This is a genomic window from Kitasatospora nipponensis (genome assembly GCF_039528135.1).
Lineage (GTDB): Bacteria > Actinomycetota > Actinomycetes > Streptomycetales > Streptomycetaceae > Kitasatospora > Kitasatospora nipponensis.
Genome location: NZ_BAAALF010000023.1, coordinates 1 through 57,671, shown reverse-complemented (window position 1 = coordinate 57,671; position 57,671 = coordinate 1). Strand labels below are relative to the sequence as shown.

42 protein-coding genes (1 of these 42 running past the window's edge) are annotated in these 57,671 nt (G+C 73.0%); 18 read left to right on the top strand and 24 right to left on the bottom strand.

All coding sequences use genetic code 11. From position 1 onward, the window contains the following. A protein-coding gene (locus ABD323_RS09795) for a DUF2306 domain-containing protein (protein ID WP_344440876.1) crosses the window boundary here: on the bottom strand, window positions 1–84 show its start. Its footprint begins 573 nt before the window's first position; the window shows 84 of its 657 coding nt (coding positions 1–84); it begins with the start codon at window positions 82–84; the stop codon falls past the left edge of the window. Window positions 85–363: 279 nt separating this feature from the next. On the opposite strand from ABD323_RS09795, the gene ABD323_RS09790 reads away from it, so the two are divergent. From ABD323_RS09790 to ABD323_RS09780, 3 genes are all read left to right on the top strand, one after another. Then, window positions 364–1,734, top strand: a complete 1,371-nt coding sequence (locus tag ABD323_RS09790) for a sensor histidine kinase (RefSeq protein WP_344440875.1) — start codon at window positions 364–366, stop codon at window positions 1,732–1,734. After that, window positions 1,731–2,453, top strand: a complete 723-nt coding sequence (locus ABD323_RS09785) for a response regulator (RefSeq protein ID WP_344440874.1) — start codon at window positions 1,731–1,733, stop codon at window positions 2,451–2,453. The genes ABD323_RS09790 and ABD323_RS09785 overlap by 4 nt, the downstream gene beginning before the upstream one ends. 216 nt (window positions 2,454–2,669) lie before the next feature. Continuing rightward, on the top strand, window positions 2,670–3,986 hold the full coding sequence (locus tag ABD323_RS09780; protein WP_344440883.1) for a cytochrome P450: 1,317 nt from the start codon (window positions 2,670–2,672) through the stop codon (window positions 3,984–3,986). Here the strand turns inward: ABD323_RS09780 and ABD323_RS09775 are convergent. Further along, on the bottom strand, window positions 3,881–4,612 hold the full coding sequence (locus ABD323_RS09775) for a GNAT family N-acetyltransferase (RefSeq protein ID WP_344440873.1): 732 nt from the start codon (window positions 4,610–4,612) through the stop codon (window positions 3,881–3,883). The genes ABD323_RS09780 and ABD323_RS09775 overlap by 106 nt on opposite strands. 76 nt (window positions 4,613–4,688) lie before the next feature. After that, entirely contained in the window at window positions 4,689–5,441 is a 753-nt protein-coding gene (locus ABD323_RS09770; RefSeq protein ID WP_344440871.1) for a DUF4118 domain-containing protein, read from the bottom strand. Window positions 5,442–5,736: 295 nt separating this feature from the next. Here ABD323_RS09770 and ABD323_RS09765 point away from each other — a divergent pair, with 295 nt between their 5' ends. Together ABD323_RS09765 and ABD323_RS09760 are read left to right on the top strand one after the other, a co-directional pair. Then, window positions 5,737–7,710 (top strand): APC family permease, encoded by a 1,974-nt coding sequence (locus ABD323_RS09765; RefSeq protein ID WP_344440870.1) that lies wholly within the window; start codon window positions 5,737–5,739, stop codon window positions 7,708–7,710. A 156-nt stretch (window positions 7,711–7,866) separates the two neighbouring features. Beyond that, window positions 7,867–8,502: a hypothetical protein gene (locus ABD323_RS09760; protein ID WP_344440869.1), complete on the top strand. Its 636-nt coding sequence runs from the start codon at window positions 7,867–7,869 to the stop codon at window positions 8,500–8,502. A gap of 20 nt (window positions 8,503–8,522) precedes the next feature. On the opposite strand, the gene ABD323_RS09755 is transcribed toward ABD323_RS09760, so the two are convergent. The 5 genes from ABD323_RS09755 to kdpF all read right to left on the bottom strand — a co-directional run bounded on the left by ABD323_RS09755 (window position 8,523) and on the right by kdpF (window position 15,689). Beyond that, the gene (locus tag ABD323_RS09755) at window positions 8,523–11,057 is read right to left on the bottom strand and encodes an ATP-binding protein (RefSeq protein ID WP_344440867.1); all 2,535 of its coding nucleotides are present in this window, start codon (window positions 11,055–11,057) and stop codon (window positions 8,523–8,525) included. Between the two features lie 113 nt (window positions 11,058–11,170). Continuing rightward, window positions 11,171–11,803 carry a potassium-transporting ATPase subunit KdpC gene (gene kdpC, locus ABD323_RS09750; RefSeq protein WP_344440866.1) on the bottom strand — a complete coding sequence of 211 codons (633 nt, stop codon included), beginning with the start codon at window positions 11,801–11,803 and terminating at the stop codon, window positions 11,171–11,173. A gap of 28 nt (window positions 11,804–11,831) precedes the next feature. After that, window positions 11,832–13,937 carry a potassium-transporting ATPase subunit KdpB gene (gene kdpB, locus ABD323_RS09745; protein WP_344440865.1) on the bottom strand — a complete coding sequence of 702 codons (2,106 nt, stop codon included), beginning with the start codon at window positions 13,935–13,937 and terminating at the stop codon, window positions 11,832–11,834. After that, window positions 13,937–15,598, bottom strand: coding sequence for a potassium-transporting ATPase subunit KdpA (gene kdpA / locus ABD323_RS09740; protein WP_344440864.1), 1,662 nt, complete (start codon window positions 15,596–15,598; stop codon window positions 13,937–13,939). The genes kdpB and kdpA overlap by 1 nt, the downstream gene beginning before the upstream one ends. A gap of 1 nt (window position 15,599) precedes the next feature. Beyond that, entirely contained in the window at window positions 15,600–15,689 is a 90-nt protein-coding gene (gene kdpF / locus ABD323_RS09735; protein ID WP_344440862.1) for a K(+)-transporting ATPase subunit F, read from the bottom strand. A gap of 530 nt (window positions 15,690–16,219) precedes the next feature. Between kdpF and ABD323_RS09730 the strand changes: the two genes are divergently transcribed. After that, window positions 16,220–16,423: a cold-shock protein gene (locus ABD323_RS09730; RefSeq protein ID WP_344440861.1), complete on the top strand. Its 204-nt coding sequence runs from the start codon at window positions 16,220–16,222 to the stop codon at window positions 16,421–16,423. A 172-nt stretch (window positions 16,424–16,595) separates the two neighbouring features. Here the strand turns inward: ABD323_RS09730 and ABD323_RS09725 are convergent, their stop codons facing one another. Then, entirely contained in the window at window positions 16,596–17,783 is a 1,188-nt protein-coding gene (locus ABD323_RS09725) for an SGNH/GDSL hydrolase family protein (protein WP_344440860.1), read from the bottom strand. An 83-nt stretch (window positions 17,784–17,866) separates the two neighbouring features. Continuing rightward, window positions 17,867–18,436: a TetR/AcrR family transcriptional regulator gene (locus ABD323_RS09720; RefSeq protein WP_344440859.1), complete on the bottom strand. Its 570-nt coding sequence runs from the start codon at window positions 18,434–18,436 to the stop codon at window positions 17,867–17,869. A 144-nt stretch (window positions 18,437–18,580) separates the two neighbouring features. Between ABD323_RS09720 and ABD323_RS09715 the strand changes: the two genes are divergently transcribed. After that, window positions 18,581–19,414, top strand: a complete 834-nt coding sequence (locus ABD323_RS09715) for a PIG-L family deacetylase (RefSeq protein WP_344440858.1) — start codon at window positions 18,581–18,583, stop codon at window positions 19,412–19,414. Between the two features lie 135 nt (window positions 19,415–19,549). On the opposite strand, the gene ABD323_RS09710 is transcribed toward ABD323_RS09715, so the two are convergent. Then, a complete protein-coding gene (locus ABD323_RS09710; RefSeq protein ID WP_344440857.1) occupies window positions 19,550–19,945 on the bottom strand; it encodes a hypothetical protein in 396 nt (131 codons plus the stop codon). Window positions 19,946–20,168: 223 nt separating this feature from the next. Between ABD323_RS09710 and ABD323_RS09705 the strand changes: the two genes are divergently transcribed. Then, the gene (locus ABD323_RS09705; RefSeq protein WP_344440856.1) at window positions 20,169–21,107 is read left to right on the top strand and encodes an AfsR/SARP family transcriptional regulator; all 939 of its coding nucleotides are present in this window, start codon (window positions 20,169–20,171) and stop codon (window positions 21,105–21,107) included. Here the strand turns inward: ABD323_RS09705 and ABD323_RS09700 are convergent. Together ABD323_RS09700 and ABD323_RS09695 are read right to left on the bottom strand one after the other, a co-directional pair. Continuing rightward, a complete protein-coding gene (locus tag ABD323_RS09700; RefSeq protein ID WP_344440855.1) occupies window positions 21,064–22,107 on the bottom strand; it encodes a hypothetical protein in 1,044 nt (347 codons plus the stop codon). The two genes, ABD323_RS09705 and ABD323_RS09700, sit on opposite strands and share 44 nt — an antisense overlap. A gap of 176 nt (window positions 22,108–22,283) precedes the next feature. Next, window positions 22,284–23,519, bottom strand: a complete 1,236-nt coding sequence (locus ABD323_RS09695) for a serine hydrolase domain-containing protein (protein WP_344440854.1) — start codon at window positions 23,517–23,519, stop codon at window positions 22,284–22,286. Between the two features lie 215 nt (window positions 23,520–23,734). Here ABD323_RS09695 and ABD323_RS09690 point away from each other — a divergent pair, with 215 nt between their 5' ends. Further along, the gene (locus ABD323_RS09690; RefSeq protein ID WP_344440853.1) at window positions 23,735–25,075 is read left to right on the top strand and encodes a M48 family metallopeptidase; all 1,341 of its coding nucleotides are present in this window, start codon (window positions 23,735–23,737) and stop codon (window positions 25,073–25,075) included. A gap of 21 nt (window positions 25,076–25,096) precedes the next feature. Here ABD323_RS09690 and ABD323_RS09685 read toward each other — a convergent pair whose 3' ends face one another. After that, window positions 25,097–26,200, bottom strand: a complete 1,104-nt coding sequence (locus ABD323_RS09685) for an Lrp/AsnC family transcriptional regulator (protein ID WP_344440852.1) — start codon at window positions 26,198–26,200, stop codon at window positions 25,097–25,099. A gap of 120 nt (window positions 26,201–26,320) precedes the next feature. On the opposite strand from ABD323_RS09685, the gene ABD323_RS09680 reads away from it, so the two are divergent. Further along, window positions 26,321–27,514, top strand: coding sequence for an alpha-hydroxy-acid oxidizing protein (locus ABD323_RS09680; protein ID WP_344440851.1), 1,194 nt, complete (start codon window positions 26,321–26,323; stop codon window positions 27,512–27,514). Between the two features lie 54 nt (window positions 27,515–27,568). Here the strand turns inward: ABD323_RS09680 and ABD323_RS09675 are convergent, their stop codons facing one another. From ABD323_RS09675 to ABD323_RS09665, 3 genes are all read right to left on the bottom strand, one after another. Continuing rightward, the gene (locus ABD323_RS09675; RefSeq protein WP_344440850.1) at window positions 27,569–28,423 is read right to left on the bottom strand and encodes a phosphatase PAP2 family protein; all 855 of its coding nucleotides are present in this window, start codon (window positions 28,421–28,423) and stop codon (window positions 27,569–27,571) included. A gap of 277 nt (window positions 28,424–28,700) precedes the next feature. Next, window positions 28,701–29,720 carry an aminotransferase class I/II-fold pyridoxal phosphate-dependent enzyme gene (locus ABD323_RS09670; RefSeq protein ID WP_344440849.1) on the bottom strand — a complete coding sequence of 340 codons (1,020 nt, stop codon included), beginning with the start codon at window positions 29,718–29,720 and terminating at the stop codon, window positions 28,701–28,703. Continuing rightward, complete coding sequence (locus tag ABD323_RS09665; RefSeq protein WP_344440848.1) at window positions 29,717–31,057, bottom strand: radical SAM protein; 1,341 nt, start codon at window positions 31,055–31,057, stop codon at window positions 29,717–29,719. Before ABD323_RS09665 ends, ABD323_RS09670 begins: the two co-directional genes overlap by 4 nt. Window positions 31,058–31,230: 173 nt before the next feature. Here ABD323_RS09665 and ABD323_RS09660 point away from each other — a divergent pair, with 173 nt between their 5' ends. The 4 genes from ABD323_RS09660 to ABD323_RS09645 all read left to right on the top strand — a co-directional run bounded on the left by ABD323_RS09660 (window position 31,231) and on the right by ABD323_RS09645 (window position 40,366). Next, entirely contained in the window at window positions 31,231–32,088 is an 858-nt protein-coding gene (locus ABD323_RS09660; protein WP_344440847.1) for a hypothetical protein, read from the top strand. Between the two features lie 200 nt (window positions 32,089–32,288). Then, on the top strand, window positions 32,289–36,836 hold the full coding sequence (locus tag ABD323_RS09655; RefSeq protein ID WP_344440846.1) for a P-loop domain-containing protein: 4,548 nt from the start codon (window positions 32,289–32,291) through the stop codon (window positions 36,834–36,836). Window positions 36,837–37,154: 318 nt separating this feature from the next. Then, the gene (locus ABD323_RS09650) at window positions 37,155–38,681 is read left to right on the top strand and encodes an alpha/beta fold hydrolase (protein WP_344440845.1); all 1,527 of its coding nucleotides are present in this window, start codon (window positions 37,155–37,157) and stop codon (window positions 38,679–38,681) included. Between the two features lie 305 nt (window positions 38,682–38,986). Beyond that, the gene (locus tag ABD323_RS09645; protein ID WP_425555930.1) at window positions 38,987–40,366 is read left to right on the top strand and encodes an alpha/beta fold hydrolase; all 1,380 of its coding nucleotides are present in this window, start codon (window positions 38,987–38,989) and stop codon (window positions 40,364–40,366) included. Between the two features lie 7 nt (window positions 40,367–40,373). Here ABD323_RS09645 and ABD323_RS09640 read toward each other — a convergent pair whose 3' ends face one another. From ABD323_RS09640 to ABD323_RS09630, 3 genes are all read right to left on the bottom strand, one after another. Next, window positions 40,374–41,381, bottom strand: a complete 1,008-nt coding sequence (locus ABD323_RS09640) for a methyltransferase (protein ID WP_344440843.1) — start codon at window positions 41,379–41,381, stop codon at window positions 40,374–40,376. A gap of 47 nt (window positions 41,382–41,428) precedes the next feature. Beyond that, complete coding sequence (locus ABD323_RS09635) at window positions 41,429–42,610, bottom strand: cytochrome P450 (protein ID WP_344440842.1); 1,182 nt, start codon at window positions 42,608–42,610, stop codon at window positions 41,429–41,431. A 231-nt stretch (window positions 42,611–42,841) separates the two neighbouring features. Continuing rightward, a complete protein-coding gene (locus ABD323_RS09630) occupies window positions 42,842–45,211 on the bottom strand; it encodes a RiPP maturation radical SAM C-methyltransferase (RefSeq protein ID WP_344440841.1) in 2,370 nt (789 codons plus the stop codon). Between the two features lie 476 nt (window positions 45,212–45,687). Between ABD323_RS09630 and ABD323_RS09625 the strand changes: the two genes are divergently transcribed. After that, on the top strand, window positions 45,688–47,022 hold the full coding sequence (locus ABD323_RS09625) for a hypothetical protein (RefSeq protein ID WP_344440840.1): 1,335 nt from the start codon (window positions 45,688–45,690) through the stop codon (window positions 47,020–47,022). Between the two features lie 118 nt (window positions 47,023–47,140). On the opposite strand, the gene ABD323_RS09620 is transcribed toward ABD323_RS09625, so the two are convergent. Beyond that, window positions 47,141–49,348: an arabinofuranosidase catalytic domain-containing protein gene (locus ABD323_RS09620; protein ID WP_344440839.1), complete on the bottom strand. Its 2,208-nt coding sequence runs from the start codon at window positions 49,346–49,348 to the stop codon at window positions 47,141–47,143. A 199-nt stretch (window positions 49,349–49,547) separates the two neighbouring features. Further along, entirely contained in the window at window positions 49,548–50,423 is an 876-nt protein-coding gene (locus tag ABD323_RS09615; RefSeq protein WP_344440880.1) for a LysR family transcriptional regulator, read from the bottom strand. Window positions 50,424–50,480: 57 nt separating this feature from the next. Here ABD323_RS09615 and ABD323_RS09610 point away from each other — a divergent pair, with 57 nt between their 5' ends. The 3 genes from ABD323_RS09610 (at window position 50,481) to ABD323_RS09600 (ending at window position 53,759) form a co-directional block, all read left to right on the top strand. Further along, complete coding sequence (locus ABD323_RS09610; RefSeq protein WP_344440838.1) at window positions 50,481–51,023, top strand: cupin domain-containing protein; 543 nt, start codon at window positions 50,481–50,483, stop codon at window positions 51,021–51,023. A gap of 44 nt (window positions 51,024–51,067) precedes the next feature. Next, window positions 51,068–51,427 (top strand): DoxX family protein, encoded by a 360-nt coding sequence (locus ABD323_RS09605; RefSeq protein WP_344440837.1) that lies wholly within the window; start codon window positions 51,068–51,070, stop codon window positions 51,425–51,427. Between the two features lie 244 nt (window positions 51,428–51,671). Beyond that, on the top strand, window positions 51,672–53,759 hold the full coding sequence (locus ABD323_RS09600; RefSeq protein ID WP_344440836.1) for a S53 family peptidase: 2,088 nt from the start codon (window positions 51,672–51,674) through the stop codon (window positions 53,757–53,759). A gap of 95 nt (window positions 53,760–53,854) precedes the next feature. Here ABD323_RS09600 and ABD323_RS09595 read toward each other — a convergent pair whose 3' ends face one another. Beyond that, window positions 53,855–54,412, bottom strand: a complete 558-nt coding sequence (locus ABD323_RS09595; RefSeq protein WP_344440834.1) for an Imm1 family immunity protein — start codon at window positions 54,410–54,412, stop codon at window positions 53,855–53,857. A 6-nt stretch (window positions 54,413–54,418) separates the two neighbouring features. After that, on the bottom strand, window positions 54,419–57,671 hold a 3,253-nt coding region (locus ABD323_RS09590; RefSeq protein WP_344440833.1), incomplete at its 5' end, for a DddA-like double-stranded DNA deaminase toxin.

Sequence of the window (57,671 nt, the reverse complement as noted above, 5' to 3'; positions counted from 1 at the left end):
GTACCGGGAGGCGAGCAGGGCCGTCAGGAAGGCCAGCACGGTCATCGCGAGCCAGCCGGACCGGCGTGGCCAGGAGGTCTTCACCGGTGGCCGCCCGGGCCCGTACGAGTGCGCCAAGTGTGGCTCTCAGTAGAGGAGTTCATGTCGAGGACGGTACGGATCGGGTGCGCCGCGGCGCGTCCGCCCAGCGGGGTCGCCGCCCGTCCCCCGGTCGGGGTGGTGCGGCGGCGCGGGCGGGGAGGTACCCCCGGCCGGGTAGGGGTGCCGTACCCCTGCGGGGTGATGCGCGGTGCCGCGCACCTCGCTACGGTCCGAGGACGCCACCGCGCGGCGGTGACCGCGACCACCCCACCCGGAGCTGCGATGAGCCGGCCGACCCCCACCGTGACCCCGCCCCCAACCCCGCCTCCGGTTCCGCCCCCACCCGCGCCGCGCATCGCGGCCCGGTTCCGCCGGCTGGCGGCGCGCCCGCTGCTCCGCCGGGACGTGCGGCCCGGCGCGGTGACGGTGGACCGGGTGCTGGCCGGCACGATGCTGGTGGCGATGGTCGTGGAGCGGCTCGGCGCGGGGGCGCAGGTCCGGGCGCGGCTACCGGTGGCGCTGGTGCTCAGCGTGGTGATCGCCGGCGCGCTCGCGGTGCGCCGCACCGCGCCGCTGGCCGCCTACCTGATCGGCTCCGCCGCGCTGTCGGCGGAGGCGCTCTTCGTGCTGCCCAGCCCGCTGTCGCCGTACGCGAACCTGATCGGCCTGTACGCCCTGGGCCTGTACGCGACCCGGCCGCGCGCCCGGCTGGGACCGGTGGTCGTCCTGCTCGGCATGCTCGCGTACTTCGCGGGCGCGGCCCACACCTACCCGGTGATTCCCGCCGGGGTGCTCTTCGTCTGGTTGCTGGCCTGGGCGGCCGGGTACGGGGTCGCGCGCCGTCAGGAGGATCGGGAGGCCGCCCGCGGGCTGCTGCGTCAGCGGGTCGCCGCCGAGGAGCGGGCCCGGATCGCGCGCGAGCTGCACGACCTGGTCGGCCACACGCTGACCGTGATGCTGGTCCAGGCCGGTGCCGCCCGTCGGCTGCTCGACCGCGAGCCCGCGCAGAGCCGCGAGCTGCTCGGTGGGCTGGAGCACACCGGCCGCGAGGCGCTGGACGAACTGGACCGGGTGCTGGGGCTGTTGCGCCAGGGCGAGCCGCCCACCCCGGCCACCCCCGGCGACACCGTCGCCGCCGGAAAGCCCGGTGGGTCCGGTGCGCCCGGCGCCGGGCCGCGGGGCGGTGACCCGGACGGACCGTCGGGCCTGCCGGCCCCACCCGGCCCGCAGCCCGGGCTCGCCGACCTCGCCCGGCTGACCGCGCGGATCGAGCAGGCCGGCCTGCGGGTCACCGCCCGGATCGACCCGGGCACGCACCGACTGCCGCGCAGCCTGGACCTGTCCGCCTACCGGATCGTCCAGGAGGCCCTCACCAACGCGGTGAAGCACGGGCGGGCCGGCACCGCGCGGATCACCGTGCGGTGCGCCGGGGACGTGCTGGACATCGAGGTCCGCGACGACGGGCGGGGCGCGGTGGACGGCTACCAGCCGGGCCGGGGCCTGCTCGGAGTCGCCGAACGGGTCGCCATGTTCGGCGGCAGCATGGAGCACGGCAGCATGCACCACGGCGGCATGGAGCACGGCGGCCCGGAGCACCGGGGAGGTGACCGGGGCGGCTTCCGGCTGCGCGTGCTGCTCCCGATCCCGCGGTGATCCGGGTGGTGATCGCCGACGACGACGCGCTGCTGCGGGCCGGGGTGGCCCTGGTGCTGGGCAGCGAGCCGGGCATCGAGGTGGTCGGCCAGGCGGGCGACGGGCTGCAGGCGGTCGAGCTGTGCCGGGTGGTCCTGCCGGACGTCGTGCTGATGGACGTCCGGATGCCCGGCATCGACGGCGTCGAGGCGACCCGCCGGATCGTCGCCGCCGGCCTGCCCGCCCGGGTGCTGGTGCTGACCACCTTCCACCACGACGACTACGTCTGGGGCGCGTTGCGGGCCGGCGCCGCCGGGTTCCTGCTCAAGCGCGCCTCGCCGGAGCGGCTGATCGACGCGGTGCGGACGCTGGCCGCCGGCGAGTCCCTGCTGGACCCCGCCGTCACCCGCGACCTGGTCGCCCAGCTGGTCGCCCGCGACCGACTGGGCGACCGGTACCGCGACCCCGGTCGCTCCCGGCAGCGGGCGCCGGCCCCCGACGAGGGTGCCGCCGGCCCGCACCGGACCGGGCTGGCGCTGCTGACCGGGCGCGAGCGGGAGGTGCTGCGGCTGGCGGCCGAGGGTCTGTCCAACGCCGAGATCGCCGTCCTGCTGGTGGTCGCCGAGTCCACCGTGAAGACGCACGTCAAGCGGGTGCTGGCCAAGACCGGGGCCAGGGACCGCGCGCAGGCGGTCGCGATCGCCTACCGGTACGGCCTGATGGCGGCGCCGGACGACTGACGGCCGCCGCCCGTCCCTGCGCGCGGTGTGCCGGCTCCCGTACAGTCCGTGCTGTCGAAGCACCGTCAAGGACCGAACAGGAGAAGGCCCGTGGCCACCGACGCCAGCCCCACGCCCCTTCCGCCACCGGCCCCCGCAGCGCCGGCTGCCGCAGCGCCGACGACCGCAGCGCCGACGACCGCGGCGCCGTCCCCGGCCGACGGAGCCGGTCGGCCGCTGCCCCTGCTGGACGCCGCCGTGCTGGACCGGTGGCGGGCGGAGGGCGGCGCGCTGGTCGATCTGCTGGCCCGGGCCCGCGCGGCGCTCGGCCCGATCGTGGCGCTGCCGCTCGGTGGGAGCCCGACCGTCCTGGTGACCGAGCCGCAGGCGGTCCAGCAGGTGCTCGCCCACCGGCCGGAGCGCTACGTCAAGCGCTCGCACCGCGCCCGGCTGCTGGTCGGCAACGGCGTGCTGGCCGCCACCGGCGACGCCTGGAAGCAGCAGAGGCGCCTGCTGCAGGCCCAGTTCACCGGCCCCGGGATGCGCCGGCACGAGCACCGGATCGCCGCGGCGGCCCGCACCGCCACCGAGCGCTGGGCCGGGTACGCGCGCACCGGGGAGTGCTTCGACGTCGGCGAGGAGATGCGCCGGTTCGCGCTGGACACCATCTGGCGCGCCCTCACCGGCCACCCGCTGGACGACGGGACCGAGCGTGAACTGGCCTCCGTCGCCGTGGTGGTGGCCGCGCTGCCGAGCCTGCCGGCCGACTCCGTCGACGCCGAGGAGGCGGTCGCCGCCGACCTGGCCAGGATCGACGCCGTCGCCCACCGGGCCATCGAGGCGGCCCGCGGGGGAGCGGCCGGTCCCGACGGCCCCGGCCTGCTGCACGTCCTGCTGGACGCCGCCGCCGAGCAACCCGCCTACACCGACCGGCTGATCCGCGACGAGCTGGTCACCCTGCTGGTCGCCGGCCACGAGACCACCGCCACCACGCTGACCTGGCTCCACCTGCTGCTGGACCGCCACCCGGAGGCGCGCGCGGCGGCGCTGGCCGCCGGGCCGGAGGGCTCGCCGCAGCGCCGGGAGGCGGTCCAGGCGCTGGTCAGCGAGACGCTGCGGCTCTACCCGTCGGCCTGGGTGCTGCCCCGGCACGCCGCCGAGGACGACGTGCTGGCCGGCCACCGGGTCCCGGCCGGCACCGACCTGCTGGTCTGCCCCTACCTCACGCACCGCGATCCGTCGCTGTGGCCGGAGCCCGAACGCTTCGACCCCCGCCGCTTCCTGACCCCGGGCGCCCGGCCCGGCGTGCTCGGCGGCTACCTGCCCTTCGGTCTCGGCCCACGGGCCTGCCTGGGCCTGCAGTTCGCGCTGCGCGAGTCCACGGTGCTGCTGGAACACCTGCTGCCCGCGTACACCCCGGTCTTCCGGTCGGTGCCCGGCGGCGCCGCCTACGGTCTCACGGTGCGTCCGGACGGCCCGACCCCCGCCACCCTCGCCCCCGCAGGAGCCACCGAGGGCCCCGCCGCCGCTGTTCCCGCCCCGGCCGGCCGGTAGGCGAAGCCGGCGAGCGGGGCGCGCACGCTCCAGCCCAGCGACTCGTACAGCGCGCGGCCCTGGACGGTCGCGCCGAGCACCCCGGTGCCGGCACCGTCCTCGAGTGCCACGTCCGTCAGCGCGCGCATCACCAGGGCGCCCAACCCACGGCGCCGGTGGGCCGGTTCGGTGCCCACCTGGTCGACCACGGCGGTTCCCGCGACGGTGGCGACCTGGCCGTGGGCGGCGGTCGCCCCGTCGGCGGCCAGCACCCGCACCAGGGCGACGCCGTCGTGGGTCGCCGTGCTCAGCCGGTAGCCCTCGGGAGCGCGGACGGGAGCCCGGACGGCGGCCCGGCGCAGGTCGGCGGCCATCAGGAACGCCGGGTCGTCGGCCACCCAGCCGGGTCCCAGCCAGCCGGCGACCGACCGCGGCGCACGGAAGGCCTTGAGCCAGGTACCGGGGACGGTGACCGCCGCCGCGGCGGCCCGCACGGTCCGCTCGTCGGTCTCGGGCAGCACGTGGCGGGCCACGTGATCCGGCAGCCCCACCTCGATCCACAGCCCCCACGGCACCGCCACCGGCGGCGCGGTCCGCCGCGAGACCACCCAGCCCGCCACCCACGCCCGGGCAAGATCCGGCACCATGGCCGCCCCCTTGTGTAAGACTCATAGATGCCTTGGATACCTTACATCTGGAGAGGGTGACGGAACAGCGGGACGCTCAGGCGGCCTTCACCGGTGTGCGCAGGGTGTCCAGCGCCCCGCCGGCCTGTTCGGCCAGGGTGACGGCGACCAGCCGGGCCCGCCGGGAGGGCCGGGTGCCGGGGGTGGTCTCCAGCATGAACCGGCCGAGGTACCGCCCGTTGCCCACCAGCCGCAGCTCCACGTCCTGTTCCGGCAGCCCGAGCCGCTCCACGTCCCAGGCGCGGCCGGCGACCGTCACCGAGCCGTCGGGTTCCAGGTGCGGCGGGCGGCCCAGCAGCGAGCCGTACTCGAAGCGGCAGCCGCGCAGCTCCAGCAGGTCGATCAGCTGCTCGCGGACGTGGTCCACGACGGTGAGCGCCGAGCCGGTCGAGCGGGCGAGCACGGCGGTCCCGTGCAGCCGGGCCAGGTGGCCGGCGTCGGTGACGGCCACGACCCGCAGGCGCCGGGCACGGGCGGCCAGTTGGGCGACCGCGAGGCCGACCACGAGCAGCAGGACCGCGGTGGTGAGATCGGCCGACTTGCTGATGGCGAAGCGCTCGTAGGGCTGGGTGAAGAAGAAGTCGAACCAGAGGGCGGCGCCCACCGCGGCGAGCGCTCCGTCCGTCCGGTGGCCCAGTGCGGCGACCGCCACCACCAGGACGACCAGCAGCAGGGCCACGTCGGCGGCGGCCAGGTGGGCGCGGAGCGGCAGCAGGACCGCGCAGAGAACGATCGGGCCCGCGACGGCGGCGAGTAGCGCGAGCGGACCCCTGGCGAGCAGTCGGGGCATCGTGCACCTCCTTCCTCCCGGTGTAGCAGGCCGGGCCCGGCGGAGGTCCGCCACCGGCGAAGCGTTGACGCGTTCCTTGCACCAGCCGCCCGCCACCTCCCCGCTCCCCGCCCCCGGCACCCGCCCCCGTACCTCACGTACCGTCACCATCGCCGTCCGGCGCCCGCCCGGTCGCCGCCGCGCCACCGGATCGCGACCGACCGGCACCGGGCAGCCTCCGCAGTTCAGCAGCGTTGATCGCATAATCTGACCCAGTCGTCGCCCGGCGGCACGAGCGCGTCGACAGGAGCACACGGTGACCGCCCCCGCGACCCCGTCCGATCACGGCGCCGCCCGTCCGGCCCGCGCCCGGCTGCGGGCGTGGTTGCTGGAGGGCCTGGCCGACATGGCCAAGCAGCACCCCGGGCCGCACGCCCAGGCCCCCGCCGCGCACCCGGGGCAGCGCTGGTGGCGCGTCATGTGCCTGACCGGGCTGGACTACTTCTCGACCCTGGGCTACCAGCCGGGCATCGCCGCGCTCGCCGCCGGCCTGCTCTCCCCGGTGGCCACCATCGTGCTGGTGCTGGTCACCCTGCTCGGCGCGCTGCCGGTCTACCGCCGGGTGGCCCAGGAGAGCCCGCACGGGGAGGGCTCGATCGCCATGCTGGAGCGGCTGCTGTCGTTCTGGAAGGGCAAGCTCTTCGTCCTGACGCTACTCGGCTTCGCCGCGACCGACTTCATGATCACGATCACCCTCTCCGCGGCCGACGCCACCGCCCACCTGGTCGAGAACCCGCACCTGTCCGGATCCCTGGCCGGCCACCAGGTGCCGATCACCCTGATCCTGGTGGCGCTGCTCGGCGCCGTCTTCCTCAAGGGCTTCGGCGAGGCGATCGGCGTGGCGGTGGTCCTGGTCGGCGTCTACCTGGCGCTGAACGTGGTCGTGGTGGCGGTGGGCCTGTGGCACGTGCTGAGCGCCCCGCACCTGGTCACCGCCTGGACGGACGCGCTGACCGCCGAGCACGGCAACCCGATCAACATGATCGGCGTGGCCCTGCTGGTCTTCCCCAAGCTCGCGCTGGGCCTGTCCGGCTTCGAGACCGGCGTCGCGGTGATGCCGCACATCGAGGGTGACCCGGGCGAGACCGAGGAGAACCCGGTCGGGCGGATCCGCGGCGCCCGCAAGCTGCTGACCACGGCCGCGGTCATCATGAGCGTCTTCCTGATCACCACCAGCTTCATCACCACGCTGCTCATCCCGCCGGACGACTTCAAGACCGGCGGCCCCGCCAACGGACGGGCGCTGGCCTACCTGGCGCACCAGTACCTGGGCGCCGCCTTCGGCAGCGTCTACGACCTCTCCACCATCGCCATCCTCTGGTTCGCCGGCGCCTCCGCGATGGCCGGGCTGCTCAACCTGATGCCGCGCTACCTGCCGCGCTACGGCATGGCCCCCAGCTGGGCGCGCGCGGTGCGCCCGATGGTCCTGGTGCTCACCGCGATCGCCTTCCTGGTGACCTGGATCTTCGACGCCAACGTGGACGCGCAGGGCGGCGCGTACGCCACCGGCGTGCTGGTGCTGATCAGCTCGGCCGCGATCGCGGTCACCATCGCCGCCCGCAAGGCCGGCGAGCACCACTGGACGCTCGCGTTCGCCGCCATCTCGCTGGTCTTCCTCTACACCACCGTGGTCAACGTCTCCGAGCGGCCCGACGGCGTCAAGATCGGCGCCTGCTTCATCGTGGCCATCATGCTGGTCTCGCTGCTCTCCCGGCTGGCCCGCGCCTTCGAACTGCGGGTCACCGAGGTCGTCCTGGACAGCACGGCCGAGCGCCTGGTGCGCGACTGCGCCCGCCGCACCATCCGGCTGATCGCCAACGAGCCCAACAGCCGCGACCAGGACGAGTACCGCGAGAAGCTGCGCCAGATCCGCACCGACAACGACATCCCCGCCGAGGACGACCTGGTCTTCGTCGAGGTCACCGTGCGCGACCCGTCCGACTTCGAGAGCGCCCTGCGGGTGCACGGCGAGGTGCTGCACGGCCGGTACCGGGTGCTGGTGCTGGAGAGTTCGAGCGTGCCCAACGCCCTCGCGGCGCTGCTGCTGCACATGCGCGACCTGACCGGCCGCCGGCCGCACGTCTACTTCGAGTGGACCGAGGGCAACCCGCTCGCCCAGTTCCTGCGGTTCTTCCTCTTCGGGCAGGGCGAGGTGGCGCCGGTCACCCGCGAGGTGCTGCGCGAGGCCGAGCCGGACCCCTCGCGCCGCCCGCGCGTGCACGTCGGCTGAGCCCGCCCGACCGGCGGCGCCGGGGACGGTGCCGGGCGGGCGCGTCAGGCGGGCGCGTCAGGGAGGCGCTAAGAACTCGCCAGGGGAGCGCTAAGAAGTCCCCGCCGGGCGCCGAGGATCACGACAGGCCGCGGGGGCGCCCCTAGGGTCGGTGCCATGCACCTGCGGCGGCAGCCCCAGCACCGTTCGGAACCCGCTCCCGAGCAGGCCCGCACCGGCCGTCCGGCTGTCCTCGTGGACCGCCGGTGGGCGCCCACGGCCCGCGCGGCCGCGCTCGGCGCGGGCACCCTCTCGGCCCTGACCCTCCTCACCGACTGGGCGACCGGCGGCCTGACCCTCCCGCGGGCGCTGCTGTGGACCCTGCTGGGCTGGACCGCCTTCGCCCTCCTGCTGCCCCCACGGATCAGCGCCGGCGAGGGCTGGCTGGAGGTGCGCGGACCGCTGCGCGGGCGCCGGCTGCGCACCGATGCCCTGGTCTCCGTGCGCCGCGCCGGCGCGGTCGCCACCCAGCTGCTGCTCCTCGACGCCCACGGCGTCCTGGTCGAGCTCGACCCCCGGGTCCTGGTGGCCAACCCGCTGCTGTGGCAGCGACTGGCCACCGACGCCCGCCGCAGCACCGACCTGCGCTCCGGCACCCGCCTGCTGCGCGAGCTGGACGAGCAGGTCTTCGCCGAGCCCGCCCGGCGCCTGCTGGCCGCCCCGGAGCTGGCTGACACGGGGTCGGCCGACCCGGCACCGGGTGACCCGGGGCCGGCCGACCCCGCGCACGGCGAGCCACCGGCCGGGCCCTGACGCCACCCGCCCGGCCCTGCTCAGGCCGGCTCCCGGGGGCCGGTCGCCGCGGGGAGGGTCAGCAGCATGGTGGTGCCGCCGCCGGGGGTGTCCTCCACCTCCAGGGTGCCGCCCATCGCCTCGGCCAGGCCGCGGGAGAGGGCGAGGCCCAGGCCCACGCCGGTGGTGTTGTCGGTGTCGCCCAGGCGTTGGAAGGGCAGGAAGGCGGTGTCGCGGTCCTCGGGGGCGATGCCGGGGCCGCGGTCGATCACCCGGATCTCCACCAGGTCCTGGTGGCTGCTGGCGGTGACCAGCACCGGCGCCCCGGGGGCGTTGTGGCGCAGCGCGTTGGTGATGACGTTGGCCAGCACCCGTTCCAGCAGCGGCGGGTCGGCCAGGACGGGGGCGACCTGGTCCAGGTCGAGCGGCTGCACCGGTGCGTCCGGGCGGGGCAGCGAGTCCATGGCGCGGGTGAGTACCTCGGTGAGCCGCACGGGTGCCAGGTGCAGGGTGAGGGCGCCGGCCTGCAGTCGGCTCATGTCGAGCAGGTTGTCCACCAGCCGGGTCAGCTTGACCAGTGAGCTGTCGGCCAGGTCGAGGAGTTCGGCCTGGTCCTCGGGGGAGAACTCGACGTCGGGGCTGCGCAGCGAGCCGACCGAGGCGAGGGCGGCGGCGAGTGGGGTGCGCAGGTCGTGGCTGACGGCGGCGAGGAGCGCGGTGCGCATCCGGTCGGTGGCCTTGATCGGTTCGACCTCGGCCGCGGCCGCGGCCAGCCGTTCCCGCTCGCGGGCGACGGCGACGTGCGCGGCGAAGGCGCTCAGCACCCGCTGGTCGGCGGCCGAGAGTCGACGGCCGGTCAGGATCAGGACGGTGTCGGGGTCGACGGGGATCTCGGCCGCCGCACCGACTCCTGCTCCCTCCCCGTTCGGTGACGTCCTGACGATCAGGTGGCCGGTGGTCCGGTCGAGCAGGGCGACGGAGTCCATGGCGAAGGCCGTGCGGGCCCGTTCCAGCAGGTCCGGCAGCGCGTCGGCGCCGCGCAGCACACTCCCCGCGAGGGTGCTGAGCGTCTCGGCCTCGGCGGTGGCCCGGGCGGCCCGGGTGGTCTGGCCGATGGCGCGGTCGACCACGCTGGCCACGATGAGGGCGACGGAGGCGAAGACCGCCAGGGCGATGACGTTGTTGGGTTCGCCGATGGTGAAGGTGTGGACCGGGGGGATGAAGTAGTAGTTGAGCAGCAGCGAGGCCACCACCGAGGCGACCAGTGCGGAGAGCAGGCCGCCGAGCAACGCGACTGCCACCACGCCGAGTTGGAAGATCAGAGCGTCCGTGGTGAGGTTCAGCGAGCCGCCCAGTGCGGAGAGGATCGCGGTGAGCAGCGCGGGCAGCACCAGGCCGCAGACGTACCCGGCGACGGTGCGTGGCCTGGAGTGGCGCCGGCCGAGCGAGGGCAGCCGGCCGCGGCCGGTGAACTCGTGGGTGACCATGTGGACGTCGATGTCCTCGGACAGGTCGACGGTGGTCTCGCCGATGCCCGGGCCGGTGAGCAGGCGGTTGATCCGGCCGCGCCGGCTGGTGCCCAGGACGAGCTGGGTGGCGTCGCGGGCCCGGGCGAAGCTGAGCAGGGCGGTGGGGATGTCGTCGCCGCCGACCACGTCGTAGCTGCCGCCCAACGTCTCGACCAGCTGGCGCTGTTCGGCCAGCGCGCTCGGGGAGGCGCCGGCCAGGCCGTCGCTGCGGGTGACGTGCACGGCCAGCAGCTCGCCGCCGGCGGTGCGGTCGGCGATCCGCGCGGCGCGCCGGATGAGCGTCTCGCCCTCGGGGCCGCCGGTGAGCGCGACCACCACGCGCTCGCGGGTCTCCCAGACCCGGTCGATGTTGTGCTGGCTGCGGTAGTCGCGCAGCCCCTCGTCCACCCGGCCGGCCACCCAGAGCAGGGCCAGCTCGCGCAGCGCGGTGAGGTTCCCGACGCGGAAGTAGTTGGTGAGCGCGGCGTCCACCTTCTCGGCTTTGTAGACGTTTCCGTGGGCCATCCGCCGGCGCAGTGCCTGCGGGGCCATGTCGACCAGTTCGATCTGGTCGGCCCGGCGGACCACCTCGTCGGGGACGGTCTCCCGCTGCGGGATTCCGGTGATCTTCTGGACCACGTCGTTGAGGGACTCGAGGTGCTGGACGTTGACGGTGGTGATCACGTCGATACCGGCGTCGAGCAACTCGTCGATGTCCTGCCAGCGTTTGGCGTTGCGCCCGCCGGGGATGTTGGTGTGCGCGAGCTCGTCGACCAGCACGACGCCCGGGCGGCGGCGCAGGATCGCCTCCAGGTCCATCTCGCGGAACTCGGTGTCGCGGTAGGTGCGCGCCAGCCGCGGGACCACGTCCAGGCCCCGCAGCATGTTCTCGGTGTGCCGGCGCCCGTGGCACTCGATGTAGCCCACCACCACATCGGCTCCGCGCTCCTGTCTGCGGCGGGCCTCGTCCAGCATCCGGTAGGTCTTGCCGACGCCGGGGGCCGAGCCGAGGTAAACCCGCAGGCGGCCCCGACGGGGCGGGGTACCGGAAGCGAGATCGCGAGCCATGAGCGGGGTCTCTTTCACGAGAGGCTGCTTGAACGGTCTGTGCCGGGGACACGGCTGGGCCGGCCCGCGGGTGTACCCGGGCCGGCCCAGCCGTCACTCGAACTGATGAAGCGTCACTTCAGTTCGCTCACTGCCTTGTTGAGCAGGACGACGTTGACGCCCGGGTTGCCGAGGAAGCCGAGCGAGCGGCCGTCGGTGTACCTGTCGACCAGGGCGGCGACGGTGTCGCTCGACAGGCCGCGGGTCTTGGCGACCCGGGCGATCTGTTCCTTGGCGTAGGCCGGCGAGATGTCCGGGTCCAGGCCGGAGCCGGAGGCGGTCAGCGCGTCGACGGGGACGGTGGCGGGGTCGACGCCGTCGAAGGCGGCCGCCGCGGCGCGCCGGTCGTTGACGGCCTTCAGCAGGTCGTCGCTGTCGGGGCCCAGGTTGGAGGCGCCCGAGCTCTTCGGGTCGTAGGCGTTGGCGGCCGGGCGCGGCTGGAACCACTGCGGGTCGGGCTGCGCCTGCTCGTTGGGGTCGCCCGGGTCCTTCTTGGGCAGGTCGTAGGTCTGGCCCAGCAGGCTGGAGCCGACCTCCTTGCCGTCGGTGGTCTTGACGATCGAGCCGTTCGCCTTGTCGGCGAAGGCGACCTGGCTGATGCCGGTGACCAGCAGCGGATAGGCGACGCCGAGGACCACGGTCATCACCAGCAGCATCCGCAGGGCCGTGGAGTACGTCCGCACGACGGCGGGCAGGGGCTTGGACATGGGTTCTCCTCCTCTCCTCGGACGCGGATCAGCGCAGGCCGGGGATGAACTGGACGATCAGGTCGATCGCCTTGATGCCGACGAACGGCACGATCAGGCCGCCCACGCCGTAGACCAGGATGTTCCGGGTCAGCAGCGAACTGGCGTTGGACGGCCGGTACTTGACGCCGCGCAGGGCGAGCGGGATCAGGCCGACGATGACCAGGGCGTTGAAGACGATCGCCGAGGTGATCGCCGAGGTGGGGCTGTGCAGGCCCATGATGTTCAGGTGCCGCAGGCCCGGGTAGACGCTGGCGAACATCGCGGGGATGATCGCGAAGTACTTCGCCACGTCGTTGGCGATCGAGAACGTGGTCAACGCGCCACGGGTGATCAGGAGTTGCTTTCCGATCTCGACGATCTCGATCAGCTTGGTGGGGTTGGAGTCCAGGTCCACCATGTTGCCGGCCTCCTTGGCCGCCATGGTGCCGGTGTTCATGGCAACTCCGACGTCGGCCTGGGCGAGGGCCGGGGCGTCGTTGGTGCCGTCGCCGGTCATCGCGACCAGCTTGCCGCCCTCCTGCTCCTTCTTGATCAGGGCCATCTTGTCCTCGGGCGTGGCCTCGGCGAGGAAGTCGTCCACCCCGGCCTCGTCCGCGATCGCCTTGGCGGTCAGCGGGTTGTCACCCGTGATCATGATGGTCTTGATGCCCATCCGGCGCAGCTCGTCGAAGCGCTCGCGCATGCCCTCCTTGACGACGTCCTTGAGGTGGACGACGCCCAGCGCGCGGGCCGGCGCGTCGGCGATCCTGGTGGCGACGACCAGCGGGGTGCCGCCGGCGGCCGAGATGCCGTCGACCAGGTCGGCGACGTCCGCACCGACGGTGCCGCCGTTGTCGGTGACCCAGCGGGTGACCGAGCCGGCCGCGCCCTTGCGGACCTGGTGCAGCCCGTCGGCCTCCTGCAGGTCGACGCCGGACATCCGGGTCTGGGCGGTGAAGGGCACCCAGGTGGCGTGGGTCAACTCTCCCTGGGTGCGGGCCCGCAGGCCGTAGTCGGTCTTGGCGAGCACCACGATCGAGCGGCCCTCGGGCGTCTCGTCGGCCAGCGAGGAGAGTTGGGCGGCGTCGGCGAGTTCGTCGGTGGTGACCCCGGTGGCGGGCTGGAACTCGGCGGCCTGCCGGTTGCCGAGGGTGATGGTGCCGGTCTTGTCCAGCAGCAGCGTGTTGACGTCACCCGCCGCCTCCACCGCACGCCCCGACATGGCCAGCACGTTGCGCTGCACCAGACGGTCCATGCCGGCGATGCCGATCGCGGAGAGCAGCGCGCCGATGGTGGTGGGGATCAACGCCACGATGAGCGCGACCAGCACGATCATCGACTGCGGGGCGCCGGCGAAGGTCGCCATCGGCTGCAGGGTGACCACCGCGACCAGGAAGACGATGGTCAGCGAGGCCAGCAGGATGTTCAACGCGATCTCGTTGGGCGTCTTCTGCCGGGCCGCGCCCTCGACCAGCGCGATCATCCGGTCGATGAACGACTTGCCGGGCTCGGTGGCGATCTTCACCACGATCCGGTCCGAGAGCACCTTCGTGCCGCCGGTGACCGCGCTGCGGTCGCCGCCGGACTCGCGGATCACCGGCGCGGACTCGCCGGTGATCGCCGACTCGTCCACGCTGGCGACGCCCTCGACGACGTCACCGTCACCGGGGATGATCTGCCCGGCCTCGACGACCACGTGGTCGCCCAGGCGCAGCGCCGTTCCCGGCACCTCCTCCTCGGCGTCGGAGGCGGGCCAGTTGGTCAGGCGGCGTGCCACGCTCTCGGTCTTGGCCTTGCGCAGCGTGTCGGCCTGCGCCTTGCCGCGGCCCTCGGCCACCGCCTCCGCCAGGTTGGCGAAGACGGTGGTGAGCCAGAGCCAGACGGTGATCGCCCAGGCGAAGACGGAGGGGTTGGCGATCGCGGAGACGGTGGTGACCACCGAGCCGACCTCGACCACGAACATGACCGGGTTCTTGACCATCACCCGCGGGTCGAGCTTCTTCACCGCGTCCGGCAGCGCGGCCAGCAGCACCTTGGGATCGAGCAGGTTGCTCGTGGCTCTGTGGGGAGCCTGCGCGGGTTCGACCGGCACGGGGGTAAGGGTGGTGGACATCAGTGCAGACCTTCCGCGATCGGCCCCAGCGCGAGAGCCGGGAAGTAGGTGAGACCCACCACGATCAGGACCACGCCCGACAGCAGGCCCACGAAGAGCGGCTTGTGAGTGGGCAGCGTGCCCGCGGAGGCGGGGACCGGCTGCTGCTGGGCGAGCGAACCCGCCAGCGCCAACACGAAGATCATCGGCAGGAACCGGCCGAAGACCATCGCCAGGCCCAACGCCGTGTCGTACCAGGAGGTGTTGACGGTGATGCCGGCGAACGCCGAACCGTTGTTGTTGGCGGCGGAGGTGAACGCGTACAGCACCTCGGAGAAGCCGTGCGCCCCCGAGTTGAGCATCCCCGCCCGCTCACCGGGCAGCGCCATCGCCAGCCCGGTGCCGATCAGCACGATCGCCGGCGTGGTCAGGATGTACAGGGAGGCGAACTTCATCTCCCGCCCACCCAGCTTCTTGCCCAGGTACTCCGGTGTGCGCCCCACCATCAGGCCCGCCACGAACACCGCCACGATCGCCAGGACCAACATCCCGTACAGACCCGAACCGGTACCACCGGGCGCGATCTCCCCCAACATCATGTTGAAGATCGTCAAGCCGCCACCGAAGGGCGTGAACGAGTCGTGGAAGGAGTTCACCGCACCCGTGGACGTCAACGTCGTCGACGCCGCGAACAGACTCGACGCCGCGATCCCGAAGCGCTGCTCCTTGCCCTCCATCGCCCCACCGGCCGCCTGCAACGCGCTGCCGCCGTGGTGCGACTCCGCCAGCGTGATCAGCGCGGCCGACGCCACCCAGAAGATCGCCATCACCGAGACGATCGCGTAGCCCTGACGGTGGTCGCCGACCATCCTGCCGAAGGTGCGCGGCAGCGAGAAGGAGATCACCAGCAGCAGGAAGATCTCCAGCAGGTTGGTGAAACCGGTCGGGTTCTCGAAGGGGTGCGCCGAGTTGGCGTTGTAGAAGCCGCCACCGTTGGTGCCCAGCTCCTTGATGACCTCCTGCGAGGCCACCGGCCCACCCGGGATCGACTGCGTGCCGCCGCCCAGGGTCGCCACGTCGTGGAAGCCGTGGAAGTTCTGCACCACACCGTTCGCGACCAGCACGATCGCGAAGACGACCGAGATCGGCAGCAGCAGCCGCAGGCAGATCCGGGTCAGGTCCACCCAGAAGTTGCCGACCCGGTCCGTGCGGTTGCGGGTGAACCCGCGGATCAGCGCGGCCACGATCGCGATGCCCACCGCCGCGGAGACGAAGTTCTGCACCGCCAGACCCGCCATCTGCACCAGGTGGCCCATCGCCGACTCACCCGAGTACGACTGCCAGTTGGTGTTGGTCACGAACGAGATCGCGGTGTTCCACGACTGGTGCGCCGACATCTGCGGCACGCCCAGACTCAGCAACAGATGCGTCTGCAACCGGATCAGGCCGTAGAGGAACACCACCGACACGGCCGAGAACGCCAGGACCGAGCGCAGGTAGACCGGCCACCGCTGATCGGCGTCACCATCGACACCGATCACCCGGTACAGGCCACGCTCGACTCTCAGGTGCTTCGCGGTGGTCAGCAGCCCCGCGATGTAGTCGCCAAGGGGGCGGTAGCACAGCGCCAGCGCGCCCACCAGGGCGAGCGCCTGCAACCACCCGGCAAGAGTGGAACCCATGTCAGAACTTCTCCGGGAAGATCAGCGCGACGACGAGATAGCCGATGAGCGCGACGGCAACGATCAGACCTGCGACGTTCTCGGCACTCACAGCCGCTCCACCCCCCGCGCGACCAGAGCGAGCACGGCGAACACGGCAGCCGTGACACCGACGAAGACGAGATCGAGCATGGGTTCCACCCAGGTGCTTCAGTGAGCTGGCCGAGAACGGTCCCGCGAGCGGATCCGGACGGCGCCGACGGGTGGCCGGCAGATGCAGCCAACCAGCGGTTCTCTCCGCGCTGCGGACCCCTGACGTGCTCCATACGGGTGTATTGCCAACCTTGACGCCGCTTTGATGCCTGCCCCGTGCGACCCGACCGTGCCTTGGCCGGAACCCGTCGATTCGGCCTTCGGCGCCGCCGGTGACGACGACTGGGCCGGCGGCGTGATCCGCACGGCTCCTACCGGTGGCGGCCCAAGCGGTGTAACGTTTTGGTCAAGCAGTCGTGGCTCCGAAGTTCTCGCCCGCGGTGGAATGCCGTGGGCGTTTTTGCTGTCCAGTACGCCTCCGGACCAGGGCGATCACCTCCGGGTTCCGCACGGTGCGGGATCCGACCAGTTCCCTTGAAGGAGACGAAGATGGCGAACGGCACCGTGAAGTGGTTCAACGCGGAGAAGGGCTTCGGTTTCATCGAGCAGGAGGGTGGCGGCCCCGACGTCTTCGCCCACTACTCGAACATCGACGCCCAGGGCTTCCGTGAGCTCCAGGAGGGCCAGAAGGTGACCTTCGACGTCACCCAGGGTCAGAAGGGCCCGCAGGCGGAGCACATCCGCCTGGCCTGACCTCCCAGGACGCGCAGAACGCCCCGCACCGGCTCACCGGTGCGGGGCGTTCTGCTGGGGCGTCCCCGCGTCCCCGCGTCCCCACGTCCCCGCGTGTCCGCCGTGTCCGCCGTGTCCGCCGTGTCTGCGCCTCCGTGTCTGCGTGCTCCAGGCCTGCGCGCTCGGCGCGGCCTCAGGCGCCGGCCGGCGCGAAGGGGCCCTCGGCGGTGAAGGCCAGCGCGGCGAAGCGCTCGCCGATCCGGCGGTGGGTGGCGGCGTCCGGGTGGAGCTCGTCGGGCAGCGGCAACTCGGCGACGTCGGCCGGGCCGTAGAGGTCGCGGCCGTCGAGGTGGTACAGGTGCGGGTCCTCGGCCGCCCGCTGCGCCACGATCCGGGCGAGTTCGTCCCGGATGACGCCCAGCGTCAGCTTCCCGCTCGCCCGCTCCGCGGGGTTGCCCGCGGCGCGGAACCGCAGCCGCCCGGTGGCGAGCGCGGCGGTGTCCGGGGCGCTGGGCCCGGGTGTGTCCTCGTGGATGGGACACAGGATCGGCGAGACGACCAGCAGCGGTGCGGTCGGGTGGCCCTCACGGACGGTGTCGAGGAAGCCGTGCACGGCGGGGGTGAAGGCGCGCAGGCGCATCAGGTCGGTGTTGACCAGGTTGAGGCCGATCTTGAGGCTGAGCAGGTCGGCCGGGGTGTCCCGCAGCGCGCGGGCGGTGAACGGGTCCAGCAGCGCGCTGCCGGCCAGGCCCAGGTTGATCAGCTCCACGCCGCCGCGCCGGGCGGCGAGCGCCGGCCAGGTGGTGCTGGGGCTCGCGGCGTCGGAGCCGTGGCTGATCGAACTGCCGTGGTGCAGCCAGACCCTGCGGCCGCGGTCCGGTGCGGGTTCGACGGGCGCGTCGGTGCGCAGGGCGAGGAGCTCGGTCGTCTCGTTGTGCGGCAGCCAGATCTCGACGTCCTTGACGGCGTCGGACAGGCCGGCGAAACGCAGCGTGCCGGCCGGTCCGGGCCGGTGGGTGGCGGCACCGGTCGCCAGGTCGATGGTCAGGGTGCTGCCGCCGGCCACGCTGCCCCGGTCGGTCATCCGGCCGTCGACGAGCAGGTCGTAGACGCCGTCGGGGCGCGGCGGGGCGCCCGGGTAGACCCGCTTGGTGGGTCGGGCGTCGAGTTCGACGGTGGTGGCCCGGGTCCGGAACACCAGCCGCACGCCGGACGGCTGGGACTGCGCCATGGCCAGCTGACCGTCGGCGCACTGGGCCCGGGCCCGGGCGGGCAGCCGGTGCGGCAGCACGCCGTGCTCGGTCCGCTCCAGCTCCAGGGCGCCGCGCAGCAGGTCCGCGGTGATGGGGGTGGTGGTCCAGTCGGGCTGGGTGGTGGACATGGTCTCCGCCTTCGGGTCCTTCGGGGCGATCGGGTGCTTCGGGGACGTCGGCGTTCCCGCCGTCGAGGGGGTCGCGGCGCCGGTCAGGGCGCGGGCCAGTTCCGCAGCAGGGCGTCGAGGGCGTCCAGGGTCCGGGTCCAGGTCTCCTGGGTGTCGGGGGCGCTGTGGCTGAACCCGCCGCCCATCTCCAGCGACACGTAGCCGTGGAAGACGCTCCCCAGCAGCCGCACCGCGTGGGTCTGGTCCGGTTCGGTCAGGTCGTAGCCGCGCAGGATCGCCCGGGTCATCTGGGCGTGCCGGACGCCGGCGCTGGCGGCCGCCGTCGCGGGGTCGAGCCTGAGCTGGGCCGCGGTGTAGCGGCCGGGGTGCTCGTGGGCGTAGTCGCGGTAGACGTTGGCCAGGGCGGTCAGCGCGTCCTTGCCGGCCCGGCCGGCCAGCGCGTCGGCCGCCCGGTCGGCGAGCTCCTCCAGGGCGAGCAGCGCGATCCTGGTCCTGAGGTCCTGGGAGTTCCTCAGGTGCGAGTACAGGCTCGCGACCTTGACGTCGAACCGCCGGGCCAGCGCCGAGACGGTCACCTGCTCGAAGCCGACCTCGTCGGCCAGCTCGGCCCCCGCCAGGGTGAGGCGCTCCGTGGTCAGTCCTGCGCGTGCCATGACCTTCCTCCCTTTCGACATAATCGACTGTACTTTTGCCTAATACTTTTAGGCAAATGGGGAGGCTTCGTGGTCCTGGGACGGTCGCGTGCCGCCGTAGCGCAGACTGGGGTTGATCACCCGACCGAGCTGAGGATGGATCCCATGGCCGACCGGCCCCTGACGCTGATGGCAGTGCACGCCCACCCGGACGACGAGGCCACCGGAACGGGGGGTGTCCTGGCGCGTTACGCGGCGGAGGGCATCCGCACGGTGCTCGTCACCTGTACCGACGGCGGCTGCGGTGACGGCCCGGGAGGCGTCAAGCCGGGTGAGCCCGGCCACGATCCGGCCGCCATCGCCGCGATGCGCCGCACCGAACTCGAGGCGAGCTGCGAGGTCCTGGGCGTCAGCCACCTCGAACTGCTGGACTACGCCGACTCCGGGATGATGGGCTGGGCGGCCAACGACGCGCCCGGGTCGTTCTGGAGCACGCCGGTGGACGAGGCGGCCGCCAGGCTGGCCGACCTGATGCGGCGTTACCAGCCGGACGTGGTGGTGACCTACGACGAGAACGGCTTCTACGGCCACCCCGACCACATCCAGGCGAACCGGATCACCACGGCGGCGCTGGCGCTGGCCGGGACGGCGTCGAAGGTCTACTGGACCACGGCGCCGCGCTCGATGATGCAGGAGTTCGGCAAGGTCATGCGCGAGTTCGGCGCGGACTGGGAGGAGCCGGACCCGGCCGAGGCCGCCGCGCTGGCCGAGATCGGGCTCCCCGACGAGGAGATCAGCACCTGGGTGGACGCCTCCGAGTTCGGCGGCCAGAAGTTCGACGCGCTGCTCGCGCACGCCAGCCAGAGCGAGAACATCTTCTTCCTGCGGATGGGCAAGGAGCGGTTCACCCAGCTGATGGGGGTGGAGACGTTCGTCCGGGTCCACGACACCACCGGCGCGGGCCTGCCCGAGAACGACCTCTTCGCCGGCCTGCGCTGACCGGACTGCGCTGACCGGCCCGCGCCGGGACGCCTGCGCCGGACGCCCGCGCCGGGACGACGGCGGCGGCGGCCCTTCCCCGAGATGCCGGGGAAGGGCCCCCGCCCACGGGGGAGCTCCAGGAGTCAGGGGCTCCTAGTACTTCGGGGAGCACCAGGAGGCGGCACCCGTGGTCTCGTCGTTCACGCAGCTCATGACCGTGTAGCCCGGGCCGTCGTAGGTGACCGGCGACCAGATGCTCGTCGAGCCCGCCACGGCCCCGCTCCAGGACGTCTGGGCGGTGCCGTTCTTGAACTGGACCTGCGAGAAGAGACAGTAGTCGCCGTTGCTCGACCAGGCGTGTCCCTGCTGGTAGTTGTGGTGGTCGGCGCTGTTCAGCAGCAGGTCCTGGGACAGGCCGCAGCCGCCGCTGGAGCCGCTCCAGGACTGCTGCAGCGAGTACGAGGAACTGCTGGCGGACGCCGCGGGGATCCCGAGGGCCAGTCCGGCGAACAGGGTCGCGGTGAACGCGACGGCACTTGCCTTGCGCATGTTTCTCCTCTTGGCAGGGGTCCGTGACGAAGCAGGACCCGGGTCTTCTGAGGTCCTGCGGCTGTACCGCCGTACCGCCGACCCCCCTGGCGATCACTGTGGCGCGACGCCATCTCAGCGGCGTAACACCGGCGTAACACCGGCCTATGATCGCGACAGCGCCTTCGGGGGGAAGGCGCTTGATCGACGGGGGCATTCGGTGCGTTTTGCTCTACTGGGGCCCGTGGCCGTCACCACGGAGTGCGGGACCGTCGAGCTGGGCGCCGGGATACCGTGCACGATCCTGGCCATCCTGCTGGTCAAGGCCAACAGCGTGATGTCGCTCGATCAGTTGGCGTCCTCCGTCTGGGGGGACACGCAGCCGACGGCGGTCGTGGCCTCGCTGCGCAACCACATCGCCCGGTTGCGCCGGCAGCTCGGGCCGCAGGCCGGTGCCCGGATCCGGACGGTGGCGCCCGGCTACCTGATCGAGGTCCACGAGGGCGAGTTGGACGAGCACGTCTTCGTCACCGAGTGCCGACGAGGTCGCCAGGCGCTGGACGCGGGCTGGTGGGCCGAGGCGTCCGACATCCTGACCGGCGCCCTCGCGCTCTGGCGCGGCGAGCCCTTCGCGGCCGTGTCCCGCAACTGCACCACAGGGACGGCGTTGCGGAGTCTGGAGGAGACCAGGCTGCTGGCCTGGCAGGGCCGCAACGAGGCCGAGCTCCAGCTGGGGCGCCACCAGGAGCTCATCGCCTCGGTCCGCTCCCAGATCGACGCGCATCCCCTCCAGGAGGTGTTCCACGCACAGTTGATGCTGGCCCTCTACCGGGCGGGCCGGCAGGCGGAGGCACTCGAGGTCTTCCACGATCTGCGGGGCCCTCTCGCTCTTCCGGGCCCTCGGATCGCGCAGCGGGGAGGCCCACGCGCTGCACGAGTGGGGGCCGGCGCACCACACGAGCGGGCGGACGGCGGCCGCGATCGACGTCTGGGAGCAGGCGCGGACCCTCTTCCGGGACCTCGCCGACCAGCAGGGCGAAGCCGACGTGGCCAGGAGCCTGGAGGAACTGGGCGGGTGATCCCGCGCTCATCCGATCGCAGGCCCTCGCTGCCGGTCGCCGGCTGCGGTGGCCGGGGCATCAGGGCGCAGGTGCCCAGGTGGACGAGTCATCGGTGCGGATGACGGGCGGCAGGTCGTCGGGCTCGGTGCCGCGTCCGTAGAGGCCGATCGCGTGCGGGCCGAGGTCGGCGACGGCCGCCCAGGCGTCGCGGACCCGGCGGACCTCGAAGGTGGTCCGGCTGCCGTCCACGGTCAGGGCGAGGGTCGGCTGGTGCGCGCCCAGGGGCAGGTGGGCGGCGGCGGTGGCGCGGAAGTCCTGCTCGGGCCGGGCGCCGTCGCCGTCGCGCGGGAACGCCAGGTGCAGGGCGCCCGCGAGGCTGTCGACGCGGGCGTGCGCGAGGGCCTCGGCCGGGCCGTGCTCGCCGTGCCGGCCGCCCGCCAGGCCCTGCCAGGTGGAGACGACGACGGTCGCGCCGCCGCGCAGGCGGTGCCCCAGGCCCGCGAACCAGAGCGGCCGGTCGGCACCGCCCTTGACGGTTCCCCACGCCTCGACCCAGCGCTCCTCGACCCAGCGCTCCTCGACCCAGCGCTCCGCGGCGGTCCCGTCCGGCAGGCCGTAGAGGGGGAACTCCGGTCGCTCGTCCGGCAGTCGCGGTTGCCGCCCGGGTCCCCGCAGGTCGGCCAGGTGGCGGATCGCGTAACCGCGGTCCACGTCGTCCAGGTAGCTGGAGAGGATCATGGCCCGCAGCTCCCAGGCCCCTTCGGCGAGGTACTCCGGCGCGAGCGTGGCCAGCGCGTGGGCGCCGTCGACGTTGTCCCACGCCTCGACGTAGCCGCGGTACTCGGTGACCACGCACCGCAGGCCGGCCGCGGCGCCCGGCACGTGCTCCCCGCCGAGTCCGGCGCGCAGGCGGGCCGCCGCGATGCGCCGGGCGGCCCCGAGGTGGTAGTTGGTCGTGAAGACGAGGCTGATCCGCTGGACGGCCTCCTCGACGTACGGCGGTCCCAGGGCGATCAACCGCCGTGCACCCTCGAGGATCGCCTCGGGATCGGTGCGCCACGGCGTGTCCAGGAGCCGGCGCGCCTCGTGGACGTCCGCGTCGTCCTCCCCTTTGCCGATCACCGGGCCCCCTCCCGTCCGCGCGCTCGCCCGGCCCGCGGTTCCGCCGACCCTACCCGGCGCGGGCGCGCCACAAACGCGGTGGCCGGCGATGCGGTGACCCCGGAACGGTGAACGCCCGTACCCGGCCCAGGGCCTGGTACGGGCGCCGGTTCAGCACCGGGTACCGCCTACGGCACTCAGCGCTCCGCGGGCAGGTCGTAGACGTGGTCCGGGGTGACGACGGAGGTGACCGCCTTGGCGATGAGGGTGCTCGGCTCCTCGCCGGCGTGGATGATGTCGGTGTTGAGCAGGATCACCATCGTGGCGTCCTGCTCGGGCAGGTACATCGTCACGCTCTCGTAGCCGGGCAGCGAGCCGTTGTGGCCGACCCAGCCGTGGGTGGTGAACAGGCCCAGGCCGTACCCCGCGTCCTCGAAGCCGGGCACGGGGATGAACTTCTCCCGCTGCGCCTGGGTGGCCGCGGAGAGCAGGGTGCCGGTGGCGAGGTCCTTGGCCCAGTGGTGCAGGTCGTGCAGGTCGGAGATCATCGCACCGGCCGCCCAGCCCCAACTCGGGTTCCAGTCGGTCGTGTCGGCGACCGCGCCCGACAGCGTCTGCTCGGTGTAGCCGTGCGCGTGCGGCTCGGGGAACTCGGCGCCGTGCGGGAGGAACGTGTGGTGCATCTCGGAGGGGCCGGTGACGCGCTGGTGGATGAAGTCGGCCAGCGGCATCCTGGCGAGCTTCTCCACCAGCAGGCCGAGCAGGATGTAGTTGGTGTTGGAGTACTGGAAGTCCGCGCCCGGGGCGAAGACGTTGTCGTGGCGGAAGGCGTACGCCAGCAGCTCCTGCGGAGTGAACGAACGGGTCGGGTCGCTGAGCAGGGCGTGCACGAAGTCCGGGTCGGCGGTGTACGAGAAGAGGCCGCTGCGCATCTCCGCCAGCTGGCGGATGGTGATGTGCTCGCCGTCGGGCACGCCGTGGAGGTAGTGGGAGATCGGGTCGTCCAGTCCGACCAGCCCCTCGTCGACCAGCTCCAGGACGGCGGTGGCGGTGAAGGTCTTGGTCTCGCTGCCGATCCGCGAGTAGAAGTCGGGCCGCATCGGCGCGCCGGTCGTCTTGTCGGCCACCCCGGTCGAGCGCACGTAACTGCCCCGGCCGGGGAACCACAGGCCGACGGTGACGCCGGGGATCCCGGCGTCCTGGCGGGTGTGCTCGATCGCCTCGTCCAGGCGGGCCACCAGCGCGGGATCCAGGCCGTGCGGCGGGCAGTCCTCCGCGTGGGGGTCGAAGCCGGAGGCGGCGTACGGGTCGGCGCCGGAGGTGGCGGCGGCCGGCGGGGCGGCCTGGGCCGGGGGCGCGGCCAGCGCGAGGGGGGCCAGTGTGGAGAGGGCGAGCAGGGCGGTGGCGAGTCGACGGGCGGGGGCACGGCGCATGACGGGTCGTCTCTTCCGTTGGGTGGGGGATCTTGCCCCGCCAGATCATCACCCGCTCCGGCCGCGGGCCCCGAGCCCCGGGGCGCCGCCCGGCGAGTCCACCCGTACGGTCCTGGCCGCCCGCTCGGCGCCCCGGTGCGGCCCCCGTCCACAGCCGCTGATCGTTTGTGAAATGCAGCAGCGTGCGGGTCCCGGCGGTGGCATCATCGGGCGACGTGACCGCCTCCATATCCACCTGCAACTGCCCCAACTGTGGTGCGGCGTTCGACGCCGACCCCCGGTTCAGCCAGTGGTGCCCGGCCTGCGAGTGGAACCTGGGCAGCGAGCCGCCGGGGACGCCGCGGGCGCTGCGCCGGCGGGCCCGGGAGCGGGCCCGGGCGGAGCGCAGCCACGCGCGGATGGCCGCCCGCAGCACGGCGGGCGGACGGTGGGGTGCCGAGTGGGTGGCCTCGCAGGTCCTGGCCTCGCTGGTGCACCTGTGGACGCTGGCGGTGGTGGCCGGGTCGGTGTGGCTGCTGCTGAGCGGCAGCGTCTTCTTCGCCTTCCTGGGGCTGGTCGGCCTGGGACTGGCCTTCCTGCTGCGCCCGAAGCTGGGCACGCGCGGGGAGGATCCGGCGCTGGTCGCACCCGAGGCGGCCCCGCAGCTGTACGCGCTGGCCGCACGGATCGCCGGCGAGCTGGGCGTCCGTCCGCCGGCCCGGATCCGGGTGCAGTCCGGCTACCGCACCGACTACACCCGGCTGGGCGTGCGTCAGGAGGTCGAGCTGACGGTGGGCATGGCGCTGTGGACGGTGCTCAGTGAGCCGGAGCGGATCGCCCTGCTGGGGCGGGAGCTGGGCCGCGGCCGCAACCGCGACCCGCGGCGCGGCCTGTGGCTGCGGCTCGCCCTGGACACCCTGGACGCCTGGTACCGCCTGCTGATGCCGGACGGCGGCGACGAGTTGATGCTCACCCGGATCGAGCGACCGGGCCAGTACGACATGCTGCCCACCAGCGGGGTGGTACGGCAGATCTACGCCAACGCCCAGAAGGCGCTGATCGAGGAGGTGGCCTCCAGGCTGCTGCGGACCTGCGCGCTGCCCGTGCGGCTGGTCCGGCGGGCCCTGCACCGGCTGGTCCTGTCGGGCAGTCAGGAGGCGGAGTACCGGGCGGACGACCTGGGCGCCCGCGCCGGCTCGTCGCGGGCGGTCACGGCGATGCTCGACATGCTCTTCCTGGAGGAGAGCGCCACGGCCTACCTGTGCCAGCAGCGGGCGCTGGTCGGCCACGGCGGGGTGGCCCGCCCGGACGACCTGGCGCAGGCGCTGTGGAACGGCCTGGCCGGCTACCTGGACTCCGTCCCGGACATCGAGCGCGAACGCCGCCGGCGCCTGGCCGCCCGGCAGGGCACGGCCGTGGACGCCTGGCACCCGCCGACCCACCTGCGGGTGCGGCTGCAGGCCGGGCGCCCCGAGCAGCCGGCGGCGGTCCCCGCCGAGTCGGTGGACTGGCCGGCGATCCACGCCGAGCTGGAGGACGCCCGCTGGCGGACGGCGATCCTGGTGCTGGGCATCTGAGGCCCGGCTCGGCGGCGGTCGTCAGGGCCTGTCGTCGCCGGCGGGCGCGGTCCCGGCGACCGGCTTGGGGGCCCGGCGGTACTCGGCAGCCGGCGTGCCGGGGGCGGACCAGAGGTCGGCCGGGACGACGCCCAGCGACCGGCCGTGCGGATCGAGCAGGTGGCCCAGCAGCTTGTCCTGGCGGAGCATGACCGCCCGGTCGACGATGTCCAGGCTCGGGTGCCTGGTCGCCAGGTGCGTCTCGAAGCGCAGCACGTCGGACAGCGAGTGCAGGCTCGCCTCCAGGATGAGGTTGTACGGTCCGCTGACGGCGGCGCAGTTGCGCGTCTGCGGGTACCGGACGAGGGCGTGGCCGACCTCGGGGAGGTCCGCGGGCGGTACCCGCGCCCAGAAGGTGACCGCGACCGGCCACCCGCCCAGCGGCCGGGCGAAGTCGCAGCGGAAGGTGATCAGCCCGAGCCGCACGAGCCGGTCGATGCGGCGCTTCACGGTGGCGGCGCTGGTGTCCAGGGCGGTGGCCACCGCCTGGTAGGAGGCCCGGCCGTCGACCGCCAGCCGCACCAGGACCGAGCGGTCGAACGCGCTGATCTCCAGGGGCCCGCGGCGGACGCCCGACTCGTCGGCGGGCTCGGCCAGTCGGGCCCGCTGACCGGGATCGAGCGCGGCGATGCGCCAGCTGCCGCCCTCGGTGAACATGTGCGTCACGATCCGGGTGCGCACGGCGGTCACGCCCTCGATCGCGGGGAGGTGATCGAGGGTGAAGCGGGACATGGCGAGCAGGTCGCGGGTGGACACCGTCACCAGGAGGTCGTGGCTGCCGGCCGGGCGTTCGATGGTGACCGCGTGGGCGTGGCCGCTCAACTCCCGCACCACGGAGGTGGCACGACCGACGGCGCACTCGACCTCCACGAAGGCCACGCAGACGTGCTCGAAGAGCAGCGGGCCGGGCGAGCCCAGGATCCACGCCTCCCCGCGGCCCGCCAGCCGGCTCCACCGGCGGGCGACGGTCACCGGGTCCACCCCGAGCGCGCGCCCCAGCACCGTCCAGGACGCGCGCGGGCGCAGTTGCAGGGCGTGGACCAGCGCCAGGTCCTCCTCGCTCAACAAGGCGGCGTCATCCTGCACCGGAGTGCCCCTTCCTGCGGGATTCCTGCGTTCGGGTCAGGAACTGCGGCCAGCATCCCACCGTGGTGGTCACGGAGATCCGGCGCCCCGGGGTCCGGAGTTCGAGGAGGAGAGCACGCCATGAGCCAGGCACCGGGTTCCCACGGGTCCCACCGTCCCTACGGGTCCTACCAGGACGAGATCTACGGAGCCGGACTACGTGGGGTGGTGCCGACGTTGCCGATGACCCACGAGGGCTGGGAGGCCGGCGCGCAGGCCGCGCTGCCCCCGTCGGTGTGGTCCTACGTGGCGGGCGGCGCCGGGAACGAGCACACCCAGCGGGCCAACGTCGCCGCCTTCGAGGACTGGGGACTGGTGCCGAGGATGTTCGTCGGGGCCGCGCAGCGCGACCTGTCGGTCGAACTGTTCGGGATGCGCCTGGCGACGCCGCTGTTCATGGCCCCGGTCGGCGTCATCGGTCTCTGCGCCCAGGACGGGCACGGCGACCTCGCCACCGCACGGGCCGCCGCCCGCACCGGGGTTCCGATGATCGCCTCGACCCTGTCCGTCGACCCCCTGGAGGCGGTCGCCGCGCAGTTCGAGGGGACCCCGGGCTTCTTCCAGCTCTACACCCCCACCGACCGGGAGTTGGCCCGGAGCCTGGTCCGGCGCGCCGAGAGCGCGGGGTTCAGGGCCATCGTGGTCACCCTGGACACCTGGGTCACCGGCTGGCGCCCCCGGGACCTGGCGACCGCCAACTTCCCGCAGCTGCGCGGCCACTGCCTGGCCAACTACACCAGTGACCCGGTCTTCCGGGCCCAGCTGGAACGGGCCCCGGAGCAGGACCCGGTCGCGGCCGTCCTGCGCTGGAAGGAGGTCTTCGGCAAGGCGCTGACCTGGGACGACCTGCCCTGGTTGCGGTCGCTCACCTCGCTGCCGCTGATCGTCAAGGGCATCTGCCACCCCGAGGACGCGCGCCGCGCCAAGGACGGCGGGGTGGACGGCATCTACTGCTCCAACCACGGCGGCCGGCAGGCCAACGGCGGCCTGCCCGCCCTCGACGCGCTGCCCGCCGTCGTGGAGGCGGCCGGCGACCTGCCCGTCCTCTTCGACTCCGGCATCCGCAGCGGGACCGACGCGGTCAAGGCCCTCGCGCTGGGGGCCGCCGCCGTGGGCGTCGGCCGCCCGTACGCCTACGGGCTCGCCCTGGGCGGCACCGAGGGCGTCACGCACGTGCTGCGCTCGATCCTGGCCGAGCTCGACCTGACCATGGCGGTCGACGGCTACCCGGACCTCGCCGCCCTCACCCCGGACGCCCTGCGCCGGATCCGCTAGCGCCGGTCCGGATGGCCCCGGGGACGACCGCGCGGGCGCGGGCGTCCCCGGCGGTCACGACCGGCGGGCTGCCGCCCGCTTCGCGCCGATCCACGGGCCCAGTCGCATCGTCGGCCCGGTGCCCCACAGGCCGAGCAGGGTCACGGCGACCCCGGCCACGCAGTCCAGCAGGTAGTGGTTGGCCGTACCCATCACCACGACGGCGATGATCACCGGGTAGAGCAGGCCCAGGAGCCGCACCACGCGGCGGCGGCTGAGACGGAAGATCAGCAGCCCGCACCAGAGCGCCCAGCCCACGTGCAGGCTCGGCATCGCCGCGTAGTCGTTGGTCACCGCGGCGAGCCCCGTCGGCACCCCGCCCCCGCCGCTCCACCACCCGATCGAGGCGTGCTGCGCCAGGACGTCGACGAACCCCGACGAGGCGTCGAGCAGGCGTGGGGGCGCGGTCGGGAACGCCACGAACCCCACCAGTCCCAGAGCCGTCGTCAGCAGCAGCCAGTTGCGGCCGTGGACGTAGTGCTCACGGCGGTGGCGCCACAACCAGAACAGCACCACCGCCGTGATGCCGTAGTGCAGGGTGGCGTAGAGGTAGTCGGCGGGTACGCCCAGCCAGGAGTGGTCGGCGAAGGCGCCGTTGAGCCAGTGCTCCGGGCTCAGTCCGAGCGCGTGCTCGGCGGTGAGCAGGTCCCGTCCGTGCTGCTCCGCCTGCAGCCGGTTGCCGCTGACGAGCAGCCGGCTCCCGTCGTAGGCCGCGGAGACCAGCAACAGCAGTTCCCACTGTCCGCGGCGCCACCACCGCCGCCGCTTCGGCGCGGCCTCGGCCAGGGGCTCGAGCGCGGGGGAGAGGGCCTCGTCGGGGGGCGTGTCGGTCCCGCGGGCGAGGTAGGCGTAGTCGTTCTTCAGTGTCACCGCCTCCCCGAGCGCGTCTGCTCCCAGGCGGCCCGGGGCTTCCCGTCCTGATGAACCGTCAAGGATTCGTGCCGGCCGCACCGAATCTCCATGCTCCCCCCTTACCTACTGACCGCGCCCGCTTGCTCGTGTCTCTCACAGGTGAGTCGATCTTAGCTCGCGCGACCCAGGAGTAACCCAGGAGTAACCCGGGCCGGAGGCGGGCGCGGAGGCCCGGCCGGGAGGCGGTCGGCCGTTCACCGGATGACCGCCCGGCCGGCCGGGTGCTCCCCAGGAGTCAGCGTGCCGCCGGCGGTGTCGGGCCGAAGGGGGCGGCGAGGCTGGTCAGGACGGAGCCGGGCCAGTGGCTCTGCCCGAACACGGTGGCCGGGAGGGCGAGGACGCCGTACTCGCGCTGGAGCGTCCGGGCCGGGAGGTCGACCGGGAAGAAGTAGTTGCCGGGGCAGGTCCGGCTCGCCGCCGCAATCGCCGCGAGCACGTCCTGCGGCAGCCGTTCGAACAACCGCTCGGCCCGGGTGGCCAGTTCGGTGACGACCTGCCCGGGAACGTCACCGTCCTGGGTCAGCAGACGCTCGGCGAGTGCGAGTTGATCCGGTGTCGGCGGATCCGCCCGGAAGGCCTCGGCCAGTTCGGTCTGCTCCGCACCCAGCAGGACCACGCCGAAGGTGCGGGGCCAGAGCCAGCCCTTGGTGACCGAGTGCAGCAGGACCGCCCGACCGGTGTCCAGCAGTCGCCGCGTGCCGGCGGCGAACGGGGCTCCCAGGTCGTAGACGCCGTCGATCAGCAGGCGGCGGTGCGGTGACTCCCGCAGCCACGAGATCACCGCGTCGCACTCGGCGTCGGTCAGGTACCGGCCGAGCGGCTTGCTGGGGTTGACGAGCAGCAGGTACTCGGGCCGGTCGTCCGTCGGCGGTGTCGGCGGCAGGGCCGGCGCCGGCAGCGTCGGGTAGGACCCGGGCGTCAGGCCCGCAGCGCGCGCCAGCTCGAAGTAGACCGGGTACACGTCGCCGGGCAGCCACAGCCGCCCCCGCACGGAGTGCAGCCAGTGGAACACCACCTCGAGCCCGTGCCGGACCCCCCGACAGACCATGGCCCGGCGCGACCACTCCTGCGGCAGCTCGAACCGCCGCAGCCAGGCGCGGGCGAGGTCGCACCGGTACACCGTCCTCACGTCGGCCGGCGGCTCCGGTCGCAGCGCGGCGAGCGCCCGGTAGACGTTGGTCTCGGCGGCGTCCAGGAGCGCCGGGCAGGCGCCCAGTTGCCGCTGCCGGAACGTCTGGAACTCCTCGAACCTCATGCCGTCGCACCTTGGGCCGGGAGCTCGCTGGCCCGGTCCTCCAGGGAGGCGTAGCAGCGCCCGTCGGCCAGGACGTTCCAGCTGCGGGCGATGCCGCGGGTGCGTTCCCAGAGCAGGCTGGGTTCGGTGTAGGCGGCGATCCGCATCGGCCGGCCGTCCCAACTGCCGTGGTAGACCGGCGCGCCCCAGGGCAGCCGGCTCGCCACCTCGAAGCCGTGCTGCTCGGCGAACCGGGTGACCACGGAGAGCGAGACCTGGTGGTCCCGGCTCCAGAGGTTGGCGGCGCGCTCGAAGTAGAGCGACTCGGTGCTGGTGGAGACGTAGAGCTCCTTGAAGCAGACCTCCTCGACGCCGAGGGCCGCGGCCCAGGAGAGGTAGTCGGCGACGCCGGTCGCGTCGGCCACCCCGCCGTGCTGGAGCACGCAGATCAGCCGCATCCGCAGCCCCGGCCAGCGGTCGCGTTCCGCGCGCCAGGTGTCGACCACGGAGCCCACCGGCGTGCGCAGCATCATCAGCCGCTCGCTGACGGCGTCGTCCTGGTGGTGGCGCGAGACCGCCAGCACGCTCAGGCCCGCGCCGCTCAGGGCCGCCAATCGGTCGGCCCGGTCGGCGTGCCGCCCCTTCGCCAGGGTGTGCGCGTTGGTGATCAGGACGACCTTCGGGAAGGCCGCCGCGCAGGCGGACACCAGCCGCAGCTGCTGGTCGAACGGTATGAGCGTGGGCTCCCCGCCGCCGGTGATCACCGCACGCTCGGCCCCCGCGGCCTTGGCGCGCTCCAGCCAGTGGGCGACCGCGTCCCACGGGACCCGGGCCGGCGCCTGGTCACTGGAGATCGACGCCGCCGAGAAGCAGAACGAGCACCGGGCCTGGCAGGCGGAGGCGACCGGCAGGACCGAGACCGAGCGCGGTCGCACGTCGGCGTAGCCACGCCGCGCCGACGCGTGCAGGTGCAGGGAGGCCGCCATCGCGTCCTCGACGGTGGTCGGGCGCAGCGTGAACGCCTCGCCCGCCCGGTCGAGCTCGTGGACGGCTGACAGCCGGATGCGGTCCTCGCGCAGTTCCAGGCCGAGGCCGGTCGCCGCGTTGGGCACCAAGGCGTCGGGATCCACCGTGGTCTCCAGCACCAGCAGCCGGTCGCCCGGCACGGCCAGCCGGTCCAGCAGGCGCTGCGCCTTGCCGACGCCGACACCCAACTCCGCCCGGGTCAGCAGGTGGAACCGGTCGGGGTAGGTGCTCTCCGGAATCCCCGCCTTGCCATAGGCGAACGCGTACTTGTCGAAGCCCCTGGCGAAGTTCGACAGCACGATGACGTGGAAGCGCTGGTCGCTACGGTTCATCCCGTCATCATGCATGAACGGACCTCACCCCTGATCATGGTTTTTCCCGGAACGGCCGACGCCCCGTGCGGGCCGTGATGGTGTGACGGAGCGGACCGGATGGGTAGGCCCGGAACCAGGCGGCCCGGGCCGGGGCCGCCCGTGATCGTGGGGGGTACGCGATGGCACCGATCGTGCTGGTACACGGAATCTTCAACCACGTTCCCGGGGCGGCGCCGGAGCGGGCCGCGGAACGCCAGGTGGCGAACTGCCGGCCGCGGCTGATCGACAACCTGGCGCGGCTGGCCGTCGAGGCGCCGGAGACGGTGATGGCCTACTACGCGGACCTGCTCCGCCCGGACCTGCCCGAACACGCTCAGGGGGCGGGCGACGACGCGGACTTCGACTCCCTCGACGCGCCGGGCCGCGCGCAGGCGGCCGAGTGGCTGGCCGCGGCCGGGGCCGTGGCCCCCGCCGATCCGCAGAACGTCGCCCTGCAGCCCCTGCGGCAGATGCTCGGGTGGCTCCTCGACGAACGAGGCTCCCGCCTCACCCGGGCGGTGCGGGAGCGGACGATCCGCTCTCTGGAGCGCACGATCGTGACGAGCCTGCGCGAGGTCGAGGCCTACACCACCTGGCCGCACCGGCGGGACCTGGTGCGTGAGCGGGTGGCCGGGGTGATCCGCCGGCAGGCGCCGGCGGTGGTGATCGCGCACTCGCTGGGCTCCTACGTCACCTACGAGACGTTGCACGCCCATCCGGACCTGGAGGTGGAGCTGCTGGTGACGCTCGGCTCGCCGCTGCGGGTGCCGTCCCTGGCGCGCCGCCTGGACCCGGCGCTGCGGGCCGGGCGCGGCGCCAAGCCCGCCGGGGTGGGCCGGTGGGTGAACATCGCCGACGTGGGCGACCTGGTGGCCGTGCCGCCGAAACTCGGCGAGGTGTTCCCCGTCGACGCGGACGAGACCTGCGACACCGGGATCGGCTTCCACGGACTCGGCGGATATCTCGCCAACGGCCTGCTCGCGGCCGCCGTCACCCCGTACATTTCCTGACGGCCCATCAACCACACGCGTGTTCGCGCCGGGCCGGTCCCGATCCACGCCCGCCCGCGCCGGTCGAAGCCGCGTCGGCGTCCGGCGGTCGGGGCGCCGGTGGGTCCGGGCACCCGCCGGTGGGTGGGACCCGACGGGGGAGGTCTGCATTGGTCCGGGCACTGGTGGCGGGAGTGGGAGAGTCCTTCCCGCGGCCGAATGTGAGCGAGGAGGGCCAGGCCGACGGCGTCACCGCGTTCGCCCCGCTGCCGGCCGTCGCACAGGCGGCCCGGGAGCTGGCCTCCGCGCTGGCCCGGGCCGGGGTGGCCACCGGCGGGAACCCGCTCCTGGAGTGCGACCGCGACGTCTTCATGAGCCGGTGGCGAGACCTGCGGCGCAACGCCGCGCCGGGGGAGCCGCTGATCGTGCACTACGCCGGTCACGGCACCCGAGCCGCCTCCGGTGGCCTGTTCCTGGCCGCCGCCGGTGCCACCGGCACCGACGAGCTGCTGGTCGACACCTGTGTGAGCTTCGGTCAGCTCCTGGAGGCGGCCGCGGTCAGCGGCCGGCCGGTCCTGTTCCTCCTCGACGTGTGCGAGGCCGGACAGGCCGTCATCCAGCAGCAGTTGGCCGAGATCGCCGCCCGCCGTCCGCAGGAGGCGGAGCAGGGCGTGTGGATCATCGGGGCCTGCGCGAGCGACACGGCCACCTACGGCGCCCGCTTCACCACCGCCACCACCGAGATCCTGCACCGCCTCACCGACGGCGACCTCGACCTCAGCTCCGGCGAGGAGTTCGTTCCCATCGCCACCCTCGCCCAGGAGATCAACCGCCACCTCGCCCGCGCCGATGCCGCCTGCGGACGTCCCCGCCAGAGGGTCGTCCACACCCCCCAGATCCACGCCGACACCCAGTCACCGCCGTTCTTCCGCAACCCCGCCCACCGCCTCCAGGCGGGACTGCCGTCCGGCCTGGACCCGTCGCTGCGCGAGCTCGCCCTCGCCTGCTCCCCGGGACTGGACCCGTTGCACTTCGCGGGCCGGGCCGCCGGGAATCCCACGGCGACCGACATCCTCTTCTCCGGCCGCACCTCCCACCTCCAGCGGATCCAGGACTGGACCCACCGCACCGGCACCGAGCAGAGCCGGTTGCTGGCCGTCACCGGCGGTCCGGGGAGCGGCAAGTCCGCGCTCCTCGGTGTCACCGCCTGCCTCCTGCACCCCGAACTCGAGGACACCCGCCAGGCCCAGAACGTCGCCCGCGCCGTCGAGCACTTCGACCCCCGCCGGTCCGACACGGTCCTCGCCGTCCACGCCCGCCAGCTCACCGTCCAGCAGATCACTGACTCCCTGCGCCACCAGCTCCGCCGACAGCGCGCCACCACCCACTCCGGTCCGGCCCCCGCACCACCCGCGGGCGAGCCGGACGGGGCGGACACGGCAGCGCTCGTCGCCGAACTGCGGCAGGCGCTCGACGTGCTCCTGGTCGTGGACGCCCTCGACGAGGCCACCGACCCCGCCGCCGTCCTCAACGAACTCCTGCTGCCCCTGACCGACACCCGCGGCACCGACGGGACCGGCTGCCGGATCATCCTCGGTACCCGGCCCTGGTGGGACACCCTGCCCACCTTGCGCCACCACCTGGACCGGTACCCCGCGGCCGAACTCGACCTGGACCCGTCGACCGCCGACGACCGCCGCACCCTCGCCGACGACCTCGACACCTACCTGCGCAAGCTCCTCCTGCCCCGCAGTCGCTTTCCGCGCACCCAGGTCCGCCACATCGCCGAACGCCTCGCCCAGTACAGCGACCACGGCGCCTTCCTCGTCGCCGCCCTCTACGCCGACCACCTGCGCACCACCCCCGCACGGGCCCCGGCCGGGCCGCCCTGCACCGTCACCGAGGTCTTCGACCTCCACGTCGACGGCCTCGCCGCCACGGAGCCGTGGATCCGCCCCGTCCTGGAGGTCCTGGGCCGGGCCCGCGGCCAGGGCATGCCCCTCGACCTCGTCCACCACGCCGCCCTCGCCCACCGGCCCCCCGATCCCGGCCACCCCGCCCCCCAACTCCGGGACACCCGCCGCGTCCTCACCAAGGCCGCGTTCTACCTGCGGACGTCACCGGACAGCGACCATCGCCTCCTCTACCGCTACTTCCACCAATCGCTGACCGAGCACATCCGGGACCAGAGCGACCCGGCCGCCATCCACCGGGCGCTGATCGGTGCGGCCCCCCACACACCGGACGGCGCACCGGACTGGGAACAGGCCCAGCCCTACCTGCTGCGCCACGCCGCCGACCACGCACGCGAGGCGGACGACGGAGCCCTCGACCACCTGCTGGAGGACCCGCGCTTCCTCGTCCACGCCGAGCCCGACACCCTCACCCCGCACCTGCTCTTCGCAGGGTCCGACAAGGCGGTCCTGCACGCCCGCGTGTACCGGACCACCGCGGCGCACGACCCCGAGCGCCTCCGCAGCCGCGTACGCCGCGACTTCCTCGCCCTGGACGCCGCCAGCTGGCAGGCGCCCGAACTCGCCCGCGCCCTGAGCAGGACGTCCCTGGAGGGGCAGCCCGCCGCGGTCCTCCCCCTGTGGGCCACCCACCGGATCTCCCACCCCACGCTCCTGCACACCCTCACCGACGACACGGGCGAGGCGCGGTACGTCGTCACCGCGACCTTCTCCGACGGCACCCCGATCGCCGTCACCCTCAGCGACCGCACGGCGGTCGTCTGGGACCTCGCCACCGGTGCCCGACTGCACACCCTCGCCGGTCACAGCGCCTGGGTGGACGCGGTCGCCACCGCCGTCCTGCCCGAGGGCACCCCGATCGCGGTCACCTGCGGCGCCGACGCCACCGCCGTCGTCTGGGACCTGGTGACCGGCGCCGCGCTGCACAGCCTCACCGGCCACACCGGTACCGCGCGGTCCGTCACCACCGGCGTCCTGTTCGACGGCACCCCGATCGCCGTCACCCTCAGCGACCGCATCGCGGTGGTCTGGGACCTCGCCACCGGTGCCCGACTGCACACTCTCGCCGGTCACAGCGCCTGGGTGGACGCGGTCGCCACCGCCGTCCTGCCCGAGGGCACCCCGATCGCGGTCACCTGCGGCGCCGACGCCACCGTCATCGTCTGGGACCTGGTGACCGGCGCCGCGCTGCACAGCCTCACCGACTGCCGGGTCCGGATGAACGCCGTCGCCACCGCCGTCCTGCCCGACGGCACCGCCGTCGCCGTCGCCACGAGCGACGACCTCACCGGCACCGACGTCACCGCCGCGGTCTGGGACCTGACGACCGGCAGCCGGCTGCACACCCTGGCCGGCCACGCCCGCCGCCTGAACGGTGTCATCACCGCGGTGCTGCCCGACGGCACCGCCGTCGCCGTCACCCTCGGCGACCGTACGGCCGTGGTCTGGGACCTGACGACCGGTACCGAGCTCCACACCCTCGCCGGGCACACCGACAGCGTGTACGCCGCCGCCACGACGATCCTCGCGGACGGCCTCCCGATCGTCCTCACCAGCAGCGCGGACGCCACCGCCATGGCCTGGGACCTGACCACCGGCAACCACCTGCAGACCCTCACCGGCCACACGGGCCACATCCAGCACGTCGCCGTCGCCGTCGTGCCCAACGGCGCGCCCCTGGCCGTGACCAGCGACACCGGCACCGCCATCGTCTGGAACCTCTCCGCCCTGCTCCACCCGCTGAGCGGCCACTCCGCCGATGTCCTCTCCGTGACCGCCGGGGCACTGCGCGACGGCACATCGGTCGCCGTCACCGCCGGCGCCGACCGCACCGTCGTCGTCCGGGACCTGACGACCGGGAGCAGGCTGCACACAATCACCGGCCCCGCGGAGAGCGTGAGTGCCGTCGCCACCGCGAACCTGCCGGACGGCACTCCCCTCGCCATCACCCTCACACGCCACGCGGCCATCGTCTGGAATCTCACCACGGGCACCCGGCTGCACACCCTCACCGGGAACACCCGCCGGAAGTTCGCCGTCGCCACCGGCCGCCTTCCCGACGGCACCGCGATCATCCTCACCGCCGGGAACGAGGGTGCCTCCGTGTGGGACCTGACCACCGGCACCCGCCTGCACACCCTGGAGGGCCACAGCCTCTGGGCGGAAGCCGTCGCCGTCACCGCCCTGCCCGACGGCACCCCCCTCGCCGTCACCGCCGGATACGAGGAGGCCGTCGTGTGGAACCTCGCCACCGGCACGCGCCTGTACGGCCTGACCGGCCACGGCACCTGGGTCGAGGTCGTCGCCACCGCGGCCCTGCCCGACGGCACGCCGCTCGCCGTCACCATCGGGAACGGCGAAGCCCTCATCTGGGACCTGAGTGCCGGCACCCGCCGCCACTCGCTCACCGGCCTCACCACCTGGCCCGAGGACGTCGCCACCGCGGCCCTGCCCGACGGCACCCCGCTCGCCGTCATCGTCAGCGAGGGACCCACCGCCGACGTCTGGGACCTGACCACCGGAGCCCGCAGGCACACCCTCAGGGGGCACGCCGAGCGCGTGAACGCCGTCACCGCCACGAGCCTTTGCGACGGCACCCCCCTCGCCGTCACCACCGGTGCCGACCGTGCGGTCCTCGTCTGGGACCTGACCACCGGAGCCGAGGTGGCACGCTTCCACCTGCCCCACCCCGGCACGAGCGCCTGGGCGACGCCGTCCGGATGCCTCCTCGGCTACGGGTGCGAAACCGCCTACCTCAGCTGGGACGGCGTGTGGCCCCCCGGGGCCCACGGGTAGCGCAGCGGGCGCGATGGGCCGGGGCCGGCCCGTGCCATGGGCACCGGCTCTGACGAGTGATCACGCCCGTCCCTGTCCGGCGTAGCAACGCGCGCGGTCCGGCCGCCGGGCAGGCACGCTGTCGTTCGTACGCACTGTGGTTCGTGGGCACTGGGGTTCGGCTCCGTCAGCCGGACGGTCGGCTGAGGAGCGGATGACGCATGGGACGGCAGAGGATCCGACGTGGTGGTGGGCTTGCGTCCGCCCCGGCGGGTGGCAGGGCCGGATGGACGGCGGTGGGGCGCGGCCCGCGGGTGGGGGGGTGCGGGAGCCCGTCGCGTGCTCAGGGGGTCCGCGGCCGTGCTGGCGTGCTGGTCGGTCCTGCTGGCCGGCGCACCGGCGAGCGGGGCCGCGGCGGCCGCCGCGGGCGCGCGACCGGCGGGATCGCCGCGGTTCGAGCCGGGCCCGTGCCCCAGGACCGCGCAGCCGGTGCCGGCGCTGGCCAACGCGGCGTGCGGGACCCTGGTGGTCCGTGAGAACCGCACCCGACCTGACGGTCCGACCATCAGACTGGCGGTGGCGATCATCCCGGCGGTGTCCTCGACGCCGGCCCCGGATCCCGTCGTCCACCTCACCGGCGGCCCCGGCAGCGACGCGATCGACGACGCGCAGTTCCTGGTCGACGCCGGGCTGAACCAGGACCGCGACCTGATCATCATGGCGCAGCGCGGGACGCTCCACGCGCAGCCGAACCTCGCCTGCCCGGAGGTGGACCGGTTCTCCGCCCGCGCGGTGGGCCTGCGCTACGACGCGGTGTCCACGAAGCGACTGCTGGTCGGCGCGATGGGTGAGTGCCGCCGACGCCTGGCGGCCGGCGGGATCGACCTGAGCGCCTACAACACCTCGCAGAACGCCGCCGACTTCGCCGACCTGCGCACGGCGCTGGGGATCGAGCGGTGGAACGTCTACGGGTACTCCTACGGCACCGACCTGGCGCTCACCTACCTGCGCGAGCATCCCGAGGGGATCCGCACGGTGACGATCGATTCGGTCGTGCCCCCGCAGATCGTGAGCCTCCCGTGGACCTGGAGCAGCGCGGGGGAGGGGATCAACGCGATCCTCGGAGCCTGCCGCGACCAGCCGGCCTGCGACCGCCGGTACCCGGACCTCGCCCGCACCCTGACGGAGCAGGTGCGCCGGTTGGAAGCCGATCCGCTGACCGTGCGCGCGGCACCGCCGGGCGGCGGGAAGGCGGTGAAGGTCGTCCTCGACGGCGGTGCGCTGGTGAACCTGCTGGTCGGCAACGCGGTCCCCTCGGCCGACGTGCCCGCCGCGATCGACGAGCTCGCCCACGGCGATCCGCACCGCTTCGCCGCCGCCCGCGCGGCCGGCTCGACCCCCGTCGTGGGCGACTTCGCCTACGGCCTGACGGAGAGCGTGGCGTGCGGCGAGTGGGTGCCGGGGACGTCGGCCGCCGACCTGCTGGAGGCGGGACGCCGGGCCTTCCCGGGATATCCGGACCCGGTCCTCGCCCAGGCGCCGCAACTTCCCTACCAGAGCGCCGTCTGCGAGACGTGGGACGTCCCGGACCGCACGGCCTCCCAGCGCGTGGCGACCCGCAGCACGGTGCCCACCCTGGTCATCTCCGGCACGTTCGACGCCAAGACGGGGGCGCGCTGGGGACGGTTCGCGGCCCGGACGCTGCCCAACGCGACCACGGTGCTCGTTCCCGGGATCGGCCACTGGGTGATCCCGCAGTCGAGCTGCACGCAGCGCGTCCTCGCCTCCTTCCTCGCCGACCCGGCCGCCGTCGACACCGAGTGCGTCGCCGGGCTCAGGCCGAAGCCGTTCACGATCACCCCCTGACCAGGAGAAGCGCCATGTCCACATCGTCAGTTCCCCCACGTCGCACGGCCGCGGGGTTACCGGTTCGGCTCGGCTGCGTCGCAGCGGGCGGCCTGGCCCTCGTCGGCCTGCTCGGCGCACCGGCCCACGCGCGGCCGCTCGCGCGGGCGGCTTCGTTCGGGACGCTCGCTTCGGCCAGGACGGTCGCGCCGCTCGGGACGGTCACTCGGACGACCGGATCGGGGGCCCGCTTCGTGCCGGGACCCTGCCCCCGGACGCCGGACCCGGTCCCCGCGCTGAAGGACGCGCAGTGCGGGACCCTCACCGTGCCCGAGAACCGGAGCGAGAGCCGGAGCGAGCACCGCGCCGAGTCCGACCGGCGGACCATCACCCTCGCGGTCGCCATCGTCCCGGCGCTCTCGCCCGACCCGGCACCCGACCCGATCGTCTGGTTCGCCGGCGGTCCCGGCGACGACGCGATCGGGGAGGCGCAGCTGGCCGTCGACGGCGGCCTCAACCGCGACCGCGACGTGATCTTCATGTCCCAGCGCGGGACCTACACGGCCGATCCGGCGCTCACCTGCCCGGTCATCGATCGCTTCACCGCGCGCGCCGTCGGCCTCGTCTACGACGCACCGTCCACCGGGCGCCTGCACGTCAAGGCGACCCGCGCGTGCCGGAACCAGCTGGCGGACCGCGGTGTCGACCTGAGCGCCTACAACGGCACCGAGAGCGCCGCCGACTACGCGGACCTGCGGGTGGCGCTGGGCATCCCCCAGTGGAACGTGTACGGGATCTCGTACGGCACCGACCTCGCCCTCATCTACCTGCGCGAGCACCCGGAAGGGATCCGCTCGGTGGGGATCGACGGGATCCTGCCGCCGTCCCTGGCCGGCCCCGCGATGACCTGGAGCAGCGCGAAGCAGGGCTTCGACAGCCTGTTCAGCACCTGCGCCCAGCAGCCCGCCTGCGCCCAGCGGTACCCGGACCTGGAGAAGACGTTCACCGGCCTGGTGCGCAAGCTGGAGGCGGATCCGGTCACCACCTACGTCACGGTCCCCTCGCGCGACGAGCCGGTCAAGGTCGTGCTGGACGGCGGCACGCTGGTGAACTGGCTGACCTCCGCCACCCACGTGGCCCCGGGCGTGCCCCGCTCCATCGACGAACTGGCCCACGGCAACCCGCAGCGGATCGCCGAGCAGTGGGCCGGGGGGAAGGTCAGCCCGCAGGCGATCGGGCGGATCGCCCACGGGCTCGCGTACGGCGTGTTCTGCAGCGAATGGGTGCCCTACGAGGACCCGTCCGCGGTCCTGCGGGCCGGACGGCGCGCCTTCCCGGCGTACCCGCGGTCGGTGCTCGCGCAGGCGCCGCAGCTGCCCTTCCTGGCGGACGACTGTCAGGCCTGGGACATCCCCAAGGCGCCGGCCTCGGTGCGGGAGGTCACCCGGAGCGAGGTCCCGACGCTCGCCATGTCGGCCGGCTTCGACGCCCAGACCGGGGCGTCCAACGGGGCCTACGTCGCCCGCACGCTGCCCAACGCGACCACCGTCACCGTCCCCTACGTCGCGCACGTCGCCTTCGCCGCGTCACCCTGCGCCCAGTCCATCGTCGTCTCGTTCTTCGACCACCCCCACGCGCCCGACACCGGCTGCCTCGCCGGCCTCCAACCGCCGCAGTTCGAGATCGGCCCGCCGGCCGCGCCGTGAGGTCCGCTCACGGTGCGGGAGCGGCCTCCAGGACGCAGTAGCCGGTGGGGCCGGTGACCGCCCGGGTCACGACGAACCCGGCCTGCGCCAGCAGGGACGTGTACGCGTCCCTGCTGCGCTCCTGGCTGCCGAACAGCACCAGCATGCTCAGGTCCCGGATCGCGTCGTCGAGCGACTCGGTGCTCTGCGGGACGCGTTCGATGACCAGCAGCCGGCCCGTCGGGCCGATCGCGTCCCGGCAGTTGCGCAGGATCCGCAGCGCCGTCGCGTCGTTCCAGTTGTGGATCACCGACTTGAGCAGGTAGAGGTCGGCGCCGCGCGGGACCTCGTGCAGCAGGTCCCCCGCGACGAAGTCGCAGCGGTCGGACAGGCCCGCCTCCGTGAGCGCCCGGCGGGCGTGCTCGAGGACGGCGGGCTGTTCGAACACGACGGCGCGCAACCGCGGATGGCGCTCCAGCAGTCCGGCCGTCAGCGTGCCGTGCCCCGCGCCGAGATCGGCGACGGTCCCGGCCGCCGAGAAGTCGTACAGGCCGAGGACCTCGTCGAGGGCGCGTTCGCTGTTCCACCGCATGGTGCGGGTGAAGGACTGCGCGACCTGGCTCTCCTCGTTCAGCCGGTCCCACAGCGAGCGCCGGTGGCGGTGCTCGAACGCCGACTCGCCGGATCGCAGGGCGTGGTCCAACTCGGCCCAGGCGCCGTAGTAGTCGTCCCCCGCCATCAGTGAGTGTCCGTGGAGGGAACCGGAGTCGCTGCGGAGCAGGTCCGCGAGCGCGGTGCCGCGGTACTCGGCCGCGCCGACCTCCTCGACCAGTCCCAGCCCCCGCAGGGCGCGCAGGTAGCGGCGCAGCACGGGGACGCCGATGCCGGTGGCCGCGCTGAGCTGCTCGTCCGTCAGCGTCCGGCCGGCCAGCTGGTCCGGGATCCCGAACCGGACCGCGGAGGCGATGAGTTGGGTGACGACATGGCCGTCCAGGAGAGTGGCGAGACGTCCGGCTCGACTGCGCTCGGCTTCCACGGTGGCGGGTCCTTCGCTCGGTGATCCAGGGGAACGGCGGGTCGGGTTCAGCGGGCGTGGACCGGGAGCGAGTGCGGTCCCCGCAGGGTCGCGGTCAGGTCGAACACCGGCGGCGCGGCGGCGGTGAGGTGCAGACCCGAGCCGGCCAGTGCCGTGAGAACGGCCCGCAGCTGCGAGGTGGCCAGGCTCGCACCCAGGCAGGCGTGCGCGCCCCGGCCGAAGGCGACGTGAACGCCCCTGCGCCGCCCGGGATCGACGTCGTCGGGGTGGGCGAAGACGTCGGGGTCGCGGTTGGCCGCCGCGAGGAACAGGACGACGACCTCGCCCCGGCGGATGGTCTCCGCGCCCACCACGCGGTCCTGGGTGGCGACGCGCGCATCGGCCTGCACCGGTCCGTCCAGTCGGATCAGTTCCTCGACCAGGCCCTCGAGCCGGGGCGGGTCGCCGGCTCCCGCGAGCAGCGCGGGGTCGGCGACCAGCCGTGCCAGCGCGTTGCCCAGCAGACGGCTCACCGACTCGTACCCGGCGTGCAGGACCGCGCGCAGCGAGTTCGCCAGCAGTGCGGGCGGCACCTGCGGCGAGGCGAGGGCCGCCCGTCGTGCCGCGCCGATGAAACCGGTGCCGTCGCTGTCACGCAGCCACCCCTCGACGAGCCGGCTGAGTTCGCCCCGGGCCAGCGTCCCCGGTTCCGCGCGGCTCGGATCGAGGCCGGCGTCCATGCTGCGCACGATGGCGTTCGACAGCTCCTCGAAGCGGGGGCCGTCGGGCGCCTCGACCCCGAGGAACTCGCTCATGGTGCGCAGGGCGACGGGACGCGCGAACTGCCGGACCAGGTCGACCGGGCGGCCCTGCCCGCGCAGCGCCGCGACGTGTGCGGTGGCGATCTCGGTCACCCGGTCGGCCATCGCGAGGGGCGACTGCTCGTGGAGCGCGGTGACGAGCAGGTGCCGGATCGCGCCGTGGTCGGGCGGGTCCAGGGACTGCACGCTCAGCTGGGCGTCGGGGATCGGGGCGCCGACCCGGCGGAAGTCCGAGCCGAAGGCCGCCGTGTCGCCCAGGACCTGCCGGCACTCCTCGTACCCGGTGAGCACCCAGGAGTTCAGCACCGCGTGCCGGTAGACCCGGCTCCGTTCACGCAGCCGCCGGTAGAACGGGTAGGGGTCGGCGATGACGTCCGGCGCCAGCGGGTTGTAGATCGGATCCCGCACTGCCTGCGTCTGCGCGTCCATGGCCGGCCTCCTTCGTGTGCATGGGTCTGCGGAGCGGATGTGCGCCGCGTCCTCGGAGCGGAACGGCGTTGCGGCCATGCCGACGTGCGCGGGCATGGCCGCAACGGCTGTCAGCTTCAGTGGATGTAACCCATGGTGTTCTCCCTCCTGTGCAGGCGCGCACCGCGGTCGGGGAGGTGTCCCCGGTGGGGTGGCTGCGGGTGTTCCGCCGGGCGGCGCCCGGCGGGGGTCTCATCCGTGCCCCAGCACCTCGATGGGGAGCGGGAGTCGGTGCAGGCGGTGGGGCAGCGCGACCGCGAGCCCGCCCAGGGCGAGCAACAGGCCGTCGTGGAGCAGGTCCTGGACCGCCGGGAAGGTGGGGTGGTCCGCGGTCGGCAACGGCCGAGGCGTGGCGTAGTGGTCCAGGAGGTCACCGGATCCGGGCGTGTCCAGGACGATCTCGGCCCGGCGGGCGCCCGGACGGGAGTCGTGGACGACGACGAAGCCGGGTCCTCGGCGGTAGTGCAGGAGGCCGTAGCGGTGGGCTTCGCGCCAGCTGTCCAGCTCGGCCGGCCGGTCCGCCCGCGTGGGAGGGATCAGGTGGTAGAGCAGGCGGGGATCGGGGAGGCCGCCGAGGTCGGTGCTCCAGGCGAGCCCCTGGGCCCGGGAGGTGTGGTCCCGCAGCGTGCCGACGAACTCCAGCGCCTCCTGTGCCCGCTCCGGCACGAAGGACACGGTGCGGACCTCGCCCGCCTCGGGCGCGGCCGGCCGCGGGGCGGGGAGCGCACCGCGTTTGATGCTCGCCCGGTTCGTGGCCAGGGCGACGAAGCGCCCGTCGGACTCGAAGACCAGCCCCTGCTGCTTCCAGGAGTCCAGCCAGGCCTCGACCTGCGACGCGTCGACGTCATGGCCCTCGTCGGCCAGCCGCCTGCGCAGCGCGAGCGCGTTGCGGGGCGTCCGGAGCACCTGGTACGCGGCGGCCTGCGCGGACTCCAGCCTGATCAGGCGCTGCGGCCAGCCCGCCCGACGGTCCTCGACGAGCAGGGCCCCCTCGTCGTCGTGGCTCGCCAGCAGGCTGCTGCTGGGGTAGTTCTGACGCCAGGTCAGAATCGCCGCGCGCAGGCGGGCGGCCGTCGACTCCTGGACGCCGACCGCTGGAGAGTCGAACTGGTAGACCAGGTCCTGGAGTTCGGCCTCGGGCAGGTCGTACACATGGCCGTACAGGGCGGCCGGGCGGCGCTCGGGGAAGCCGAGTTCCGGGCGCTCGAAGTAGGGGCTGTAGCGCTCCAGCAGGATGCGGACGCGGCCCGCCGGCGGCTGGAGGTGGGACAGGGCGGGCAACTGGTCGAGGACGGCGGCGTAGTCGCCCTCCCGCTCGCCGGGGAAGCCGTACAGGTAGTTCCAGTCGACGGTCACGTCGTGCTCCTCGCAACTGCGGAGGAGTCGGATGTTCTGGGTGGCGTGCACCCCCTTGTCCATGATCTTCAGCACGTCCGAGCTGAGGTTCTCGATGCCCGGCTGGATGTGGACCAGGCCCGCGGCGCGGAGCTGGGCGACGTCCTCCTCCCCGAGGTTCGACTTCACCTCGTAGTAGAAGTTCACGTCGAGGTCCGCCGCGGCCAGTTCGGGCAGGAGCGTGCGCAGGTACGCCATGTCGAGGATGTTGTCGACCGCCACGATGTCGAGGATGCGGTGGCGTTCCACGAGGTCCTGCAGATGGCGGCGGGCCTGCTCCGGTGGGCGGGAGCGGAATTTCATGGTCAGTCCGTTGAGCCCGCAGAAGGTGCAGGTGTGCTTCTCGCCCCACCAGCAGCCCCGCGCCGCCTCGTACAGCAGGGTCGGCTTGATGAACGACCTGACCGGGCTCCTCTCCAGTTCACCGAAGTAGTCACCGAAATCGGGACAGGGCACGTCGCGCATCGCGAGCAGCGGACCGGGCCCGTTCGTCACCGTGGTCCCGTCCTTCGAGGTCCAGGACAGGCCGTGGACCTTTTCCGCCGGGAGTTCGCCGTCGAGATGGTCGAGGAAATCCACGTAGGACTGCTCGGCCTCACCGCTGATGACGTAGTCCACGAAGGGGAAGTTCCGCTGCAGTGCCGGCCCCATCGGTGCGTCGCAGTTCCCGCCGCCGAGCAGGATCGGAATGTGCGGGGCGATTTCCTTGACGGCCCTGGCCAGGGCGAGCGACGGCACGTTCTGCTGGAAGGTGCTGCTGAATCCGATGACGTCCGGCTCCTCGGCGACGAGTTCCCGCGCCATGGCGGTGACGAATTCCGCGGCGTGCTCGGCCATGGCCTCGGACTTTCCCGGATTCACGCCGTGCTCCGCCAGATAGGCGCGAAAACGATCCCGCCGCCAGTGCGGCGTCCCGTACAGCGCGGAGGTGAACACCCAGTCGCCCATGCCGTGCCAGACGCCGATGTTCGCGACGTAGTCGTAGTCCTCCGGCGTGATGGCGCCGGCGCTGACCTCGTGGAGGTGCTCGGCCCAGCGCAGGTTCAGGAAGTGCGAGCGCACGTCGTGCCGATGGCGGCACTTGTCCGTCTGGACCCGGAGGATCCCGAGCGGCAGGGACGGTGTCGCCAGAAGGTGCCACGGCATGGAGACGAGCGCAATCCGCATGTTCTCGATTTCTTGTGAGAAACGATCGGCGGGTGTCGGTGGATACAGCCAGCTGTCACGCGTTGCCGCAGTGCGATCCCGGGGGGTTCGTGGCCCGCCGGGCCCGTGGGCGGCTCCGCCAGACTGTGGTTCATGACCGGGGGTGTGCGCAAGAGGGTTGGCACCGGAAGACACAGGATGTCCACGAATGGGAAAACGGAAGGCCCGTGCCGCGCGGGAATTCATGGCATTGCCTCCGTGGCAGGGCAATTGAGCTGGCCTGATCCGCTACAGGACGTTTGTGTCCCTTGACGCACAACGTCCACTTCCTCCGGAATGTGACCGCCGGTGGCCGGCGGAAACGACGCGACTTCCCAGGCGATGGCGCAGGTCGGCCGGACCGGGGCGACGTCCCGGTCCGGATCCCCTTGCGGCGGGGAGTCGGTGCGTGGAACTCTGCACGGGTTTCGTTCTGCCAACGGGGGAGCAGTCGGCTGATGGACCGCACCACTGAGCTCTACCTCGAGGAATGCCGGGCCCCCGGAAGCCGACTGCGCCACGCGGTGGCGGACGCCGACCTTCCGCCGGTGCTCACCCGGACGTCGGGGCACCGTCTGCTGCCGCGCCCGCTGTTCGTCCCGGAGGCCGAACTCCGTGCCTTCGAGCGGGACGCGGACGCCCTGTTCGATGTGCTGGTCTCACTCCCGGCACGTCTCTTCGACGGTGACCACGGGCGCTTCCACGCCGCTCTCGGCGTCGGGGCGCGCGAGTCGGCCCTCCTGCGCCGGTTGGGCGCATCCCCGCCGCCGCGCTACGGACGCACGGACATGTACCACGACGGCGACGGCTTCAAGCTGCTGGAGTTCAACATCGTCAGCCAGCTCGGCGGCATCGACCGCGCGGGCGGGCTCCCGAACGCACTGCTGGGCGTTCCCTCCTTCGCGTCGTTCGCCGCCGCCCACCGGCTGGGATTCACCGACACCGGTCGCCAGGTCGCCCGGACGCTGCGGACGGCCGGCCTGACGGTCACTCACGGCCGGGAGCCGGTCATCGCCCTGGTGGAGGCGCCCGGCGAGCTGGACCGCTACCGGCACGGCTGGGAGCCCCTGCAGGAACTGATGCGCGGCTGTGGACTGGACTTCCGTCTGGGCGAGCTCCCCGACGTCCAGGTCCGCGACGGCGCCCTCGTCCTCACCTGCGAGCCGGACACACCCCGCGTCGACGTCGTCCTGCGGGCGTTCGGCGTCGGGCAGATCTGCGGCGACGCGGAATCCGAGTCGCTGCTCGAACGCCTCGTCCACGCGCACCAGGACGGGCGCGTGGTGCTGTGGACCCCGATGGGCGGCGAGTTGTACGGCAACAAGGGCTGTCTCGCCCTGCTCCACGACCCCGCGTTCCACGGTGCGTTCTCGGGCGCCGAGCGCGCCCTGATCGACCGACTGGTGCCCTGGACCCGGGCGTTGGACGGCCGCGTGGACGACTACGCGCGGTCACATCGGGACAGGCTGCTGCTCAAACCCAACGGTGGCAACAGCGGAAAGGGCGTCGTGGCCGGCTGGCAGATGTCGGACGAGGCCTGGGCCGCCGCCCTGGCCTCGGGCCGCCGGACCGGAGCCGTCGTCCAGCGCCGGGTCGTCCCACGCACCGAACCGGTCCTCGACCCGCGGAGCGGAGAGGTCAGCGACTGGCACGCGGTCTGGGGGATGTTCATCACCCCGGCCGGCCGCGCCGGTTGCTACGGCCGGGCCCTACCCGCCGAGGACGCCGCGGTCATCGGCCTCGGCGCCAGCCCCGACACGCGCACGGCAGCGGTCTTCACCGTTGACGACTGACGACTGACGACTGACGCCTGAACGACTGACGCCTGAACGACTGACGACACCCGAACGCGGAACCGAGCCCCGGCGACCAGCTCGCCACCGACGCCCGGTTCCGGCTCCACCCACCCGGTCAGAACTGGATCAGCCCCACCGGCGGGGTGCCGAGCGCCGGCTGCCACCCGCTCCACTTCACGCCGGGGATCAGGTAGTTCTCGTACACGTTGCCGTCGGACCCCAGCGCGTACGTCACGTTGGTGCCGTTCCTGTCCTTCAGCGAGTTCGGCACGCCGACGAAGGAGACCCCGGACGGCAGCGGCGAGTCGTAGGTGTGCCAGCCCGACCACGGACCACTGCCCGGCACGGTCTGGTAGCTCTCCTCCACGGTGCCGGAGGCGTCGATCGCGGTCACCACGGTCTTGCCGGCCGAGTCCACGAAGACGCTCGGCGAGCTGACCAGCGCACCGCTGGTGCCCGGCGCCGGCTCCCAACCGTGCCACGTCACGCCGGGGATCAGGTAGTTCTCGTACACGTTGCCGTCCGTGCCGGTCACGAACGTCACGTTGGTGCCGTTCCCGTCCTTCACCGAGTTCGGCGTACCGACGAACGTGACCCCCGTCGGCAGCGGCGAGTTGTAGTGGTGCCAGCCCGACCACGGACCGTTGCCGGGCAGGGTCTGGTAGCTCTCCTGCAGGTTGCCCGAGCGGTCGATCGCGGTCACCACGGTCTTGCCGACCGAGTCCACGAAGACGCTCGGCGAGCTGACCAGCGCACCGCTGGCGCCCAGCGCCAGCTCCCAACCGTTCCAGCCCACACCGGACTTCAGGTAGTTCTCGTACACGTTGCCGTCCGTGCCGGTCACGTAGGTGACGTTGACCCCGTTCACGTCCTTGGTCGAGACCGGCGTACCGACGAACGTGACCCCCGTCGGCAGCGGCGAGTTGTAGTAGTGCCACCCCGACCACGGGCCGCCGCCCGGCACGGTCTGGTAGTTCTCCTCCAGGTTGCCGGACCCGTCGATCGCGGTCACCACGGTCTTGCCGGCCGAGTCCACGAAGGCGCTCGGCGAGCTGACGAAGCCGTTCGCGATGCCGGTGCGGCCGTAGGGGGTGCCCGCACCGAGCCCCAGCTCCCAGCCGGACCAGTTGCCCGCGCCCGGCGTGCGCTGGTAGTCCTCGTAGATCTTGCCGTCGGTGCCCAGGGCGTAGACGGCGGTGGCGCCGTTGTGGTCGATGACGGTCGCCCGGGAGCCCGCGACCATGCTGTGCGCCCCGTTGGGGACACCGGTCTGACCGGAGTAGCCCGCCGCGACGATATTCGCCTGTACGGCGTCCTCCGCGGCGTCGCTCGGGTAGCCGGCCGTCATGACCCCCTCGAAGAAGGTGCCTTCGGACCAGTTGCTGTTGTCACCGCCGATGCCCAGGATGATGCCGCCCTCCTGCTGCATCGTGTACGTGCTGGGCAGCGGACCGCTCCACCACGTGTTCAGGCCGCCGGCCTGGGCGTTGCCGCCCTTGAGGGCGAAGGTCGTCCTGCCGTCGTTCTTCAGCATCGCCGTGACGTAGGGGCTGTTGTTGCCCAGGTTGGCGGTGTTGGCGCCGTTGCCGCCCCGGAACAGGCCGTCCTCCAGGTCGGCCTCGACCCAGGGGCCCGATCCGGTGCAGGGCCCGAACATGCAGGTGGTGCTGAGGTTGATGGCGTCCATGTGGCCGCTGCCCGTGTCGGTCGGCTCCGCCTCCGCGTTGCCGTAGTCGAAGCAGCAGCCGGAGTTGGCGTGGCCGCCGCTCGCGACCAGGTACGCGCCCTCCGGCTGACCGCCCACCGCGACCCCGGCGGCCCGCCCCGTGTACCGGTAGCCCACGCCCGGGGTGATCCAGACCCCGTACACCTTGTGCCCGCCCGCGGTGATCGCCAGCGCGTTCGCGTCGGCGGGACGGTCGGCGCCGGTGCCCCAGGCGCCCTGGGGGCCGGGGACCAGGTCGTTGTGGTTCTGGGTCTGGTCGTAGATCTTCGTGATCGTGCAGCTGGTGGCGGCGCAGAAGGCGTCGTGGTCGGCGGCGTCGGCATAGCCGTCCGCGAGGCCGGAGACGTCGTGCGTCGCACCGTCCGAGGCCCGGGTGAGCTGGTAGAGCGGACCGGTGTAGCCGCCGAACAGGGCCCGGACGGTGCTGTGCGCGGCGACACAACCCGTCTGGTGGGAACGGTAGATGTCGCAGGGGGCGGTGGTGCTCGCGTGCGCCGCGGTCGGCAGCGCGACCAGGGTCGCGACGACGACGGGCAGGGCACCGACCAGGGTGCGGAACAGCTTGCGCCAGCCGGGGTGACGGTGGGCCGTGGCCAAGGCGGACCTCTCAGGGACGCGAAGTGGAAGGCGGAGGGTGGTACCGGTGACGCCTTGGCCGCAGGGCGTCCAAGGCCTGGCGGACCATATGACAGGGCTTCACGACGTGTCCACACGGTTCTCGGGCCGGCGCCTGACGTCGGGTCACACGGCATGCACGGTGGCGGACAGTGCGGCAGGCGCTCCCGTCCCCCCGCGCTCAGTGACGGTAGGCGGCTGTCGCCATCTCGACGAAGGATCGGATCAACGGGTTGGTGTCGCCCTCGTTGCACGCCACGACCACGCGGCTCGGCTCCATGTCGGCCAGCGGCACCACGGCGAACTCCGCGGGCAGGTCGTGGCCGAGCGGGGCCAGGCCGACCGTGCCGTTCCACAGCACGGTCTGCAGGCACTCCTGGACGGCGCGCACCACGGGGCCCTCGCGCGGGGCGCCACCGTTCCAGTAGGACTGCCAGGCGGGGTCGGTGCCCGGCGGGAACTGGAACCAGCGGCGGTCGCTCAGCTCGGCCAGCCGCAGGCGGTCGCGGCGGGCCAGCGGATCGTCGGCGCGCAGGACCACGCCGACCCGATCGGTCCGCAGCTCGCGCACGGTCAGGGCCGTCCCGTCGAACGGCGCCCGAGTCAGCGCGACGTCGACCAGTCCGGCGCGCAGCCCGCAGGTCGGGTCGGTCAGGTCGGTGTCGCGGATGCGGATGTCGATGCCGGGGTGGCGTCGGCGGAAGGCGGCGGCCAGCCTGGCCACGCCCGGATCGGTGCCGTCGCCCAGGATGCCGATGGTGATGGTCGCGACGCCGGCCGCCGCCCTCACGCGCACCCGGACCCGGTCGGCGTGGTCGAGCAGGGCCCGCGCCTCGTCGAGGAGCACCGTGCCGACCGGGGTGAGCGTGACGCTCGTGGGGGAGCGGGTGAACAGCAGGGCCCCGACGTCGGCCTCCAGCTGCTTGATCGCCCGGCTCAGCGGCGGCTGACTCATGTGCAGTCGGGTGGCGGCCCGGCCGAAGTGCAGTTCCTCGGCGACCGCCACGAAGTACCGCAAGGTCCGTAGCTCCACGCTGCCACGATACCCAGGAGGCATCGGCATCGCGGGATGGGTCTTGGACACGGGCACGTCCCCGGCGGTGCACTCGTGTGCATGACCGAAGAAGCGAAGACCAGCCAGCTGCCGACCGACCCCGCCGTATCGGTGGTGGGTCCCGGTGAGGGCGAGACGATCGTTCTGGGCACCACGCGCATGCGCGTCCTGGAGGACGGCAGCCACACCGGGCACCGCCTCGCGATCGCCGAGTCCGTCCTCGCCCCGCACACCCAGGGGCCGCCGCAGCACCGCCACGCCCGACACGACGAGGGCTTCTACATCCTCTCCGGCACCGTGCGGTTCACCGTCGGGGACAAGGACCACGACGCCACCGCGGGCACGCTCGTGATGGTGGCGCCCGGTACCCCGCACACCTTCGCCAACGTGAGCGACCAACCCGCCGTCATGCTCAGCACGTTCACCCCCGATCTGTACGTGCAGTACTTCCGCGACCTCCAGGACGTGCTCGCCGGCGGCCGCCCGTTGACGCCACAGGCCAACATCGACGCGATGAGCCGCTACGCGACCGAGCCGGCGACCGACTTCGCCGCCGGCCCCGCCGCCGAGCCTGCCGGTAACTCCGCCGCCGACCTCGCCTGAAGTCGAGGCACAGTACGGGCCGGCCGGCCCGGGAAAAGGGAACGATGAACATCGCCTACGGGATCGTCGCGGCACCGCTCGCGCTCTTCTACCTCTACGCGGGCACGCTGAAGCTGATCCGCAGCCGCGATCAACTCCGACCGATGATGGCCTGGGTCGACCGCGTACCCCTGCCCGCCCTCAGGGCACTGGGGGTGGTCGAGATCCTCGGCGCGACGGGTCTGGTCCTGCCGCCGCTGAGCGGCATCGCGCCCTGGCTGGCAGCGGTCGCGGCCATCGGCCTCGTGCTCCTGCAGGCCGGCGCGATCGCCGTCCACCTGGCCGGCGAGGACCGCCGGGTCGCACTCAACGCCGGGCTCGTCGTCGCCGCGGCCGTCTCCACCTGGCTGGCCACCGGGCTCTGATCGAACACGGTCCAGGTGGCCGGCACGCGGACGTCCGCCGACACGTCACCTCGCAGGGGTCGCGTACGTCTGGCGTCGCGCACCTCCAGCGCAGCCGGCTCTCCCGCCGCGTGGGGGCGGTGCGACCGAAGTGGCGGGCCGACACGTGAGTTACCTCCGAGCGGCCACCTGCCGCCAGAGTGCTTGCGTCCGCCGTTCTTTGATGGAGTGTGAGATCTTGCCCCACCAGTCGTCCTCCCCCGCCATGTCCTTTCACCCCGCCCCACCGCGACCGCGGACGGCCCGCCTGGCCGCCACCGCGGCCGCGGCCGCGCTGGTCGTGACCGGCGCGGTGGCACCGGCGGCCGACGCCGCGAGCCCGGCCCGCGTCGACCTGGCCTCCGCCATCCCCGGCTGGGTCACGGCCGCGGGCCAGGGGGCGCCGGCCGACACCGGCGCGGCCCCGGGCAACTGGGGCCTGTCGCTGCGGGTCTACCTGGCAGGCAAGGACCCGGTGGGCATGGCCAAGGCGGCGCAGCGGGTCTCCGACCCGGCCGACCCCGCTTACGCCCACTACCTGACGCCCACCCAGTTCGCCCAGCGGTACGGCACCACCCCGGCCCAGACGGCGAGGGTCGGCGACTGGCTCAGCGGCTTCGGCATGCACGTCACCGGCGCCACCGCCCACTACCTGGCGGTCACCGCCACCGTGGACCAGGTGCAGAAGGCCTTCGCCACCACGATCCACGGCTACGCCCGGCAGCCCGGTCAGCCCCCGGCCCTCGCCTTCCCGGCGAGCGGCATCTCGGTCCCGGCCGCGCTCGGCCACGACATCAGCACGGTGCTCGGCCTCGACGACACCGATCCCGTCATCCCCGACGACCCCACCACGACGGCCGCGCCCGCCTCGTCCGCGCCGACGGCATCGCCCGTGCCGACGGCCGTGCCCGCGCCGACGGCCACGAAGGTCGCGCCTCCCCGGACGGCCGTCAAGGCTGTGACACCCCAGGCGGCGACTTCCCAGGCAGGGGCCCCCGCGGCCGCGCCGCCGTGCTCGACGTGGTGGGGCCAGAGCAGCTCCGCGATCCCGCCCGTCGACGGCCGCACCACCGCCATCGACCAGGTCTGCGGCTACACCCCCCAGCAGCTGCGCGACGCCTACGGCGTCACGAACAGCCCCTACACGGGCAAGGGCCGCACGGTGGCCGTGGTGCTGGACGGCGCGCTGCCCACGATGGAGGCCGACGCCGACACGTTCTTCGCCGCCCACGGCCTGCCCGGCTTCGCGCCCGGCCAGTACAGCGAGAACTTCGGCCCGAACTTCGCCGCGACCTGCCGGGGTGCCTCCGACGCGCCCGAGGAGCCGCTGGACGTGGAGACGCTCCACATCGCGGCCCCGGACGCGAAGGTGGTCTATGTCGGGGCCGACTGCGACACCGGCGCGGGCGGTTCGAGGGCGTTCCTCGACGCCCACACCCGGATCGTGGACCAGCACCTCGCCGACGTGGTGACCGACTCGTTCGCCACCAGGGAGGACTCCGACTCGCCCGCCACCGTGGTGGCCTGGGACCAGATGTTCGAGCAGGGCGCGCTGGAGGGCATCGGCTTCGACTACGCCTCCGGCGACGAGGGGGACGGCGCGGACCCGGGTGGCCCGAGCTCGGTGATCTTCCCGGCCTCCGACCAGTGGGCGACCGCCGTCGGCGGCACCACCCTGGAGATCGACAGGAACGGCAAGGTGGCCGGCGAGCTCGGCTGGGGCGCCAACGCGGCGCAGGTCAACCCGCAGGGCACCGGATACCTGACCCCGCCGCCCGGACCGTTCTTCATGGGCTCGGGTGGCGGCCGCAGTAGCCTGATCGCTCAACCCTGGTACCAGAAGAGCGTGGTCCCCCCGGCGCTGGCCAACGCCGGCGGCACCGCCCCGGCCCACCGCGAGCTGCCGGACGTCTCCGCGGACGGCGATCGCGCCACCGGTTGGCTGGTCGGCTTCACCACCCCCGGCGGCGCCTACCACGAGGAGTTGGGCGCCGGCACCAGCGGTTCCTCCCCGCTGATCACCGCCCTGGAGGCGGACGCCGCACAGGCCTCGGGCCACGCCCTCGGCTTCGCCAACCCGCTGCTCTACAAGCTGCGCACCACCCCGGCGATCCACGACGTGCTTCCCGCGCCGGCCGGCCAGGCCCCCTCGGTGCTGATGTTCCTGCCGAGCTGGGAGACCCCGGGCAGCTTCGACGGCTACCTCGCCCAGCCGGACCACGACACCACGCTGAAGACCACGCCCGGCTACGACGACGTCACCGGCGTCGGCTCGGCCACCGCGGACTTCGTCCGCTCCTTCGCCCGCCACTGACGGGCCCCGAGCCGGACAGCACGCGGCCCCGGCCGGGACCGTGAGAGGTCCTTGCCGGGGCCGCGTGCGGATCGCCCGAGCGGTGGTGCGGAGTACTAGTGGATGCTGTCCCAGTCGATTTCCGGTTCTTCGACCGTGTCGATCACCGGTTCGCGGTCATCGCGTTGTCCGCTCATGCCTCCGCCGATCCAGCCGATGCATTCCGGGCGGTCTCCGGTGCCGTTGTGACCGTATTCCTCGACGGCCCGCCGCACCTGCGCGACCGGGAGGGTGCTGGCTGGGTCGTGGAAGAGCGGATGACCCGGATCCGACACGACCCGGGGGTCGAAATCGGGTGGCGCGGGATTGTCGGACACCCACGTCCTGTCATACACGCCCCCCTTCCTCCCGCTCTTCCCGCCGTTGAAGAACCACACCAGGCCACCGTAGCCGGACGATGCGTTGACGGATACCGCCAAGCAGTTGTCGGGCCAGCTGTCAGCACCGTACGGCTGCTCGGAAAAAGAGAACCAGGCGATCTCTCCGGGCCTCCAGTCCGGCCCCCCGCTCCCCTTCTCCTCAAGAATCCCGAAAACCTCCGAGATCAGCCGGGACTTCTCTTCCGGTGTCTCGCCGTGGCGCCATTGACCGCCGACATGAACATTGAGGAGCACTGTCGATCACCCATTCGCTCGGGGAGGCGCGGCCTTCCCCACCAGCGGGACGGGATCCTTTGCGAGTACGCCGAACTCATCCTTGTACCAGACCGTCAGAGTGTACCCCTCGGGCAGGATGTGCGGCACCGCCGCAGTGCAGGAGAAGGGTCCCGTGCACGGACCGGTGGGCTTGTTGATCACGATCTCCAGGTTTTTCCGCCCGGAGATTCGCATTTTCCATGCGAGCTTCACCTCCACATCGGCGACCACCGAGAGACCGTCCGGAACACCGAGGGACACGAAGTAGGAGTTGATCGCATCCCTGTCCTCGTTGTACCCACTCACGAGGTCCACCGCCTCGGTCTTCGAGCCATCCGCTCCCGTTGACAGGATGAACCCGCGGGTCTTGGCGTCCTTGACCCAGTTGGGCAGCTTCTTGGCGATGTTCTGGATCTGCCCGAAGCAGTCGAGGTTGTGGGTCAGCACCGGGACGGTGCCGGCCAGCACGTAGTACGTGTGCAGGTCGGCGACGGTCAGGTTGTAGGCCGGCTGCAACCCGGTCCAGTGCCGGATCGACGCGACCTGGGCGGTGGCGCCGGTGTCGGTGCGCAGGGTGTCGCCGACCTGGACGGCTGCCGCGTCGGTCCAGGCGCGGGTGGACTCCACCCAGAACGGGTGGTGGTCGGTGGCGGTGACGGATCCCTTGGTTCCGTTCCCGGGATCAACCGTCAGTTCGGTGAAGTCGAGGTCGTCCGGGGTGTAGATGGTGTTCGTCACCGCGCGCGGGCCGCCGGCGCCGGTGACGGGGTCCGCCGCTGTCACCAGGTCGCCGACCCGGATGGTCTCGATGGGACGGGTGGTGCCGTCTCCCATCAGCACTTCGGTGCCGGCGGGGAAGCTGTTGTGACTGGCGGACGGGACGGTCGGACAGGTGCGGCCGTACGTCGCGATGTCGCGCTCGGTCTCCAGATGGTCGACCAGTGAGCGCTCGACGTTCCGGTCCTGCCGCAGCGCCTCGAGCGCGGCATCGGTACCGACGCCGTCCTTGAGGGTGAGGCGGTACGCGGTGATGGCGTCGGCGGTGGCCAGCAGCTTGCCGGCGGTTGCGTCCTTGATGCCGTCGAGGGATACCTGGAGGGCGATCTTGGCCTGCGCCAGGTCGGTCCCCGTCTCGAGGGCGTAGCGGAATGCGATGATTCCCTTGGCGGCTTTACCGAGGGTACCGAAGGGGATGAAGTTGGACGCCGCCCAGCCGCAAGCGGCGTTCAGGCCGGGGTTCTTCGCGCAGTCCCAGAAGTCCTGTACCAGGGCGACCGCCATGTCGCTGGTGAGGCATCCCGTCCCGCCGCTTTCCCCGCCGTAGCAGGTGTTGTGCTGGAAGTACGCCTCATCGAGTTCGACCGTGCCGTCGACGACGATATTGATCGACTTCGTGTCCACCAGGAGCGTGTCCCAGACACTGTACTTTCCATGGCATGCCGCGATGGAGATGTTCGGTTCCGGGCACGTCCTCAGGAAGTAGTCGACCTGACCGGTGATATTTATCTTCGCCGGTACCGTGCAGACGTCCTTCCCTGCCGGATTCCGGTGCCAGTTGTCGCCGTTCCGCCATGCGACCGTGAAACACCTGGATTCGTCCCAGCTCTGGGCCTTCTGACTGAGATCACCGTGGGGTACGACGTCGACGTACGAGACACGGCCGTCGTCGTCCACGGCGGCGGTTTCGCTCTGCATCTGGCCGCCGTCGGCTGCGTCGGCCTGCTGCTTCGACATGATCAGCTGCGCGGCCTCCCTGGCGGCCGCATAGGCTTCGTCCCTGCTCTTGGCAGCGGCAACCGCCGAGGCGTTCGCCTGGTCGGCGGCGTTCTTGGCATCGGTCGCGTACTTGCTCGCCTGCGCGGCGTAGCTGGTGGCCGCGGCCGCGGAGACGCTGGCGCTGCGGGCCGCCGCGTTGGCGGAGGCCGCGGCGGCCTGGGCCTGCTTGGCGTAGCCGGCGGCCTGCTGGGCGCTGGCCTGGGCGGCCTGGGCGGACTGGGCGGCCTGGTTGGCGAAGCCCTGGGCCTGCTGGGCGGACTGGCCGGCCTGGTTGGCGTAGCCGGCGGCCTCGTTCGCGGCGCCACGGGCGGTGGCGTAGGCCTGGGCGGCCTGGGCCGCGTACTGGCGGGCCTGGGCGACCGAGCCGTCCATGGTGGCGAGGTAGGACGCGATGGTGGCGACGTGGGTGGCGGTCATCGCGTCGCGCTGCTGGGCCTTGGGCAGGTCGGTCTGCAGGAACGGCACCAGGCGGTCGGCCGGTCCGGACAGCACGGCCTGGGCGGCCGCCTTGACCTCGGGACCGCCACTGGCCAGGGCCTGGGTCACCAGGACGCGGTTGTCGTCGTCGCGGGCCTTGTACTGGCCGGTGGCCAGGAACGCGCGGACGTCGTCGATCGTGCCGTCGAGCGCCTTGCCGGCCGCGGCCTTCACCCCCGGGCCGCCGGCGGCCATGATCTGCGAGAGCGCGACGCGGTCGTCGTCGTCCTTGCCCGGGTACTGGCCGGTGGCCAGGAACGCCTTCACCTGGTCCGGCGTGCCCACCGAGGCGGCCTCCGCGGCCAGGCGCAGTTCCATCTTTCCGGAGCTCTGGACGACGGTCATGACGCTGGTGCGGTCGTCGCGGTCGCGGGCGACCGCCAGATCGGTGCCGAGGAACGCCTGGACGGCGTAGTCGTCGCCCTCCAGCGCGCTCTGGGCGGCGGCCTTGACCCACGGGCCGCCGGCGTCCAGGAGCCGGAACGCGGCCTGGCGACCCTTCAGCACGGCCGTCTTCGGGTCGACTCCGGCCGCGGTGGCGTCCGCGATGAGCTGGTCGGTGTCGGCGGCGAACCGGGTGGCCTTGCCCGACTCCCAGGCGGCGGTCTTCGCCTTCTGGTCGGCCTCGCGGGAGGCCTCGTCGGCGGTGGCCATCTCGGCGGCCTGCTGGGCGGCGAGGCGCTCGGCGTCGCTGGCGCGGGCGACGTCGGCGACCGTGTGGGCCTGCTGGGCGGACTGGGCGGCCTGGGTGGCGTCCGCGTCGGCCGCGGTGGCGGCCGCCTGGGCGACGTTGGCCGCGGTGTTCGCGTCGCCGGCGTGCTGGGCGGCCTGCTCGGCGGGGGGGGGCGGCGCTTCGGCGTGGGCCGCGGCGTCGTTGGCGGCACGCTGGGCGTCACCGGCCGCGGCGGCGGCCTGGTTGGCGATCGCGACGGTGGCGTTGGCGGCGCGGGTGGCCTCCGCCGCGGCGGCCTTGGCGCGGGCGGCG

What these genes read in the sequence shown, in the direction of transcription:
- ABD323_RS09790 (WP_344440875.1), top strand. Translation starts at nt 364, where the DNA reads ATGAGCCGGCCGACCCCCACCGTGACCCCGCCCCCAACCCCGCCTCCG.
- ABD323_RS09775 (WP_344440873.1), bottom strand. Translation starts at nt 4,612, where the DNA reads ATGGTGCCGGATCTTGCCCGGGCGTGGGTGGCGGGCTGGGTGGTCTCG.
- ABD323_RS09770 (WP_344440871.1), bottom strand. Translation starts at nt 5,441, where the DNA reads ATGCCCCGACTGCTCGCCAGGGGTCCGCTCGCGCTACTCGCCGCCGTC.
- ABD323_RS09760 (WP_344440869.1), top strand. Translation starts at nt 7,867, where the DNA reads ATGCACCTGCGGCGGCAGCCCCAGCACCGTTCGGAACCCGCTCCCGAG.
- ABD323_RS09755 (WP_344440867.1), bottom strand. Translation starts at nt 11,057, where the DNA reads ATGGCTCGCGATCTCGCTTCCGGTACCCCGCCCCGTCGGGGCCGCCTG.
- kdpC (WP_344440866.1), bottom strand. Translation starts at nt 11,803, where the DNA reads ATGTCCAAGCCCCTGCCCGCCGTCGTGCGGACGTACTCCACGGCCCTG.
- kdpB (WP_344440865.1), bottom strand. Translation starts at nt 13,937, where the DNA reads ATGTCCACCACCCTTACCCCCGTGCCGGTCGAACCCGCGCAGGCTCCC.
- kdpA (WP_344440864.1), bottom strand. Translation starts at nt 15,598, where the DNA reads ATGGGTTCCACTCTTGCCGGGTGGTTGCAGGCGCTCGCCCTGGTGGGC.
- ABD323_RS09730 (WP_344440861.1), top strand. Translation starts at nt 16,220, where the DNA reads ATGGCGAACGGCACCGTGAAGTGGTTCAACGCGGAGAAGGGCTTCGGT.
- ABD323_RS09725 (WP_344440860.1), bottom strand. Translation starts at nt 17,783, where the DNA reads ATGTCCACCACCCAGCCCGACTGGACCACCACCCCCATCACCGCGGAC.
- ABD323_RS09720 (WP_344440859.1), bottom strand. Translation starts at nt 18,436, where the DNA reads ATGGCACGCGCAGGACTGACCACGGAGCGCCTCACCCTGGCGGGGGCC.
- ABD323_RS09715 (WP_344440858.1), top strand. Translation starts at nt 18,581, where the DNA reads ATGGCCGACCGGCCCCTGACGCTGATGGCAGTGCACGCCCACCCGGAC.
- ABD323_RS09710 (WP_344440857.1), bottom strand. Translation starts at nt 19,945, where the DNA reads ATGCGCAAGGCAAGTGCCGTCGCGTTCACCGCGACCCTGTTCGCCGGA.
- ABD323_RS09695 (WP_344440854.1), bottom strand. Translation starts at nt 23,519, where the DNA reads ATGCGCCGTGCCCCCGCCCGTCGACTCGCCACCGCCCTGCTCGCCCTC.
- ABD323_RS09680 (WP_344440851.1), top strand. Translation starts at nt 26,321, where the DNA reads ATGAGCCAGGCACCGGGTTCCCACGGGTCCCACCGTCCCTACGGGTCC.
- ABD323_RS09670 (WP_344440849.1), bottom strand. Translation starts at nt 29,720, where the DNA reads ATGAGGTTCGAGGAGTTCCAGACGTTCCGGCAGCGGCAACTGGGCGCC.
- ABD323_RS09665 (WP_344440848.1), bottom strand. Translation starts at nt 31,057, where the DNA reads ATGAACCGTAGCGACCAGCGCTTCCACGTCATCGTGCTGTCGAACTTC.
- ABD323_RS09635 (WP_344440842.1), bottom strand. Translation starts at nt 42,610, where the DNA reads ATGGACGCGCAGACGCAGGCAGTGCGGGATCCGATCTACAACCCGCTG.
- ABD323_RS09630 (WP_344440841.1), bottom strand. Translation starts at nt 45,211, where the DNA reads ATGCGGATTGCGCTCGTCTCCATGCCGTGGCACCTTCTGGCGACACCG.
- ABD323_RS09625 (WP_344440840.1), top strand. Translation starts at nt 45,688, where the DNA reads ATGGACCGCACCACTGAGCTCTACCTCGAGGAATGCCGGGCCCCCGGA.
- ABD323_RS09615 (WP_344440880.1), bottom strand. Translation starts at nt 50,423, where the DNA reads ATGCCTCCTGGGTATCGTGGCAGCGTGGAGCTACGGACCTTGCGGTAC.
- ABD323_RS09610 (WP_344440838.1), top strand. Translation starts at nt 50,481, where the DNA reads ATGACCGAAGAAGCGAAGACCAGCCAGCTGCCGACCGACCCCGCCGTA.
- ABD323_RS09605 (WP_344440837.1), top strand. Translation starts at nt 51,068, where the DNA reads ATGAACATCGCCTACGGGATCGTCGCGGCACCGCTCGCGCTCTTCTAC.
- ABD323_RS09600 (WP_344440836.1), top strand. Translation starts at nt 51,672, where the DNA reads ATGTCCTTTCACCCCGCCCCACCGCGACCGCGGACGGCCCGCCTGGCC.